Here is a 56749-nt window from a genome sequence, read left to right as displayed (position 1 = left end):
GACCCACGTCAATTTATGAAAGATGGAATTAGAAATGTCTTGGATTTATGGGTTGGAGTAGCACCGGTTGTCATGGCATTTGGTACGGTTGCTTTAATGCTTGCTGAATTCACTAATGTTTTTGCATTTTTAGGAAAGCCATTTGAACCTATTTTAACAGTGCTTGGTTTACCAGAAGCAGCGGAGGCAGCACAAACGATGGTTGTTGGCTTTGCTGACATGTTCCTACCTTCAATTTTAGGAGCTGGAATTGAAGCTGAAACTACACGATTTGTAATTGCTGTCGTTTCTGTGACACAGCTTATTTATATGTCTGAAGTCGGTGGACTTATTTTAGGTACAAAGATTCCGCTTAAATTTTTAGATCTAGTTGTTATTTTCTTAATACGTACGATTATTTCACTACCAATCGCAGCAATAGTTGCACATATACTCTTTTAGACTTAAAAAGCAATTGTTCGAATTTACTAACGCGAACAATTGCTTTTTCATTATATAAATCGTGCGTTGGTTGAGAATATTTGTGGAAGAATAAATAACTGTGAACAGAATACAACATGACACATAAATTCATTGAGTTGGGAAAAACTACACTTAAAGTGATACTAAAAGTGATACTGAGGTGATGAAATGGACAGAATTTTTTCTCTCTGCTTAAGTTCCTGTTATTTATTATTTTCTCAACCAAGTGATGCCTATATAAATGATTCGCTCAGTCCTTATGAAGAAATTTATCCTGAGATAGGCTATAAAACGGTTGAAGCAGCTGCCTCCGATTTTGAACGGCACTTTCATCAAGGGCTAAAGCTACCACTTCGAGTACCTTCTATTAGTTTTACACATCATTTTGGTCGATTTAATGATCTTGAAGGAGATATGAATGATTTTTTTGAAGTGACATTTATTAACCATCAACTTCCTGAGCATCATTATAAAATTACTGTTCGACCTAATGAGTTTAAGTTACCGGTGAAAAAGGAAAATATAGTAAAGGATTTCAAGTTGAAAAATGGAACGACTGCAATTTATATGGAAATTTCAGGTTTCAATGTACTTTCTTTTGAAAGAGAAGATTGGCAATATATGCTGTGGATTGATAAACGGGTTTCAAATAAGGTAACATCTGAAGTTTTAGTTGACATCGCCAATTCCATTGACTATAAAATGCAAGAGGATGAACATGGATAATAAAAAATGCCAAGACTGAACTGCACCCCAATTGTTAGACACATCTAACAATTAGGGGTCACTTCAGACCTTTAATGGGGGCTTGGTATTTTTACTAAATTAAAGTGGTGAATCTCATAAAGTTGAAAAAATTAGTTGACTGAATGCATTCATTAAGTTAATATTACTAGCGAATAAGAAAGAGGTTCATAGCGCATACCCTCTATAAAAAACTATGGATGACGTCATTTACGCCATATCCAAATGCGGATATGGCGATTTTTTTTTATTAGGATTCACGCATAATGGACTTCTCACAATTTGAGGAGGCATTTTTATGGCAGGAAGAAATGAAGAACAAGGTTTACAGGATTTAACACTCCTTGGCAATCAAAACACAAAGTATTTATTTGAATACTCACCGGATATTCTCGAAGCAGTCGATAATTTGCATACGAAAAATGATTTTTTCGTGAAATTTAATTGCCCGGAGTTCACGAGTCTATGTCCAATGACTGGGCAGCCAGACTTTGCGACAATGTATATATCTTTTATTCCAGATAAAAAGCTAGTAGAGAGTAAATCATTAAAGCTATATTTATTTAGCTTCCGTAATCACGGGGACTTCCATGAGGATTGTGTTAACATCATCATGAATGATTTAATTAAGCTGATCGAGCCGCGCTATATTGAAGTATGGGGTAAGTTTACGCCACGTGGTGGTCTGTCCATTGATCCATGGTGTAACTATGGTCGCCCAGGCACAAAATATGAGAAAATGGCGGAGCATCGTTTGATGAACCATGATATGTATCCTGAAAAGGTGGATAATCGCTGATGCTTTATTATTTAAATGGATTGTTTGTTGGCTTTTTAATTTTAGCAAATGTTTTAGCTGTAAAAGTGTTTAGTATAGGCGAGTGGATGATGCTTCCGGCAGCAGCGATTTTAATTATTTTCACATATCCTCTTATTGATGTAATTTGTGAGGTATATGGCAAGGAAGCGGGCGGTCGTACAGTAAGAACAGGCCTTATGGCACAAGTGTTTGCGGCATGCTTTATTGCTATTGCTATTGAACTATCACCTGCAGAAGCCTTTGGTTATCAGAAGGAGTTTGAGACAATTCTTGGCGGCAGTATGCGTGTCATTATTGCGAGTCTTGTAGCGTATACGGTCAGTGTTAATTTGGATGTAGTCATATTTAGTAAGTTTAAAGAAAAGCATGGAAACGGTAAGCTTTGGCTTCGCAATAATGCGTCAACGATGTTAAGTCAACTCATCGATACGGCATTATTTATTTCGATAGCTTTTTATGGAATAATGCCAATGAAAGTGTTGCTGACGTTATTTATTACACAGTATTTATTTAAATTCTTGGCATCCATTGTAGCAACACCACTTGTATATGGGCTAGTTTTCATTGCGCGAAGATTTGATAAACGTAAAGGCTTTGAACCATCTCATTACTGAAGTGATTCAAAGTGTTGAAAATAAAGTATAGCTCTTTGCATGTATTTTCTAGCAAGTGCTCAAATCAACGCTTGCTAACAGAAAAATTGGTAGTCAGGAACGGCAATCCACTACATTTAAAGCGCCACAACATTTTAATATAACTGTATTACTATTTTCCACAATACTTTGAGCCATCTCATTGCTGAGATGGCTTTTTCATGTGTACTTTGCTAATCAGATAAGCACTATAAGATAAAAACAAAATGATTTTATAATGAACATACAGACAATCAAGCTAGATAGAAATAGCGTAAGGATTTGCAGAAAGGTTGAAGGTATTTGTGTTGTATAAAGGACTATTTTTTTGGACAAGCCATTGGATCAAAAATATCCCAAATGAACATGATTTTTAGCTTCGGCACAATTTGACCGAATGCTAAAATGCATAAAGTTATTGAATTAATAAGCAGGTAATTGTCCTCAAAACATTCCACTTATACATCTCAATCACCCACTATAAGCAGGTTGAAGGTATCCATCAACAAGATGTAACCTAATATTCGTAGTAAAGCACATTAATATATGGTTTGGGAATTTTTTCAATAACTTGATAGGAGAGATGTGCATAATTCTTCTACGGAAGTTAGTCGAATTCTCGTAACGAAGAATATTCTTTAAAAGAATACCTCCTATTCCACGTTTATAGCTCCATTTTTGCATATGTACCACGTTACGGATGAGCATATACTGTGGATGAGAAGGGGGGAGGTGAGCATCTATGAGAATTAACTGGATGATCCGTCTTCAACATAAACCATTTTTACTTGCGCTATTTTCGTTGATTTTATTACTCGCACAGCAAGTAGCAACTATTTTTGGTTACGATTTAACGAGTGCAATGGATGAGCAAGCGACGTACATCTTAAATATCGTATTATCAATTTTCGTTTTAGTAGGGGTTGTAGTAGATCCAACTACACGGGGAACCAGTGATAGTCAACGTGCTTTAATGTATCGAAGACCTAGATAAGCAAAGGAGTAGAAATAAATTAAAAGTGTAATTTTACATTTTAGATAAATATGGTATAATGTTGAAAAAATGATAAAGTAGGAAGGATGATTAAATGTCGCTTGAAATGGAGCGGAGGATTGCCAATCTCGAGCAGGAAATGATGGATTTACGGCATGAATTAGAAGACTTAAAGCGCCAGCAATCTGTTGCCAAAACAAGTACGTTAGGCGCCAGAAAATCCATTATTGAACAATCTGCGCCAAAACCAGCGCAAGACCTAAAGCCAAATTCAAACATGGAACCAAAGCCCAAAATAATGACAGATACAGAACAAAAGGTGCAGCCACAGCGGACGTTTGAAGAGCGTATCGTGTGGGCACTTCCAAAATTATTTATGGTAATTTTAGTGATGGGGGTACTTTGGGGTCTAAAGCTCGTGAGTGATTATGGCTATTTACCGAACGAGGTTAAAATTATCCTTGCCTACGTATTATCGCTTGCCTTAGCAGCAACAGCTTTTGTGATGGAGCGTAAACAAATAGGATCATCGGCCATAACAATTTCTTTATATGGCGGGGCTTTTATTGTTGGAATATTAACAACAGCTGCAAGTGCGATATTGTATGAAATCATAGGGTTAACGCCGGCACTTGTTATTGCCGTTGTTTATATCGGCTACGGTATTGTTATTAGCTATTTAAAGAAAAACGAAGTACTAACGATATTTGTAGCGTTTACCTCGTTATTACTACCATATTTACTAGAATATATGGATTTTAGTCCTGTTATTATCTTAATCTATGTCGTTGTACTATTTATGATGCTGCAATTTGTCATTCATCAACACAAGCAGAAATTGGCGCTCTATATAGCAACCTTTTTCACTGTGCTAGCTGTCAGCATTATAGCGTTTATGAACAATGACAATCGAGTTATTTTTGCAATAGGCTTCCTTGTTGTTCTAACTACTTTTTACACGAGTTGGTGCCGTTTATATAATGCAGAGTCTAAATTGAAATATATTCATGTCGGACTCCAATTTAGCCTAGGAGCCTATAGTTTATTGCTCATGAACTTTATTATTAGACCGATTGAATATAGCGAAGTACTACTATTCATATTAGTAGGCTTGTTTACTGCTTTAGCGGGTTATGGCTATAAGCAAAAATGGCAGGAGGCATTTGATAGTGCCGTAACACTCGCATTTATTACACTATGTAATACGCTACTCGTTATGAATTTACCAGTGAACGTAGATCAATTGCTCATCCCGTTCATCATCTTTGCAGGTGTTATGATGAGTTTACGATTACGAGTAAGTATGATGAAGGTTGTCGGCTCATTCGCATTTACAATTACACTCGCTTTAAGCTTTATTTTTCATGAGCCGACACCATTCTTCAGCATAGACCATGTTAGCTTGATAATGCCGGGAATATATCTCCTAATTATTTATGTATATGCAAGACGACCAAAAGAGACACTGACAACCTTTGAAAAGTTTATGAAAGAAATGTATATGGTTGATATTGTAGCAGTTATTACGGCTGGTTATTTCTTAGCCTATGTTGGAAAGCTGGATGGAACGTACTTTGCAGGTGCCGGAAACATTCCACATCTATTGTGTATTTTCCTCGCATTACTTTTCGTGGGATCGCTTCTAGTACCAACAAAATACAAAGGGCGTGCATTAACGCCAGTACTTAGTGTATTTTTCATTCTCTTCACAATAATGCTCGAAATTATTCCGTACAATATGCAGGGTGTCGAGTGGTTAAATATAGTAACAAGAATCGTGTATATTGCTGTTATCGTAGCAATTTTGATTGATTTACTGATGAAGGGGCGCATTTATCAAATCTATCAAGAGCAAATAGAGAAACTTCTGGACCCAATTGTAAGTGCAGGCGTTGTGCTTACGATGATATCCATTTTGGGTCTCATATCCCAACTTTCCTATAACAGTTTGCTTGATTGGAAACTAAGCATTGCCTTCTCGACGATTACATTATTCCTAACAGCAAGTATTTCACTATGGCTTAGCACCGCACGTCACTTACGAACATTACGAATAACAGGTTTTGCCATCCTAGTCTTTGCGTTTATTAAACTTATATTCTTTGATTTGTCAGCACTAGACTTACTAATACGAGCAGTCCTGTTTATCGCGATTGGTGGGATAGGGTTGCTGTTGTCGGGTAGGTTGTTGAGGAAATAATAGAAAAGAGATTCCAATGTAGTGTTGGAATCTCTTTTTTATTATGGCTGCTTCCTTAAAGATTGTTGCTGTTAAAACATAAAAACAGAGTTAATCTACAAAATATGTAGAATCAACTCTGTTTTTATGTTTGATATTTCGTAAAGTTAGTTCTACAAGGACTTTTAAGATTTAAAAATAAAGCTCCTTTTTTGATAAACCTTTATAATTCCCCATATTGAGAATAAAGGAACAGAGAAAGCGATACCTAATAATAGTGATAAAACAGCTAAATTATCAATATTCCTATAAGTAATAAAGATAAACCACTTATCATCCCCATTACCTTCTCGTGATAGGTCAATAAATCTAATTTCGCGTGCCCATATTTCAATGCGACAATTATTGATGAGGTAGCACTCGAAAATAAATTAATAAGTAGTAAAAAATCTTCTATTATGCTATTAATAGCTTTAAGCAAGGAGTACCAACCTCAAACCTTTTTAGCGATGAGACAAAAACTAAAAATAACAACGTTCTTTATGAAGGACAACCATAATTTATCTTCTTTCGCGGGTGTCCAAACGCTTGTACTTGTCGTTTTGCTTTCGCTACAGAAAACATTGCTGTAATAGAGGAACTCAGTCTAAGAATGCCATGTCCTGTGGAAACGACTGAGTGATCAACTTCGTGATGACTTAGAGCCTCCGGCGGATGTCACGGAATTATGGGGAGGCATAATTGATTGGCGCGCATACTTCAAATGTATGGGCGTCTATTAGTATAGGAGGACATAAAAATGGAGATTGCTTATACAATTACAGTGTTAATAATTGGGCTCGTTCTTGGCTCGTTTTTTAATGTAGTAGGCTTACGTGTGCCTTTGAAGGAGTCCATTGTGCGTCCACCCTCGCATTGTACTTCTTGCAAGAGACAGTTGACGGCGCTTGATTTGGTGCCTGTTTTGTCTTATTTATTTTTAGGTGGAAAATGCCGTAGCTGTGGGCAAAAAATTTCTTGGATCTATCCGCTGATGGAACTTATAACAGGCGTGTTATTTGCCTTTGCATATTGGAAATTAGGCCTTAGTGCAGAATTTTTCGTAGCGCTATTATTAATTTCATTATTAGTTATTATTGTTGTATCGGATTTTGCGTATATGCTTATTCCTGATAAGGTACTATTATTCTTTTTACAATTGCTAGTTTCGGGACGTGTGATATCTCCTTTATCTCCGTGGTGGGACAGTATAGTTGGCGCTGTGGTAGGTTTTGGAATATTATATATTATAGCTGTTCTATCAAGAGGTGGAATGGGTGGTGGCGATATTAAATTATTCTTTTTACTTGGGCTCGTACTCGGCACAATACATGCTATTCTGACGCTATTTTTAGCAGCTGTCATTGGCATGATTGTTGGGATAGTTGTGTTAAAGGTACGCGGGCAAGGAAGAAAAATGCCTATACCATTCGGACCGTCTATTGCTTTAGCAGCTATTATTATCTATTTCTATGGGGATGCGTTGATGAATTGGTATCTCGGATTTTGGTAATTAATCCGGTGAGGGATTCCTTCAACGATTAATAATCTTCACCAATCAGACTTTTACAGCAGTTAATGCAAGATAAAGATCATGGAGGGGATAGGATGAAACCAATTATCGGTATAACGGCTTTTGCGGAGGATGATTTGTCCTCAAGATTAAATGCTGCTTATAGCAAAAGTATAATTGAAGCAGGGGGGGTTCCACTTATAATTCCACTTGGGGTTGAAGAGGATGTAGCACAAATTTTATCGTTGACGGATGGATTATTACTATCGGGTGGCTATGATGTACATCCATTCCTCTTTGATGCAGAACCTACACCAAAATTAGGGAAGGTTCATCCTGAACGAGATTCTGTGGAGCTTGCTTTAATTAACGCGGCTTATATTCGGAAAATGCCTATTTTTGGAATTTGTCGAGGGCTTCAAATACTAAATGTTGCGTTTGGAGGCACAGTCTATCAGGATATTGATAGTGAGTATCATAGTAAAAAATTAATAAAGCATGCTCAACAAGCAGCAAGAGGCGTTGCAACACATTATGTTAATCTATCACCTGATACATTATTAAAAGCGATTATTGAAGAAGAAAAAATTGCTGTGAATTCATTTCATCATCAGGCAATAAACGTAGTAGCAGAAAAGTTGAAAGTGATAGCAAAGTCTAGTGATGGTATCATTGAAGCGGTAGTACATGATGATTTACCATTTTGTCTAGCAGTACAGTGGCATCCTGAAGAGCTAGCCATTGCAGGAGATGAAGTATCAAAGAAACTATTTGCTGCATTTGTAAATGCAAGTTTGAAATTTAAGGTAGAGGCATAAAACTTTTTAGCATAGAAAGATGAAGAACAGCTTGGACAGAAATCAATCCCACGTTATGGGTAAGAGCTGTTTTAAATTAACTAAAGACTGTTAGGTGTAAGAATCCATTTTAAAGTGGGTTCTTTTTTAGTTTATAAAATAGCATTCAAAAGATAAGAAAAAGAGGTATATGCCCATTTGTGAACATAAAATCCTCTTTTTATACTTTAATATTGAGATGTTTTTAATGTACACGACGATATAGACCTACAACATGTCCCAAAATAGAAACTTGATCTACGATAATTGGCTCCATCGTTGCGTTTTCAGGCTGTAAACGAAAATGACTTTTTTCCTTAAAGAAACGCTTTACAGTTGCTTCATTCTCTTCAGTCATTGCTACAACAATATCACCATTATCAGCTGTTGATTTTTGTTTAACAATAACTAAATCTCCGTCTAAAATGCCAGCTTCAATCATTGATTCACCCATAATTTCTAGCATAAATAACTGATCTTCGCTTGTTCCATAAATATCTGGTAGTGGGAAATATTCATCGATATTTTCAACAGCAGTTATCGGAGAACCTGCAGTAACCTTTCCGACTAATGGAACATGAATAACATGTTGCTTTTGGATAGAATCCTCTGGTTCTAAAATTTCAATAGCACGTGGTTTAGTTGGATCGCGTCGGATCAAGCCCTTTTGTTCTAAACGAGCTAAATGTCCATGGACTGTTGAGCTTGAAGCAAGTCCAACTGCTTCACCAATCTCACGTACAGATGGTGGATACCCTTTTGCTCGTACTTCTTCTTTAATGAACTCTAATATGGCCTCTTGTCTTTTCGAAACTTTTTTCATTATTGCTCACCTCTTTTTTAATCATTCTACTTATTAATAGTATAACAGAATGCGAACACTTAAGCAAACATAGGTTCGAAAAGTGTTTGACAAAAACGTTTGTTCGTATTATTATGAGAACATACATTCCGAACAAACATTCTTAAAAAGGGGTTATAAACATGAACTGGTTAAAGAAAAATCCACATATTACAATTTTATTAGGAGCTTGTCTACTTTTTGCAGCATACCTTTTTATAACAGATCCAGGCGATGTAACGTACACAGAAATTGAAATTGCACATGGTGATAGCTTATGGTCGTTAGCCGATCAATACCGTGGTAAAATGAAAACGGATGAATGGATTAAGCTTGTGAAAACAGAAAATGAATTATCGAACGTACAAATTATTGCAGGTAAATCACTAGTGATTCCAGTAGTGGGTGATCAACCCTATCCTATAAATTCAATTGAAATTGCGAGAAACGAAAAATGATAATGAATCAACAATCGGCTGTTGTCTATTGCCGTGTGAGTACAGAAAAAGAGACACAAACTTCCTCGTTAGAACGTCAGCAAGAGGAATTAACGCGCTATGCTAAAGTACAGGGCTACGAAGTCAAACGTGTTTTTAAGGACAAGCATAGTGGCTATGATGTGGAACGTGAAGGTTTACTAGAAATGCTCGATTTCATAAAAGAAAAAGAAATAAATGCATTATTTGTGCAAGATGAAACACGTTTAGGGCGTGGGAATGCTCGAATGGCAGTATTGCATTTATTGCAGAAAACAGAAACAGATGTTTTTTCTATGCGAGATGAGGGACCTTTACAATTAAATGAAATGGATACGATGCTCCTAGAAATTTTAGCAATTGTTGAGGAGTACCAGCGCAGAATTCATAATGCTAAAATAAGACGTGGCATGCGTCGTGCCGTTGAAAATGGCTATCGCCCTGAAAACAATTTATCTAACCGTGGAAATCCAAATGGTCAAGAACGTAAGGATGTTCCTATAGAAGAAATTGTCAACCTTCGTAATCGAGGCTTCACCTTTGAAGAAATCGCTATGACTCTTAGAGGTCTAGGCTTTGAAGTGAGTAAAGCTACTGTCCATAGGAGATATCGGGAACATCAAGAGGGAAGCGAACAAATAAAATGACGTTTTAATCAGTGGGAGTTTTATCATCCTGCTGATTTTTTTATTTTTAAAGGCTTTAGAAGTGGAAAGGAGCGAGAAGTAATGGATAGACTTTTGAATGAATAACTAAAATTCATTTATCATGGAGAACAGTATCCAGTAGCCCGATAAAAATAAGAGAAGTAGCGATTTCTACCTCTCTGCCTCATATATTCTTTATAAATATGAAAAACAATCATCTTTCCCTGAAACTACCTTATGCCCATTCTTCTTCTAAAACAGCATAATAATACTCATCCCACCACTCATCTCCATTTGGGATGCATTTTTTAAAATAGCCCTCGCGTCTCATACCGATTTTCTCCATCACTCGATAGGATGGGGTATTTTCTGGCTGGCATGTTGCAATAATTCTATGAAGTTTCAATTCTTTAAATCCGTAGTCCAATACAGCTTTTGCTGCTTCTGATGCAAATCCATTATTGAAATAGTTCGGATTCAATACCCAACCAATCTCATACGTATGGTCACCAAAACATTGATGGAAAACAATATGACCAATTACAGTATTTTCGCTTAATAAAATAATGGGGAAGTGTTTTGCTTTTTCACCGTTATTTTCTGAAACGAACTTTTTTGCTTCTTCCTCATTAAAAACGCCCTCGGGAATATACTTCATTACAGTAGGATTTGAAGTATATTCATAGACAGCTTGCCAATCTTGAATTTCAAACTCTCTTATTAATAGTCTTTCTGTTTTGATAAACAATTTATATTCCTCCAAGCATAAATCAATTGTTGTTTTGGAACCCTATAAATTAGTTATACACTTGTAATTTCCAAAAGTCATGCAATTTATGGTATTTATTTCAAAAATTCAAGGATACTAGAAAGGTTGGTATAACTGCATTTTCGGGGAATACATGCTATACTTTGCATACCATATTCATTATGATATGTACTGAAAGGTGTGTAACTATGTTATCAAAAGAGAAAATTAACCGAATCAATGAACTTTCTGCTAAGGCTAAAAGTGGTACATTAACTGAGGCAGAAGCTAAGGAACGATCAGCACTACGTAAGGAGTATCTGGATACTTTTAGAGCAACTATGCGTGATACAATTGAAAACGTAAAAGTGGTAGATGCTGAAGGAAATGATGTAACTCCAGAAAAAGTAAAACAAGCGAGAAAGAATAAATTTCTAAATTAGTGTGACACATTTAAAGCAATTACTCCTCGGCATAATTGTGTCCGAAATTTGAATTGTGCTTAAGCAATTAATTCCTTTCAAAATCTAGGACAACCGCCGAAGGCATTATTTTTATTCAGCTAGCCCTAAAGCCGTGAAAATGTTTATTTATAAAAGTATTACTTCATAATGAGGGGCAATTTTATACTGAAATAATGATAAAGTATGTTATAAAAGGCAAATAGTATAACAAAAGCATTGTTTTCTGAAGCAATGTTGACTAAACTGTATAAGAACAATATATAGGACGAGAAAGGATGTCACAAAATAATGACTCAACATGCGGATCAACTAGCGATTAATGCTATCCGAACTTTGTCAATCGATGCAATTGAAAAAGCAAACTCAGGTCACCCAGGTTTACCGATGGGGGCAGCGCCAATGGCTTACACGCTTTGGACAAAACAACTTCAACATAATCCGGCTAATCCAAAATGGTTTAACCGCGACCGTTTTGTACTTTCTGCAGGTCATGGCTCTATGCTTTTATATAGCCTACTTCATCTTGGTGGCTACGGCTTACCAATGGAAGAAATTCAAAACTTCCGTCAATGGGATTCATTAACTCCAGGACATCCTGAATATGGTCATACAGTTGGGGTAGAGGCAACAACAGGTCCTTTAGGTCAAGGTATTGCAATGACAGTTGGTATGGCAATGGCTGAACGCCATTTAGCAGCTACTTACAATAAACCAGGACATGACATCGTTGATCACTATACATTTGCACTTTGTGGCGATGGCGATTTAATGGAAGGTGTAGCAGCTGAAGCTATCTCTTTAGCTGGTCACTTAAAACTTGAAAAGTTAATCGTTTTATACGATTCAAACGATATTTCTTTAGACGGTGATTTAGAAAAATCATTCTCAGAAAATGTCCAAAAACGTTTTGAATCTTATGGTTGGAACTATTTAAAAGTTGCTGATGGTACTGATGTTGAAGCAATTAACGCAGCTATCGAAGAAGCTAAAAAATCAACTGGCAAGCCAACACTTATCGAAGTGAAAACTGTTATCGGTTTTGGTTCACCAAACAAATCAGGTAAAGCTGCTTCTCACGGTGCACCACTTGGTCAAGATGAGGTTGTTTTAACTAAAGCATCTTATGAATGGGCACACGAGCCATTCCAAATTCCTGCTGAAGTATATGATACATTCGCAGCAGCAGCTAATGTACAAGGAGCACAACCTGAAGAAGCTTGGAATGCTAAGTTTGAAGCATATAAGCAAGAGTTCCCAGAATTAGCAGCGCAATTTGAAAACGCAATGAATGGTCAATTACCAGAGGATTTCGCTTCAGAATTACCAGTTTATGAAGTAGGTAAATCAGTAGCTACTCGTTCTTCTTCTGGCGATGCAATCAATGCAATTGCAAAGAAAACACCATCATTCTTTGGTGGTTCAGCTGACCTTGCCGGCTCAAATAAAACAACGATGAAAGACGCTGGAGATTTCTCTGCAGACGATTATGCTGGCCGTAATATTTGGTTCGGCGTACGTGAATTTGCAATGGGTGCAGCTATGAACGGTATGGCACTTCACGGTGGTCTTAACGTATTCGGTGGTACATTCTTCGTATTCTCTGACTATGTTCGTCCAGCAGTACGTCTTTCTGCCTTAATGGGTCTTCCTGTTACTTATGTATTTACACATGACTCAATCGCTGTAGGTGAAGATGGTCCAACACATGAACCAATCGAACACCTAGCATCTTTACGTGCAATGCCAAATCTATCTGTTGTTCGTCCAGCTGATGCAAATGAATCAGCAGTTGCATGGGAGCTAGCAGTAGCATCTGAAAAAACACCAACTGTTTTAGTATTATCTCGTCAAAACTTACCTGTTCTTGATGCATCTATTGATACAGTACGTGAAGGTGTTACTAAAGGTGCTTATACAGTGTCTCCTGCTACAAAAGAAGTGGCGGATGCCATTTTAATTGCAACAGGCTCTGAGGTTTCACTTGCAATTGAAGCACAAAAAGCACTAAAAGCTGATGGTATGGATGTGGCAGTTGTTTCAATGCCGTCTATGGATCGCTTCGAAAAACAAGACGCAGCTTACAAAGAATCTGTTCTTCCAAAGGCTGTAACAAAACGTCTTGCAATCGAAATGGGCGCATCATTCGGCTGGCATAAATACACTGGTTTTGAAGGAGACGTTCTTGCTATTGATAAGTTCGGCGCTTCTGCACCAGGTGAATTAGTAATGGAAAAATACGGATTCACAGTAGAAAATGTTGTAGCGAAAGTAAAAGCTCTATAATTTATAAATACCGCAATACTCAGTAGGTTAAATCTCCTCTGAGTACTGCGGTATTTTTTCATGTTTAGAAGACTTCACTAAAGAAATCCAAATAGCTGCACAATGAATTAGCAGCATAACGACAAAACAGTAAAAGCCCTTGGAACTTCCTCCAATATTTAGCTCATCAACTATAATGCCACTAAACCAAAGAAGCTGACCTGTGACAATTACCGAGAGGCTTGCAAAAAGTATACAAAACCAAATAGATACTTTTTTTATAATCACGATAATGAGTAGTAAAACTGCAAAAAGTAGGGTAGTTTCAAAAATCGGATCAAGAAGTGAAAACGTATTTTCATTTACGAAATGCTTATAAGTAAATCGAGTATCCACACAACCCCTCCTTATAAATAATAACGTTTATGGTAATAAAAGGTTTCTTAAGTGAAGAAACTTATCTGGTATTAATTTCCGTTTGGTATACAATGAGAAGAGTAGGAGGGCTATTTAAATGAACTCACAAGCTATACTCACACAAGTAAAGAAAACTTTCTCACAATTAGATTGTACTGGTGGGGGAGTTATTATTAATAAGCATGGTCAAACCGTACTAGAAGAATATTTTGGCGTGCAAGGACAACACCAAGACACAAAGAGAGTAGGACCACATACTCTTTTTCATCTTGCTTCGGTTCGTAAAACATATGTAGGTTTTGCTGTAGCATATGCGATTTATCATAACTATATTGCCTCAATAGATGATCCACTAAGTGATTATTTAGAAAATGAAAAAGTTTTTGCCGATGTATCAATTAGACATCTACTAACACATACTCACGGTTTACGTCGTCAAAATGAAAAAATAATGAAGGAATTCAAAGCAGGCTATAACTGGGCATACCGAGATATTAATGTAGAATTACTTGCTAAAGTCATTATTAAAGTTACTGGAAAAACTTTTGCAGAAATTGTAGATGAGCAAGTATTTCGAACATTGTCTTTTACTGAATCAAATTGGTTCAGTGAAAAAAACGAACAGCATATAGAAGTAATACATAATGATAGTCCATTTTGGTATGAAAGCGATGTATGTGATGGTAGCAAAATGAATATGTATAGCTCATTAAGAGAGCTAGCTAAGTGGGGACAAGTACATCTTGATAAAGGGAAATTACATGGAAAACAAATTATACCTGAGGAAATCATACAGTTATTAACGACAATTCAATCCCCGAATACTAAACCAAGGACCTTGCCCACTAATGGCTTTTTTTGGTTTATTCAGCCTCAACAGAGAGAAGGGGTTACAGAGTTAAGCCCAATATTACCACAAGGAAGCTTGCAATTACTTGGTTACACAAGTGTTGCTTTATTAGTAATTCCAAATGAAAATATTGTGGCAGTTCGTGGATTTAATAGCTTTGGTTCACCTGAAGGGTTTGATTACATTAAAGATATTCATGATTTTGGTTCAACAGTGTATCATTCGATTCTTTAACAGTAAAAGGAGAGCTTGTAATGAAAAAGTATAGCGTTGTTTTATTTGATTTAGACGGTACAATATCTGATCCTAAAATAGGGATAACGAAATCTGTTCAATATGCTTTACAAAAAATTAGTATAGTTGAGGAAGATCTAGATCAGCTTGAAACGTTTATTGGGCCTCCGCTGCAAGTTTCATTTCGAGAAATATATGGGTTGGATGATGTTCAAATACAGCAAGCAATTGCCTATTACCGTGAACGTTTTATCCAAAGCGGCATGTATGAGAATAAATTGTATCAAAATATATCCTCATTATTAGAAAGTTTACAGAAGGATGGATATCAGTTAGCAATAGCTACATCAAAGCCAACTGTATTTGCAGAACAAATTTTAAAATATTTCAACCTTGAACATTTTTTTGACTTTGTAGCAGGTAGCAATTTAGATGGGACACGCTCAGCTAAAGGAGAAGTTATTGCATTTGTACGCGAACATTTTAATGAAGTAAGTAACAATCAATTTATGATGATTGGAGATCGTAAATACGATATTATTGGGGCTCATGAAAATCAAATTGATTCTATCGGTGTTACTTATGGCTATGGCTCACTAGAAGAATTAACGGATGCAGAAGCAACATACATAGTTAACAATGTAGACGAGTTGCAAGAATTTTTTAATAGATTAGGTTAAAAAAATACGAAACTGCACTGGGAAAATGCAGTTTCGTATTTTTTTGGAAAACAGATAGAATCGTTGATAAAAGCTTGGAAATAAACCACCCAGCAAAATCACTGATAAATCAAAATTTACTTCGCTAGCCCGTTTTGAAAAGCGTAGACAACGGCTTGTGTGCGATCTTGAACATCGAGCTTCGCTAAAATATTGCTGACATGTGTTTTCACGGTTTTTAATGCAATATATAAATCATCGGCGATTTCCTGATTGGCTTTACCTTTAGCCATGAGCAATAATACTTCCATTTCACGTTCGGTAAGCTGCTCATACAATGGGGTACTATTTCCGTGGCGCATGCGATGCATCATTTTTGATGTTACTTCTGGTTCTAAAACAGTTTCACCGCCCATTGTTTTACGAATGGCATCAGCGATTTGCTTCGCATTGGATGTCTTTAAAATATAGCTGACTGCACCTGCCTCTAATGCAGGGTAGACTTTATCATCATCTAAAAAACTTGTTACCATCATAATTTTTGCTTCGGGCCATGCTGTTAAAATTTCAGCTGTCGCCTCAGCTCCTGTCATAACTGGCATTACATTGTCCATTAAAATAATGTCAGGGCGAAGAGCTAGAGCACGTTCCACTGCCTCTTTACCATTTTCAGCTTCACCTACCACAGTGATATCTGGTTGTGCTGATAGATAGGCAGAAACACCAATCCGCACCATTTCGTGGTCATCCACTATTAACACTTGAATCATTCACTTCAACCTCCTTATGTAGTGGGATTTTCACCTCTACAATTGTACCTTCGCCAGGCACTGATACAATTTTGTACGTACAGCCAATCTCTACAGCACGTTCGGCAATATTTTGCAGCCCATAAGAAGTAGATTTATCGGCTTCGACATCAAAGCCGAGACCATTGTCCTGAATACGTAAAATGGCTAAATCGTCGCGGGCAACGAGCAATAATTCAACTTCGCTCGCTTTTGCATGGCGTAGCGTATTCGATAGCGCCTCCTGTGCAATACGGAATAAATGATCCTCCTCCGCTTTGGATAATGACATTTCTTCAAGCTCATATTCGATATGAAAGAATACTTTTTGCTGCAGCTCAATAATAAGTTCCTCGAGACCTTGTGCAAGAGTTTTATTATGCAGAGCTACTGGACGTAGATGTAATAACAATGCGCGCATTTCAAGCTGTGCCTGTTGTACGATTTTTTCGACCTGCTTTACGCTTGTAGCATTTTCATCAGTTTCTGTTAATGCAGACAGTAACATCGAAGCTGCAAATAATTGCTGTGATACAGAATCATGGAGTTCACGAGCAAGACGTTGACGTTCAGCAACTATGCGCTCTTGAATGATTTTATCATTAGCTTCTGCACGTTCATTGGATAAGCGTTGTAAGCTTTTTCGTTGAGTATCAATTAACTCACTTGTTTGAACTAAAGCTTTTTTCAAAGGTTTTGGTAAAGGCTCTTTCTTAGGTAATACAAAATCAGGTTCAACTAACTGTTTCACGATGCGGGTTGCCTGAGCCTCTCTTGCACGGGCAGTCATACTGATCCAGCTTGCAATTAGTAAACTAAGCGCAAAAAGAGTGACGGCAATAAAACCACCGAATGGGATATTATTATAATTCTGCTGCCATAATGGCTCCCATGTTTTCTCATTTGGCTCGCCCCAAACAGCGACAAGGAGTCCGAATGTAGCACTCATCAAAATAAAAAATAGAGTAAATATTCTTGAGATAAAGGCAATCATTTACGTAGCACCTCCAAGTCCCCAAGCCATGTTGCAACATGTATTACGAGTGTACGTTTTGCATCCTCGGGGTTTCCATCTGAGAAACTTACACTTTCATTGAGTAAGCGTTGTGGGCCAACATGAAGACATTTTAATTCACCAAACAATGTCGTATAGTGTAAGCGGAATGGAATTTCATATGGGATATAAATTTGTACCTTACCGATACCTTGTCGAATCGTAATGATGCTTGTGCCGGCAGGTAAAATTGTTTGTGTCGTGTCAATCGTAATGTCGCCTGCAAGTCGCTGTATTTGAACATCTTGCCATTTATAGGCATCTACTGGTGCAGGTAATGTACCAAATATTTCGTTTTTCGTAGTCGGAAGTTTTTCAAAAAGCTCCAAGCCAACAACTTTTGCAGAGTTTTCTCTTTGCAAATATTGATAGAGCATATATAAGAGAATGATGACGATAAATAGGCGTAAACTCCACATTGTAAAGAGGGCAATCGAGATAAAGAAAATTCCTGTCCATTTAAAGAAACGATTTTTTTTCGAGAAACTTAGATAAAAAAGTCCTACCCCAATCAATAGACAAAAGGCGCCACCGTTATTAAAAATTGTGAGCTCCACAAAAACGAGTAAAAAGAAGCATAGTACCCAAAAAGTGAGCTTATTAGTTGTGAAATTTTGCAAGAGGGTCACCCTTCTTTCTACTAAGAGTATAAGAGAGGGAATGGGTCCCTCTATTTCAAAACGTGAAAGAATGCGCCTCTAAATATGGCGCATTTCTTTCATTATAACATGTTATTTGTTTTCAATTAGCAGCGGTGCGTTATCTTCTATGGATTTTTTTTCTAGCTGCGCGAGACGAGTCTCGAAAGATGTTACTTCATGATCTTTGTCGATTTGGTAAGCAAGCTTATCGATGTATGATTCTAAATCTTCAAAGTTGGTTTTGTTATTTTTAGCAATCATTCCGTCCATTTGATGGTGAGCGCGAGTTACGTTTTCTTTGCCCATAAGCTGTAATTGACGCACTTTCATGTCTTTAATTTTGTGTTTCATTGTTTCAAATTTGCGTTCAAGCTCGAAGTATTCACGTGTACTTGCTTCAATACTAGCTTGTAGTGTATTGTTACGTGCTGTGTAAGCAGCAACTTCATCAGAGGCAAAATCGATTAAATCTTGCTCACCACTAGTAGTAGCTAATTTTAGTTGAGCCTCACGTTTAGCTAGTAATTCCGCATTTTGTTTAAATTCTTGTTCTAGTTTCTCTTTTAGCTGACCTTGACGCTCTAATAATTTTCCAGTTTGCTCTGTTTGTTTTTCTGCTTCACGAATGTATTGGTTTAACATTGCAATTGGGTTTTTTTGTTCCTTCTTATCAAACAACTGATGTAAATCTGCCTCTATTGTATATTTAAAACGTTGAAATAAGTTCATACTAAATCGCTCCTTTTATTTTGTTAAGTTAGACCATTCTTTTTCAAAGTTTGTAAATGGATCTTCTTCTTTAGCTTCAATCGTTGGGATTTTTACATCTTCGCCATTCCATTTTTTATAGATAACATAGATGATAGCGATTGCTGCTAAACCAACCATTGCAGGGATATTAGAAATTGCTGATAGAACACCAATCAGACCCACTGTAAACCATAATACTTTGCCGAATGCTGATTTACTTGAAGTGTAGAAGTGCATACCGAGTGCTACAAACAATCCAGAAAATAGTAGACCTGCAATTGGTCCAGTTAAAGCAAGTGCAACACAACCTGCGATAAAGCCTCCTATTAGTAGAAAAAATTTTCTCATATGTTTTAGCTCCTTTCGTTGATACCTTTATATTACCTATTAGCGAGCTTTGCTAAAACGGACTGGAAATTGATTTTACTCTAGGTCTTGAGGCTGAGAATATTCTAAGTACTATAGAAGAAGCTCAAATTTGTAAAAACTTAATTAGCCATAAAGCATTTTATAGAACCGAAAGTAGAAAGTTTTCGACAAAAATAGAAGATGAATGCCTCCTTCGTTTGACAAATAAAAGAGTTTGGATGAGCTATACTTATGAAAAAGAAATGAGCGAAGGAGGATTTCTAGTGAGAACCTATTCCATATATAAAATAAAAGAAGAGCATTTAACGTTTATTTTCGGCAGAGAGCGTAAGTTATTAGAAATGATGCAAGGCTGTGAAGACGCTAACGAGAAATCCTTAAAAGAGCTTGCATATATATGTGAAAGCGTACGCTTCGATGAGATTGCTACGATGCTTGAGGCACAACTAGATTCCAAGTATGCACATTTAGAGAGAGCTCGTAATGCTTTATTTTTAGAACATCCTATTAAAGGAAAAATGGCAATTTATTTAGTAGAACGCAAAATTTGTGTTTATTGTGAGGGTTCACGAATGCTTGATTTGGATTTATTCCAAATGCTTGCGAAGATGAGCGAACGCTTTATTGCATTTAATAAACAAGATAATGAGTGTGGGTGGCTAAAGCCAATGAAGTATACAATGCATTAGGAAATTTCACTACAATATATAGTAACACGCTAATATTTGGTGTATAATGGAGCGTGGAGAGTTTTTTCTCGGTATATATTGTAGTGGAGGAGGTTGGTTGTATGCCTACATGGGGCTGGATTATTATTGTAATTATCGCATTAGCAGCGGGCGCGGCACTTGGTTTCTTTTTAGCTCGTCAAGCTATGATGAAATATTTAAAAGAAAACCCACCAATTAATGAGCAAATGATTCGTATGATGATGGCGCAAATGGGTCGTACGCCGTCTGAAAAGCAAGTACGCCAAATGATGTCACAAATGAATAAATTCCAAAAGTAATTGGGATTTTTAAAGAGCAACTAGTCCAAGCCGGGGCTGGTTGTTTTTTTAACTTCGAAAGCGAAGCGACAGCAAAAATTACGGTGATTTAAAATTGATTTTTATAAATTATTTGAAAAATATTTAAAAACCATATAATTCTATCGGAAAACTCGTTATAATAGAAATATTCTATATAAAGGAGTTGTTTGTATTGCAGAAAGAAAAAACAAATGTTGAAAGCTTTGATCTAGATCATACGAAAGTAATAGCGCCATATGTACGTTTAGCAGGTGTTAAAACAGGAAAAAATGGCGATGAAGTGTACAAATACGATATTCGATTTAAACAGCCAAATAAAGAGCATATGGAAATGCCTGCATTACATTCCCTAGAGCATTTATCGGCAGACATTATCCGCAATTACTCCGACCATATTGTTGATTTCAGTCCAATGGGTTGCCAAACAGGCTTCTATGTATCGCTAATAAATCACAATGATTATGAGGAATTATTAAATATTTTAGAAAAAACATTTACGGATGTAACAAAAGCCACTGCAGTCCCAGCCTGCAATGAAGTGCAATGCGGCTGGGCAGCTAGCCATAGTCTAGAAGGTGCACAAGCGTTAGCTAAAGAATTTTTAGCAAAACGCGATGAGTGGCATATTGTTTTTGCTGAATAAAAAATATAAAAACCTTGCGTGAATGAATGAACTGCACTCCAATTGTTACACACTTTCTAACAATGGAGTGCAGTTCAGTATTGCAAGGTTTTTCATAGTGTCAATGAGACTCATTGCACTTTGTTTTTCCACAGATCATTTTGAGGAAGAACCATACTTTATTTAATATGACACCTTTATTTCATTGAAAAATAAAGTGGTTTATTAGGAAATTTTTTTGAAGTTATGGAGCTTGAAATGAGGGTGAATTCCATCCTAGGCTACTCGCTTTCGTTCTTTTACTTATGATGCCGCTGACATGTCAGAAGGTACATGCTATGTGAATTGATTGATTGGAGTGGAGACTGGACGCCCCCAGGAAAGCGCCCAGTCGGAACGGAAATCAACCCCTCGTTTGCAGAAGAACTATATTTTATTTAAATATGACACTTATTGACACATTAGGGTTTTTCATTTGCTCTAAAAATGAAATGGAATGACATTAGATGAAGAAGAATCACGATTTATTTTTTGATAAATGAAATTTTCTAAAAAGTCATGGATTAAATCCTCATATTCAGCCATATTTTCATTAAAGGACTGTGCATGAGCACCTTTTTCAAATAGCTTCAGCTTTTTAGGACCAGTTTTTTTATTGTATAAATCCAGTGACATGGAAGCTGGGATAAAGGTGTCAGGTATACTATGGATAAAGAGCACAGGCTTTTCAATTTTTGTCACAGCCTCAGAAGGTGTTACACTTTTAAAGGAATAACCGTCTCGTAAGCGGACAAAAAAATCTGCAAAACGAATTGGAATAATGGAGCCGTATTTAAATTCTGTCTTCGCGATTTGTTTCAGCAGCATTGAAAAATCAGAAAACGCACAATCAGAAATATAGAAATCTGCACCATCCTCTACAGTTCCTGCATACAGTAGCATTGTTGCGGCACCCATCGATTCACCGTGAATTCCAAGAATGGCGTCTTCACCAATCATTACCTTTATAGTTTTGACTACTGCGTCAAGGTCATTTTTTTCATAATAGCCATAGCTAGTCGTTTTTCCACCTGTCTCCCCATGTCTACGATGGTCAAAAATAACGGAATTGTAGCCAAGCCGTTCAAAAAGTCGAGCATATTTGACGGAGTTGATTTTATTTTCTGTTACGCCATGGCAAATAATGATGGTATTATTTGTTTCCAAAGGCTGAAACATAATGCCTCGAATCGTATAGCCATTTGGAGAGTCAATGTTTAATTCACATTTAAAATTTTTATTGTACCAAGCTTCATCAAAACGTTTAGCAGTGGTTTCACGTTCACGGACGAATTCAGGATCCTTTTGCTTAATGTACATTAATTTATTGGAAAGCGCGAAGCCGAACAGACCAGTTGCTGCTGCGGCAATCGTCGTCGTTATACCTGAAAATAAAAGCATTTTCTTTTTCTTTTTCATTATAAACACCTCCACGTCCTGTTTCTTTTGTTGTCTTGGCATACAATCGATCATTCGTATGTATGCACTTTTCTTAATTGTAATGTTCCCAACTGAGATTGTTTAAAACACGTCAACATTTTACATTATCTTTAGCAAAACTGCGATTATTTCTGTTATCGAAAATCGTCAAAATATTTGTTAAAATAGATATATCTGCTAGTAGCATATGCATGCAGTGTTCATTTTTGAACGGGGAAAAGGGGAGAATGTTTATGACGAAAGAGATAGTAATAGTAAGTGCTGTACGTACAGCACTTGGTTCATTCCAAGGAACATTAAAGGACGTACCAGCGACAAAATTAGGGAGTATTGTTATTAAAGAAGCATTAGCACGTGCTGGTGTAGCAGGTGAACAAGTTGACGAGGTCATTATGGGGAATGTCTTATCGGCTGGACTTGGGCAAAATCCAGCTCGTCAAGCAGCTATTGCAGCAGGCTTACCACTTGAAGTATCTGCATTAACGATTAATAAAGTTTGTGGCTCAGGTCTAAAAGCAGTTCACTTAGCGACACAAGCTATTTTAGCTGGTGATGCGGATATTGTCGTTGCAGGTGGCTTTGAAAATATGAGCCAGGCACCATATTTGTTAAAAAATGCACGAGAAGGCTTCCGCATGGGGGATCAAAAAGTAGTCGATACGATGATTCATGACGGATTATGGTGTGCTTTCAATGACTATCATATGGGCATTACAGCTGAAAATTTATGTGATGTCTATGAGATATCTCGAGAGGAGCAAGATGCCTTTGCAGCACGTTCACAGCAGCGTGCAGAAGCGGCAATGGCAGCAGGGAAGTTTGATGATGAAATCGTAGCGGTGGAAATTCCGCAGCGCAAGGGCGATCCAATTATTTTTGATAAAGATGAATTCCCGCGTCAAGGCGTTACAGCTGAGTCTCTATCTAAACTACGTCCAGCCTTTAAAAAGGATGGCTCTGTAACAGCAGCAAATGCATCTGGAATTAACGATGGTGCAGCGGCTGTCGTTGTTATGTCAAAAGAAAAAGCGGGAGAGTTAGGCATTCGTCCAATCGCACAAATTACAGCAAATGCGAGTGCGGGTGTAGACCCAGCTATTATGGGAACTGGCCCTGTAGCAGCAGTAAAAAAAGCATTAGCAAAGGCTAATGTAACATTAGATAATATTGATTTAATTGAAGCGAATGAAGCTTTTGCAGCACAATCAATTGCTGTAGATCGCGAATTAGGCTTTAATCATGATAAACTAAATGTGAACGGGGGAGCAATTGCTCTTGGCCACCCAATTGGTGCAAGTGGAGCGCGTATTTTAGTAACGCTTTTACATGAAATGGAAAAGCGTGATGCAAAAACAGGTCTCGCAACACTATGTATCGGTGGTGGACAAGGTGTGGCTACTGTAGTCAAGCGCCCTTGAAGTGAATAAGAAGGTGAATTGCAATGGGAAAGAAACGAAAACAACAGCAACGCGTGGATAATAGTGTAACAGCTAGTCTACCAAAGCAGGAGGCAGTTACATTAGCCGATCAATTAGGCGGTGACGTGCTTGCTAAATTAAAAGCGGCAAAGCAAGATTTAACAGCGAAAGAGCAGGCCGCAGAAGAAGAGCGCCAAGCAAAGCTAGCCTTTGAGCGCAAACAACGCGAAAAAAACAAATCGTTTGAAGAACTACTAAACGAATACGGCGATAAAGGCTCAAAATTCTAAAGAGAAACAGTGAATCCAAATACGGATTCACTGTTTTTATGTTTTATCAGACTTTGATTAGATAAACTCTATAGTATTTAAAAATAACCTTTCTAGTAGTTCTGTATTGGTAACAGATTGGATCATCGCGTTTAAATAAGTTTCTTTATCTATATTTGTAAAGTTCCAATTAACACCTTTAGATTGTGCATATTCTTGCACAAAAATACGAATTGTACGCCCGTTTCCCTCTCGAAAAGGGTTTAACATATTCAATTCAGATTTGTAATATGCCAATCTACTTGCAGCTTGATTAATTGTAGTCCATGCGGGTTCATTATTTAATTGATAAAACAATTCATCGGCATAGGAATTAATAAATTGAAATTGACAAAACCTAGTAGAGCCTTTCATTAATTGAACATCTCTAAAATGTCCAGCGAACGGATAAATATCTTGAAATAAATGAGCATGCAAACTTTGAAAGTCGTAAAGCTGGAACGATTTGATTTTATATGTTCCTTGCTCAATTTGTGTGGCTCTTAGAGAAAAAACAAATGCTTCTGCTAATTCAAGATTTTTGTAATCAGTAATGTCCAGAAGATTTGTTTTTAAAAGGAAGTCATTATTAAGTTTTTTATTGTACTTTTCCATTATTCAGAACTTCCTTAATAATGGTCGGTGAAATTTGTATACCAGAATTAACGATTTCAAGTACTTTTTTTTGAAGTGTTGGAGTAAGTGATAAATTTTCAAATTGTAAATTTTTAAGTACACGATTAAATTCAGGAGAGTTTAATTGGATTTGTTTCATTTTAAATTGCTCCCTTCTCTTACTTCTTATTATAAGCTGTTGGGGCGACTTCGACAATCAAACGCTTTCGCAACAGAGGTAAAGCGCCATTGAAGTGAATAAGAAGGTGAATTGCAATAGGAAAGAAACTAAAACAGCAGCAATGCGTGGATAGTAGCGTAACAGCTAGTCTACCAAAGCAGGAGGCAGTTACATTAGCCGATAAATTAGGCGATGACGTGCTTGCTAAATTAAAAGCAGCAAAACAAGATTTAACAGCGAAAGAGCAGGCTGCAACAGTGAATCCATATACGGATTCACTGTTTTTATGTTTTATCGGAAAGATTCTAAGATTTATCGGAATGATTTTTGTTTTTATCGGAACATTTAGTCATGAAGATATGATTATTTACACTATATTCCTCGAATGATAAAATTAATCATCTTTAAAAACAGGAGACGTTGCCAATACATATTTCTCTAATAGTTTAGTTACTATCTATGTTAGGAGAGAAAAAATGATTGAATTAAGTACTGAAAGATTAAGACTAATCCCATTAAACGCAAAGTATTTAGACTTACTTATCAATGATGAACAGTCATTGGCAATAGAGTTGTCAGTAAGTAGTAAAGAAGCTTTTCTTGATGAAGAACTAAGACAAGCTTTGAAGTTTAGATTATCGAAAGTATTTGAAAATGAAGAAAATTATATATGGTACACGAATTGGTTGATCGTATCGAAAGAACAAAACTGTATCGTTGGGGGCATTATGTTAAAAGGTCTACCGAATGAACAGGATGAAGTTGTAATCGGATACTATACATTTCCACAATATCAGGGAAAAGGATACATGACTGAAACTGTTAGGATGATGAAAGATTGGTTACTACGTCAATCTAAAGTAAAGTACGTGATTGCCGATACTGATAAAAATAATATTGCCTCGCATAAAGTATTACAAAAAGCAGGGGCAACGTTATATTCAGAATCTGAAGAACTATATTTTTGGAGATTCGTATAACAACAAATAAAAGACAAAGGGGACATTAAAGCGCCCTTTGTCTTTTGAAAATTTTCTTCACCAACACTACAATCCCAACAAAAACAATCGCTCCAGCTGTATCCAAAATAATATCCTGTCCGCTCATTGTACGTCCTGGTGTAAAGCTTTGACGAATTTCATCAAGCGTGGCTATAAGAGCTGTCCCGCCAATAGCGACACCTGCGGCAAACCGACGTTTTCCCCATGCAAAGTAAATACCAAGTGCAATGCAGCCGAATCCAACAAAATGCGTTAATTTCCGAATTAAAAATTCTACAAACTTAAAGTAACCGCGTTCTTCAACAGAAACAATTGTGTCCCAATAAGGAATTTTTAAAACGGATAATTGCTTTTCAAACGGTTTATTTGCTAATACTTGCTCCAATTCAGGAATAATAGACTGTTGTTCATAGGTCATGCTAGAGGAAATCGCAAGTACTACTAAAAATGCTATTAAAATAAGCCATTTTTTCATCGGTGATCCATATATTGTTCGATTTTTGTTAGCTCATTAGCTGCTTTAAAATCTGTTATCGAATTAATTTTTTCATAGGCAGTTAGAGTTTGCGCCAGCTGTTCCTGTGAGCTTGCACCAATCACTGTTGAAGCTATATTAGGTTCCTTTAGATTAAAGGCGATTGCAAGTGCATGTAAATCGTCATAATGTGATGATAAGCCTGATAATACTGCTGTTAATTCGTCCGCTGTATATGTGTTAAAGCCATTGACACGCTGTAAACGTTCTTTCCAGCTATTTGTTAGTAAACCTTTTGCAACAGTCCCACGTGTTACAACGGAAGCCCCTTCACTTGCGATAAAGTCGAGCCATTCTTCTGGTCTACGGTCTAATGCACTATATTGCATCATGACACTTTTTGCAGAGCTTGCTGGTAAATAACGCTTTATTACATTTGGTCGAATAGAGGAAATGCCATATTCTCGAATCAATCCATCCTTTTTCAAATCTTCAAAAGTGTCGATAATTCCATCCCAGTCGTCCTCAATAGTCCCACCATGTAACTGATAAACATCAATATAGTCTGTTCCTAGTCGTTTTAAGCTAGCGTGTAGAGCTTCCTTTATATAAGACGGAGATGCATCCCAATGCCAACCTTCTACACCTTCTGCCCATCGATTACCAACTTTCGTAGCGACTATAACATCTTGTCGACGCTTCCCTAAAATAGCCCCAATAATTTCTTCATTTGATCCAAAATCATATAAATCGGCTGTATCGATGTAATTAATGCCAGCATCTAGTGCCATATCGACGATTTCAGCAGCCTTTTTCTTATCTGTCGAAAGAGACATGCCCCCTAAACTAATTTCTGAAATTAACAATTCACTTGAGCCAAGCTGTCTTTTTTTCATACCAATGCCCTCCTTCGATTTCTCTACATGTAATGGTACAATGAACATATCTGAAGAACAAGCGAGGTTATAGTCAATGAAAAAGTTTGAAGAAAAAACGACAAAGACTACACCCATTTATGACGGGAAAATTGTGAAACTACAAGTTGATGATGTCACTTTACCGAATGGTAATGTTGCAAAAAGGGAGATTATTAAGCATCCAGGCGCAGTTGCGGTTATAGCTGTTACCGATGAAGGCAAATTAGTATTAGTGGAGCAGTATCGCAAAGCTTTAGAACGTTCAATTATTGAAATTCCAGCTGGTAAGCTTGAACCAGGTGAGGAACCGATTGTGACCGCGCGCCGTGAATTAGAAGAAGAAACAGGTTACGGTGCACATAGCTTAACCTATTTACAAGCGTTTGCAACATCCCCAGGCTTCGCAGATGAGGTCATTCATCTATTTGTGGCAAATGATTTATATAAAATTGAAAATAAGGCAGATCTAGATGAGGATGAATTTGTCGAATTATTAGAAGTTTCGTTGGAAGAGGCACAACAAATGGTTGCAGATGAGCGTATATACGACGCCAAGACAGCGTTTGCAGTACTTTGGCTTGCTGCACAATAAGATAATAATCTTTAGCATAATAGAAGCGGACGAGCATAAGCTGTACAAACCTTGATAGAAAAGGAGCATGTTTATGTCTCGTACGGTGTCTATATTTTATCACGCTTCCATCATTGCTGTGAGTTTCGTTTGTGGCGTTATCTTATTTCATATTATTGGTGGGCCGAATGCAGAGCCTTTTATTTCATTTATAGAGCCTCGTTTAACAAATGGGGACAGGCATTCTCTATTTCGTTTAGTGTTACCTGTTGCTGTTTCAATAGCTCTTGTACTATTGCTTGCAACGCATAGTGTCCTAAAGGTTCTAGTACGTGTAACAGTGGCGATACGTGCAACCTTTTTTGGCTTTAGCTCGGTTTTTTTATTACAAAAGCTTGAAGCTTTCTGGGTTTATACGATTTGGTGGTTTCCATTTCAGCTTATCTATTGTATATTGTTGCTAGCCCTATGCAATTTACTTGTACCATCTTGGTCAAAGAGAAAAATCGGGAAAATGATAAATGGTCGGACAATTTTGTTGAATTTTATCGCATTTTTCATCATAATAGTGGCTGAGTTTATTGTTATTTCTTATGTATTAAATTGATAGATACAATTCACGAAAATCTAACATTAGGTAAAAACATACAAAAGCATATTCGAAATCTAATCACTATCTTGTAATAGGATTTACTCCTTTGGTATAATGGAAAGAGTTTAGGGGGGCGTCACATGGAGAGCCGAATTGATCGTATAAAAAAACAGTTGCATAGTGCTAGTTATAAGCTGACGCCGCAGCGAGAAGCAACAGTTGCTGTACTGCTTGAGCACGAGGAAGACCACCTAAGTGCAGAAGATGTTTACCTTTTAGTAAAAGAAAAGGCACCAGAAATTGGTCTTGCTACTGTCTATAGAACGTTAGAGTTACTAACTGAGCTCAAAATTGTCGACAAAATCAACTTTGGCGATGGCGTTTCGCGCTATGATTTACGCCAAGAGGGCGCTGCGCATTTCCACCACCATCTTGTTTGTATCGAATGTGGTGCGGTTGATGAAATTCAAGAAGATTTACTTGAAGATGTGGAAGCCGTTGTTGAAAAACGTTGGAACTTTATCATAAAAGATCACCGACTAACTTTCCACGGCATTTGCTGGCGCTGTCATGATAAAAACGACGAGTCGAATGAAGAAAAATAACGAGAAACTGTCTGTTTAATCTTAAGTTATAGATTGAATCGGGCAGTTTTTTGTTTTATTTAAAATTAGAATTATAAGGGGACGTTTTAGCACAATTCCAATAGCCGTGCTAAAATAGAGAATAATTGACAGTAAGGGGGCGCTGTGATGAATGAATTTCAATATGCAATAGAGGATTATATCCATTTTATACAAGTAGAACGACAATTATCCGATAATACATTAGCATCCTATCGCCGAGACTTAGAAAATTACGTGAATTTTTTGCGGGAAGTAGAGGGAATGTCTAATTTTCGTAAAGTGGAAAGGACGACCATTTTGCGTCATTTAGAGCAGTTGCGTATGCAAGGAAAGACAAGTCGTACTGTTGCCCGCCATATTTCCTCCATTCGCAGTTTCCATCAATTTTTACTCCGAGAAAAGCGAGCAGAAACAGATCCGACAGTCCATTTAGAAATGCCGGCCATTGAGCAAAAGCTACCAAATGTCCTCTCAATAGAAGAAATAGAAGCTTTATTAGTGGCACCAAATCGCAGCAAACCACAAGGTATTCGGGATGTGGCGATGCTAGAGCTATTATATGGGTCTGGGATGCGTATTAGTGAGTTGATTGCATTGGATCTAGCTGATATTCACTTAACGATGGGCTTTGTACGCGTTTTTGGTAAGGGAGGCAAGGAGCGTATCATTCCTCTTGGAAAAAGCGCTCTTTCGGCATTAAGTACGTATTTAGATGGCGCACGTAGTCAATTACAAGGGAAATCTCCAAAAACAGAAGCTTTTTTTATTAATCAAAGGGGAAAACGTTTAACAAGGCAAGGTTGTTGGAAATTAATGAAGGAGCACGCTTTAAAAGCGGGCATCCAACATGAATTAACGCCACATACATTACGTCATTCCTTTGCAACACATTTAGTGGAAAACGGTGCGGATTTACGGGCAGTACAAGAGATGCTTGGACATGCCGATATTTCCACAACTCAAATTTATACACATATTAGTAAATCCCGACTATCAGAGGTTTATAAGCAATTTCATCCACGTGCTTAAGAGAGAAATTTATTAGTCGGAGGTCTGACCTTTATTTTTCGCTGTTTTTTGGTAAAATAGAGTCAAGAGATTAGGAGGCAAAATTATGAATAAACCGTTTGAAAAAATCCATGTAGTAGTATTGGACTCAGTTGGAATTGGTGAAGCCCCAGACGCAGCGAATTTTGGAGATGTAGGTTCACATACTCTTGGACATATCGCTGAAAAAATGAATGGGCTTACAATGCCGCATATGGAGTCTTTCGGCTTAGCAAACATTGAACCATTACAAGGTATGAAAGCTACTGATAAACCAAAAGCATACTACGGTAAAATGCAAGAAGCATCTGTTGGTAAAGATACTATGACAGGTCACTGGGAAATCATGGGGTTAAATATTGATAAACCGTTTAAAGTGTATCCAGAAGGATTCCCTGCTGAGCTAATTGCAGAGTTGGAAAAACGTACAGGCCGCAAAGTCCTTTGCAATGAACCTGCAAGTGGAACACAAGTAATCGAGGACTTCGGCAAGGAGCATATGGAGACAGGAGCGATTATTGTCTATACATCTGCTGACCCTGTTTTGCAAATTGCTGCACATGAAGAAATTGTTCCATTAGAGGAATTATATAAAATTTGTGAAATTGCTCGTGAGCTAACATTACAACCAGAATATTTAGTTGGCCGTGTTATTGCTCGTCCATTTGTCGGTACACCAGGAAACTTCTCACGTACATCTAATCGTCATGACTATGCGTTAAAGCCATTTGGTCGCACAACAATGAATGTCTTAAAAGATGCAGGTTTAGATGTTATAGCAATCGGAAAGATCTCTGATATTTTCAACGGTGAAGGCGTAACTGATGCAGTACGTACGAAAAATAATACGGATGGTATGGATAAATTTGCAGAAGTAGTGCGTCGTGATTTCCATGGTATAAGCTTCTTAAACTTAGTGGACTTTGATGCGAATTTTGGACATCGTCGTGACCCACTAGGTTATGGTAACGCACTACAAGAATTTGATGCGCGTTTACCAGAAATTACTGAGGCAATGACAGAAGATGATCTACTAATCATTACGGCAGACCACGGTAATGATCCAACATTCCCTGGGACAGACCATACACGTGAGTATGTACCGTTGATTGTCTATTCACCACGCTTTAATGGTGGTAGCGAGCTAGCACTACGTGAAACTTTTGCAGATATTGCAGCAACAGTTGCTGAAAACTTCAAAGTAGAAGCACCAGAGTTTGGTAAAAGCTTCTTAAAAGATTTGAAGTAAGGGGGATTATCAATATGAATATGGCGCAATTATTTGAAAAGAAAAAGCAAGGCAAGGAGCTAACACAGGCTGAAATTCAGTACTTTGTAGAGGGTTACACTACGGGTACAATTCCTGATTATCAAGCAAGCTCACTACTAATGGCAATCCGTTTATTAGGTATGACATATGATGAAACATTTTATTTAACAAAAGCAATGATAGAATCTGGAGATGTTATTGATTTATCTTCTATCGAAGGTTTTAAAATCGATAAACACTCGACAGGCGGTGTAGGCGATAAAGTCACACTAATTGTTACTCCAATAATTGCTGCGCTAGATATTCCAGTGGCGAAATTTAGTGGTAAGGGTCTAGGCATTACAGGCGGTACAATCGATAAATTAGAATCGATTCGTGGCGTTAAAACAGAGCTTTCATCACAAGAATTTATCGACAATGTCAATAAACATAAAATTGCAGTGGCTGGTCAAACAGGTAATCTTGTACCAGCTGACAAAAAATTATATGCGTTGCGAGATGTGACGGGTACTGTCGATTCCATTCCACTTATTGCCGCGTCTATCATGAGTAAGAAAATCGCAAGTGGTGCAGATGGCATTGTGCTTGATGTCAAATGTGGCTCTGGTGCATTTATGAAAACAGAAGAAGAAGCGCAGGTTTTAGCTGATACGATGACTGCAATCGGTGAAAAGCTAGGGCGTAAAGTAGTTGCACATATTAGTGATATGGATAATCCACTAGGTAAAATGATTGGCAACAAGCTTGAAGTAGTAGAAGCATTTGCTTTATTAAGTGGACGTATGGATGAAACACATGAGGATCTACTTGAGGAATGTATTATTATTTCTTCGCTTATGTACCAAGTTGCAGCAGGAGTAAATGAGACTGAAGCAACAGCTGCTGTTAAACGAGTATTAGAAGATGGTTCAGCTGCTGCAAAATTTGAGGAATTCATCGTAGCACAGGGTGGCGATTTAGCTGATATCGTGCAAAAAGACACAGCAAATAAAGTAGCTATCAAAGCACCTACTGAAGGCACTGTAGGGACGATTAATGCATTATTAATCGGAGAAGCTAGCGTTGGTCTTGGTGCAGGTCGATTAACTAAGGAATCTGAGCTTGATTATGATGCTGGTATTCAATTGATTGCCAAAAAAGGCGACCATGTTCGTGCTGACGAGACGATTGCATATTTATATTCAAATCGTCAAATCGATCAGGAAACAATCGAAAAAGTACTAAAAGCTTATACAATTGCATAATTAATACGAAGCGAGAACTCTCTTTAACAAAGGGGTTCTCGCTTTTTTGTTTTAAAAAGAGGAAGTTTAAGCAGTGGAAAGGAGTTTTTTGTGGCGGAGTGGGAAAGCCGGAGCGACGGAAAGAAGGCATAGCGACGGAAAGAAGAGCCAGAGCGACAGAAGGAAGAGCCAAAGCGACGGAAGGAAGAGCCAGAGCGACGGAAAGAAGTGTAGAAGCGCCAGAAGAGAGAGTCAAAGCGACGGAAGGAAACCAGGGCGCCGGAAAGAAGAGCCAGAGCGACGGAAAGAAGAGTCGAAGAGACGGAAGGAAGAGCCGAAGCGACGGAAAGAAGAGTCGAAGAGACGGAAGGAAGAGCCGAAGCGCCGGAAAGAAGAGCCAGAGCGACGGAAAAGTAGAGTCAAAGCGATGGAATGAAGGCAGAGTGGCGGAAGGAAGAGCAAAAGCGCCGGAAAGAAGAGTCGAAGAGACGGAAGGAAGAGCCGAGGCGCCGGAAAGAAGAGCCAGAGCGCCGGAAGGAAGAGTCGAAGAGACGGAAGGAAGAGCCGAAGCGCCGGAAAGAAGAGCCAGAGCGACGGAAGGAAGAGCCAAAGCGCCGGAAGGAAGAGCCAGAGCGACGGAAAGAAGTGTAGAAGCGCCGGAAGGAAGAGTCGAAGCGACGGAAGGAAAAGCCAAAGCGACGGAAGGAAGCCAGGGCGACGAAAAGAAGAGCCAGAGCGACGGATAGAACAGCCAAAATCGTGGATAGAACCGACGAAGCGACGGATAGAACAGCCAAAATCGTGGATAGAACCGACGAAGCGACGGATAGAACAGCCAAAATCGTGGATAGAACCGACAAAGCGACGAAAAGAAAAGCCAAAGCATCGGATTGAATCTCCCAATAGACGGATAGACTTCGTAATAAGAGAGGAGTTCTTTGTGCAAGCACAAAGCCTCTGAATGCAATTATGCCTCGGCATAATTGATCATCATAATAATTCTTGTAAAAAATGCCTGGCAGGTTTAAAAAATGTTGATTTATCCCATACTGCATTTAACCTAAAAAGCTATAAATATGTCGATTTGACACTATTTCGGAAGACTTTGCACTAGTTCTGTCAGCCGCAAGGAATCACCACATTGAATGTGGAATTGCACGAGGAGGAGGCGATGTTCATGCATTTTCAATTAGAAATGGTAACAAGAGAGACAGTAGTTGTACGTTTATTTGGGGAGCTCGATCATCATGCAGTTGAGCAAATTCGGGCTAAAATTTCTACAGCAATTTTTCAAGGCGCTGTGACGACCATTATTTGGAACTTAGAGGGGCTTTCTTTTATGGATAGTTCAGGTGTAGGTTTAGTGCTTGGTCGGATGCGTGAGTTAGAGGCAGTCGCCGGACGAACAATATTATTGAATCCATCGCCGACAATGCGAAAAGTATTTCAATTTTCAGGTTTAGGGCCGTGGATGATGGATGCAACTGAAGAAGAAGCGATTGATCGAGTTAGGGGGATTGTAAATGGATAACGAAATGACATTAACTTTTTTAGCACTTAGTGAAAATGAAGCCTTAGCGCGTGTAGCGGTGACAGGTTTTATCGCACAATTAGATCCAACGATTGATGAGCTATCCGAATTTAAAACGGTTGTCTCAGAGGCTGTTTCTAATGCTATTATTCACGGTTATGAAGAGGATGGTAAAGGCGTTGTTACAGTTCATGCAAAACGTGAGGATGATATTGTAACTGTGTCTGTTTTGGATAAAGGTATCGGCATTGAGGATGTAAGCCAAGCAATGGAGCCGTTATTTACGACGAAAAGTGCGATGGAACGTTCAGGTATGGGCTTTACTATTATGGATAGTTTTTCAGATCAATTGACAGTAATGTCCAAGTGGCAAGAAGGTACAACTGTCACGTTTACGAAGAAATTTTACTCGGTTCGCACACCGGTAATGTGAGGCTGCCCTTTGAAGCCGCTAGAACAGTCGTCCGATAAGCTATTGTCACAGGGAGAAATGCGAGATTTAATTGCACGTGCACAGCAGGGCGATCATGAGGCTCGTAAACGAATGATTGAAGGGAATACGAGGCTTGTGTGGTCTATCGTCCAACGCTTTGCAAGCAGGGGCGTGGAGCTCGAGGATTTATTTCAAATTGGCTGCATAGGGCTCATGAAGTCTGTGGATAAATTCGATCTAACGTATGATGTTAAATTTTCGACATATGCTGTACCAATGATCATTGGAGAAATACAGCGCTTTTTACGGGATGATGGCATGGTGAAGGTTAGTCGATCTATTCGTGAGCTTAATTTTAAAATTCGTCATGCAACTGATGAATTCATTAAAAAAAATGAGCATCCACCAACCATTCATGAATTAGCACAGATTCTTGATGTCACATCTGAGGAAATTGTAACAGCTTCTGATGCATTAAGAGATCCCGCTTCCTTGCATGAACAATTGTATGAAAGCGAAGGGGATTCTATTACATTGATGGATCAGATGAAGGACGAAAAATCTGAGCAGCCATTTGACTATATACCACTAAAAGAGGTGCTTACAAGACTTGAGCCTAGAGAGCAATCCATTATTTATTTACGATATTTCTCAGATTGTACCCAAACTGAAATTGCTAACAGGTTAGGCATATCACAAGTTCAGGTATCACGATTAGAGAAAAAAATTCTTGCTCAATTAAAAAATTGGATGGCCACAAGTGCCACAGTTGAAGAGGAAGAAGTAAAAAAAGACATTTAAGAAAATGGTGACAGCATGACAGAAAAACTATTTAACAGCTTAGAAGAAGCTGAAAATTTTCTTAAAGAACAATTTGGTGACGGCGAATCATTTGACGTTAGTATTAAGCATGTTTTTGTCAAAGATTTGCCGGTTCTTTGCGCATATATAAGCGGACTTGTGGATGGAATAGTGTTAACACAATTACTCTCTAACATGTTGCCTGATGAGGACATTGATATTGAGGATGAAAAGGAGTATTTTGAAGCCTATTTCAACTACCAAGGCCGTTCAGAGGAAACCAAACGTGAAGCCATTTTATTATCCATTTTAAGTGGACAGGTAGCCTTTATAACTAAAAGTGGTTACGGCTACGTTGCAGAGATACGAAGTTATCCAGGACGTAGCCCAGAGGAGCCTGACAATGAAAAGGTTATTCGTGGATCTAGGGACGGCTTTATAGAAGGTATTTCACAAAATGCTGCTTTGATTCGTCGACGAATTCGCAATAGTAATTTACGTTTCGAGCTACATAAAATATCCGAAATCGGTCAAACCGATGTTGCGCTAGTGTTTATAAAGGGTATTGCGAGTGATGAAGCGCTCGATAAATTGCGACAGCGTATTGGACAAATTAATCATGATGGCTTGACTATGACTGATAAATCACTAGAAGAATGGCTGTTTAAACAGAAGTTTCATCCAGTTCCTTTTGTACGTTATACGGAACGACCAGATATTACCGCAGCGCATTTACTTGAGGGACATATAGCCATTGTTGTCGATACGTCTCCTTCTGTTATTATTGTGCCAGCAACGGCTTTTCATTTATTGCAGCATGCTGAGGAGTATAGGCAGGCACCAGCTGTGGGAACCTTCGTCCGTTTTATGCGCTATTTTGGAGTAATTGCGGGTTTATTATTATTGCCTATGTGGTATTTATTTGCAACACATGGGATACATTTACCAGATGAACTATCCTTTTTAGGGGCAAAGAAAAAATCACATATCCCGCTTTTACTACAAGTACTTATTGGAGATATTGGGATAGAATTTTTAAGGATGGCCGCCATTCATACCCCATCACCATTATCCACTGCGATGGGGTTGGTTGCGGGTATAACTATTGGTCAGATTGCTATTGATGTTGGGGTATTCTCGCCAGAAGTAGTGTTATATACAGCCATTTCAGCTATTCTGACATTTATTATTCCATCTTATGAACTTGGTATCTCCGTTAAACTCTTTAGAATATTGTTGTTAATAATGACTGGAATTTGGGGAGTTAATGGGTTATTTATTGGGTTGTTTATATTATTTACTTATTTATGTTCATTACGTCCGATGCAAGCGCCTTATTTATGGCCACTTATTCCGTTCTTTCCAAATGCAATGCTTCGCGTACTTGTCCGTTTCCCGATGACAGCAGATGCATTAAGACCTTATGTAGTCGATTCCGAACATCGAAAAAGATCATAGGAGCCATTGCACTCGTTTTTTTCATGTGATAAAGTTCACATATAGTATTTTGTGATTTTTGCGAAAATTGTCTTTATTCATCAAAAGGGTTCATTACGACAGGGTGTTGGCATAAATGTGATTTTGCCATCATGTACTGTTGACCCCTTGTTGAATAAAGCATTACCTCTAAAATACATTTAAAATTGAGGTGCAATTTTTATCACAAGATGGAACGATGTGAAAAGGGAGAGATGCACATGCATTTATATGGAACACAAGCGATTTCTGAAGATGGTCATTTAACGATTGGACAGGTAGATACATTAGAGCTTGCAAAAGAGTATGGTACACCTTTATTTGTGTATGATACAGCGCTTATTCGTAAGCGTGCACGCGGCTTTATTGATACGTTTAAAAAACTAGGTGTAAAAGCAGAAGTAGCTTATGCTTCAAAAGCATTTGCATGTGTAGCTGTGTACCAATTAGCGGCACAAGAAAGTCTATCTTTAGATGTTGTCTCTGGTGGAGAATTATTTACAGCTTTAAAAGCTGGTTTCCCTGCAGAGCGCATTCATTTCCATGGTAATAATAAGAGTATTTCAGAATTAGAATTAGCATTTGACTCGAAAATCGGTTGTATTGTCGTGGATAATTTTTATGAAATTCAACTTTTACAAGAAATTTCAGAGCGCCGTCAACAAAAAATGCGTATTCTACTACGTGTCACACCAGGCGTTGAGGCACATACGCATGATTTCATTACGACAGGTCAAGCTGATTCTAAATTTGGCTTCGACTTAAACAATGGTCAAGCAGATGAAGCTTTCCAACGAACTTTTAACCATGAATACTTAGAGCTTCTAGGTTTACACTGCCATATTGGCTCACAAATTTTTGACACAGCGGGCTTTGGCTTAGCGGGAGAAAAACTAATTGATAAAATTTCTGATTGGAAGAAGGCTCACGATTTTACATGTACTGTGTTAAACTTAGGAGGGGGCTTCGGAATTCGTTATACTGAGGAAGATGCACCGCTTGAGCCACAAGTATATGTAGAGGATATGATTACAGTTGTAAAGAACAAAGCGACTGTACTAGGTCTAACTATGCCGGAAATTTGGATTGAACCAGGGCGATCTCTTGTAGGCGATGCAGGAACATCACTTTATACAATTGGTTCACAAAAAACAGTACCTAATGTTCGTAAATATATTGCTGTCGATGGTGGTATGAGTGATAATATTCGTCCAGCATTATATGATGCGAAGTACGAGGCGGTCATTGCAAGTAAAGTAAATGAATCAAAAAGTGAAACATATACAGTGGCTGGTAAACTTTGTGAATCGGGCGATAAATTAATTATTGATGCTAAGCTTCAGGAAGCAGCTTCTGGTGATGTGCTAGCAATCTTCTGTACAGGTGCGTATGGTTATTCGATGGCGAGTAACTATAATCGTGTGCCACGACCAGCAGTTGTATTTGTGGAGAATGGCAAGCATCAATTAGCAATTCGACGCGAAAGTTATGAAGATATTGTACAAAACGATCTCCCGCTAACGTTAAAAAAGGGTGAGTAAATATGAGAAAAAACAAATGGGTATTACTAGCGTCCATTTCAACTTTTATTTTGTTGTGGGGCGTTGTCTATTGGGTATTGGCGTCTAAAGGTATTCTCGGACCTGGTTCGTAAGACAGAAATTGACTTGCGGTAAAAGTACAAATCGTGTAGGATAGTCAAAGATTATGTACAGCTAGAAAAAGAGGGAATAGACAAATATGTTAATTCGATATAAAAAAGCTTTCGAGAAAATAGCAATGGGGCTACTCTCGTTTATGCCTAACGAAAAAGACATAAAAAAGCTCAAAGAGACAATCCACTCCTATGAAAATGATGATAATTGGGTTTTATATTTATGGAAAAAGAACGATGAGTATATAGGCATTGTTGGACTTGTAACAGACAGTAATAGTATGGCTACGATTCAACATGTATCCGTTGTCCCTTCCTATAGAGGTGAGGGTGTTGCGAAGGAAATGCTACAGGAAGTAGCAGACCTGGGTCAGTATGAAAGTGTTCGTGCAACAGAGGAAACGCGTAATATTGTTCAAAGATGTATAAATTGTATCGATGAAGAAGCAGACGATCATTGACGTCTGCTTTTTCTTTGTTTGCTTTCTTGACGCTCTGCAAGAATATGTGAGCGATCTCGAAGCATATGTTTATGAAGAAGATAATTAGAGTTACTTGGTGGTAAAATCTGTATGCGAGCAAATGTTAATTCCTCTAATTTGGGTGAAAGAGGAAGTTGAAATGCTTGAAAGGACTTGCCCTTTTGGATAGCAGAAAGTGAATCTGTTAGTTGTGTTAGTAGTATTTCGTAGTCGATTTCGTCAAAAAAGATGTGGCCCATATTATGTTGAAAATTATGGAGTGTTTTTTCTAAGATTCGCGCAGAGCCAGTAAAATTGTCACGTCGCCAATGATATAAACCTGTTGCGAGCTGTACGTAACCAACGAGAGGGTGCACTTTATCACCTGGAGCAATTTCCTTCCAGTATTCCTCAAGAACTTCATGGCATTCAAAAAAATCTTGATTACCATTAAAAAAAGCACAATAGTCGATAAATAAAGTGTGATGCTGTGGATGCATTTTGGACTCCTTTCTACTATACTAAAAGAACATAGAATCTCAGGGTGGTAAAACAATGTCTTATGAAGTAAAATTAGAAGCCTTTTCAGGGCCTCTTGATTTATTATTGCATTTAATTCACAGATTGGAAATTGATATTTATGATATCCCAATGGCTGAAATTACTCAACAATATATCGACCATATACATGCAATGCAGGTACTGGAGTTAAATGAGGCTAGTGAATATTTAGTGATGGCTGCAACATTATTAGCTATTAAAAGTCGTATGCTCTTGCCAATTCATGAAGGTGAGCTTGAAGATGCCGAATTAGAAGTCGACGGCCCAGACCCTCGTGAAGAACTGGTGCAACGCTTAATAGAGTATAAGAAATATAAAGAAGCAGCGAGTAGCCTGCAAGAACTTGAAACAGATCGTGCACAGGTATTTACACGGCCTCCAGCAGATTTATCGGAGTTAGCATCGGATGAGCAAATGGCGTTATTTGATTTGAACGTCAACATCTATGACATGCTTGGAGCTTTTCAAAAACTGATGCGTCGAAAAAAATTAAAAAAACCGCTAAAGACAACTGTAGCGAGACAAGAACGCTCGGTGAAAGACCAAATGCGTTCGGTTGTCGATTCATTACGATCTACAGGTGGACGTGCATCATTTTCCGAGCTTTTCCCCTATGAAGATAAGCCAACGCTTATTCTGACGTTTTTATCTCTTCTTGAACTAATGAAACGTCAGGTCGTCATCGTAGAGCAAGACGGTAACTTTGAAGAATTAACAGTTACATTACAGAAGGAGGAATGGGATGATGACGAAAACATTGATGCTACAGAGTAGAATAGAAGCCTTATTATTTGTTGTTGGAGACGACGGCTTAACCATTAAGCAATTGTCACAACTTTTAGGTGAACCAGAAGAGTTAGTCGTACAAACAATGGAAATGTTGAAAACAACATATGAAGAAGATTCAGCAAGAGGCCTTGCTATAAAAGAAATAGCTGGGGTTTATCAGCTTATAACAAAATCTGATCTAGCAGATACCATTCAAAGATTAGTAGAAAATCCAACTGCTCAATCATTATCGCAAGCCTCGCTTGAGGTATTGGCTATTGTGGCATACAAACAGCCAATTACACGTGTAGCAATTGAAGATTTACGTGGTGTGAAATGTGAAAGACCAATTCAAACGCTCGTTTCTAGAGGGTTAATTAAGGAAGTTGGTCGCTCGGAAGGGACAGGACGTGCAATTTTATATGGTACTACAAAGGAATTCTTAAACTACTTTGGTTTAAATAGTATAGAAGAAATGCCGCCTTTACCTGAAGAAGAGTTAGTAGAACCAGAGCAAGAAACAGATTTATTTATGACCAAATTCCAAGAAACCTTTAATGGAGTAAAGTAAATAAACAAGATTTGAAGGTATATTACTTAGCTTGAAACATAAATATAATCTATATTTTCCTATTACTTTTAATAAGGAGTGGCTCGTTGCTTCGGTTAGTACGTTTAATATTGTTCATGACAGTCGTGGTAATGTTAATGCTTCCTCAAACCAGTTTTGCGCGGGGTGGCAGCGGATATGCTGTTTTAGATGGTGATACGGGCCGTGTATTATTTGCATCAAATAGTGATGCACGGTTACCAATTGCTAGCTTAACAAAAATTTGGACAGCACTCGTTGCTATTGAAAATAGCAATCTTCAAGATGAAGTAGTTATTTCACCTAGAGCTTCAACGGCAGAGGGCTCGTCAATTTACTTGCAGGCTGGTGAAAAAGTTACGGTAGAAACACTGTTATATGGTTTGATGCTTCGCTCAGGAAACGACGCAGCAACAGCTTTAGCAGAACACGCCGGCGGATCAGTAGAAGGGTTTGTAAAGTTAATGAATGAGCGGGCTGTTGTTGCTGGTCTCACAAATACAGTATTTATGAACCCGTCTGGCTTGCACCATGATGAGCACTTGTCGTCAGCGAGGGATACTGCTGAAATGTTAAGGATTGCTCTCCAAAATAGAACTTTCAAGAAGATTGCATCCACAGTTCTTTATCGTGCCAATACTGAAAACGGGATGTTGTGGGAAAATAAACACCGTTTATTACGAGAAGGGTCAGGGACTGCCATCGAAATAGGGGATGAAACACAACAACCTGTTAATGCATTAAAATCAGCAAAGGGTTCAGCATTTGCCGGAAAAACAGGCTTTACAAAGGTAGCTGGTCGGACCCTTGCAACCGCCTTCCAAAAGGACGGGCAAACCTGTATTGTCGTCACTTTGAATGAGTCCGATGACTGGAATGTACATCGGGGCTTAGCCAACAAGGTTTGGCAAGAATACAGCCTTGAAACAGTGGTGAAAAAAGGTAAATATAAAGTCAATAAAAACCTTTCCATTCGTTTAGAGGAACCAATTCTTTTGCAATTAAATAAAGAAGAAAAAGAAAGTGTAAGGCAAGTGTTGCATGTTTCTAGAAAACGTATGGAAGGTGTACTGTCCATCTTTCTCGGTGAAGAGCGTATCTATGCAGTGCCAGTAAAAGTTGAATCAGTGGATCGTTAAAAGCGATTCGCTGATTTTTTTGTTTATTACTTGAGTGAGAGGATTTTAATAAAATTGGATCATCATCAAAAGTTAGGGATGACATTTGTTAAAAAGTATGCAATTTAATTTTAGTGTAAAGGCTGGGCAACAAAATAGGATTCACAATTGTGTGGGAATCTTTTTTTGCTCTTTGAAAAGTGGATGTCGATAAAATTTAGAAGTTGGTCGATAAAAAATGAAAGTTCGTCGATAAAACTCAAAAGTTGGTCGATAAAATGTAAAAGTGATCCGATAAAATTCAAAAGTTGGAAGACATCCTGTTGTTGCTGCCGCTACGTTGCACTATGCTTTCGCACATTCAAAACATATTGTGCCGCTTCCTTTCGTGCAAAAAACATCTTCCGCCCCAAGCGACTCACCCGACGCCCTCAGGAAAGCCCCCAGCCCGAGCGGAAATTAACCCCACGTTATGGTGATAGACCCCTAAACATCAAGTGTAAATTATCCAGAAACTAGTCGATAGAAATTATTTCAAATAATTTAATTACTTATGCATAATTAGTTTTTCTTTAATAATGTATAAAAGTATGACATAATTTTCACAGATTAGCGGGAAAAATAACCTTATTCCTAATGTGTGAATGAGGTTTAAAGTTTGGTGTCAAAACCAACGTGAATGAAAACTAGAGGTGAAAGAATGGAAAGATTACAAAAGGTCATTGCGTATGCCGGAGTGGCGTCTAGGCGTAAGGCAGAACAAATGATATTAGAAGGAAAAGTTAAAGTGAACGGTGTCGTAGTTCGAGAGTTAGGTACAAAGGTTTCCAACTCAGATACGATAGAAGTAGAAGGCGTTAAGCTTGAGAAAGAGGATAAGGTTTATTATTTACTATATAAACCACGTGGAACGATTTCGGCTGTAACAGACGACAAAGGACGCAAAACTGTCACAGATTTGTTTAAGCATATTCCGCAACGAATTTTCCCGGTTGGCCGTCTCGACTATGATACATCAGGCTTATTGCTATTGACAAATGATGGCGAATTTTCTTATATGCTGACGCATCCGAAGTTTAAAATCGACAAAACATATATTGCTCGTGTTAAAGGTGTTCCAACGATTGAAGGTTTAAAAAAGCTTCAACGAGGAATTAAGCTAGAAGATGGTAAAACAGCTCCTGCAATGGTTAGTATGACTTCATTTGATGAAAAAGCAGGTAAAGCAATCTGTGAAATTACGATCCACGAAGGTCGAAATCGTCAAGTGCGTCGCATGTTCGAGGCGATCGGTACTCCTGTTGTTAAACTAAAACGTGAACGCTTTGCCTTTTTAGATTTATTCGGACTAGCTCCAGGAGAATATCGTGAATTATCAAAGCATGAAGTGAAGCAATTGCGAGTGTTAGCGGAGACAGGAAAAATCGGATAAATGAGTAATTACTAAGAGAAAGTGAAATACTTCTATGTACAATAGTAATGTTTTCACTTTCTTATTAGTGAAATCGTTCATAAATCATTCATAATTATTAGCTAAGTGTTTGTGTTTCATTTTGCTATAATAGGTGAGAATAGCTTACCTAAATTTGTTGCAACCTGATGAAATCGTTTCCATGATTTGTAAGGTTGTGTTTGACGCACAAGTGAATGACAAATATAAAATTTGACAAACATGTAAATGTCGTAAAAAAAGAAGCAGTAAAATCTATACATATGAATGTTTGTATGAAAAGCTTAGCGTCAGTAGGAGTTACTCTAAGCCGTAATTGATAGGGGGTTTATTAACTTGGAGAAAAAGAAAAAACGTCTCGTCATTCGTACTATTATTTTAGCAGTCTTAGTATTAGCAATTGGTTACACGGTATACGGAACAGCGACAAAGGATAAGGTAGAGTTATTAGCAGTTGGCTCTCAAGCACCAGACTTCACGTTAGTAGATTTAAACGGCGAGAAACATAAGTTATCTGATTATAAAGGGCAGGGAGTGTTTTTGAACTTCTGGGGAACTTGGTGTAAGCCGTGTGAAAAGGAAATGCCTGCAATGGACCGTCAGTATAAAGTTTATAAAGATCAGGGTGTACAAACATTGGCGGTTAATATTGCACAAACAGATTTTGAAGTACAGAACTTTGTCGATAGACACGAATTAACGTTCCCAGTAGTTATTGACAAAACGAAAAGCGTAATGACTGCTTACAATGTAGGTAATTTACCTGCAACTCTCCTTATTGACCCAGATGGTAAAGTAGCCAAAATTGTTACTGGTGAATTGACGGAGGAAAAAATTGCTTCGTACATGGAATTAGTGAAACCGAAATAAGGAGTAAATGACTATGGAAAACATCATTTGTGCTTGTGGTCATAGTAACCCATATGGCACGAAGCTTTGTGAGAAATGTGGTCGTCCTTTAACTGAGGAAGGTAAACAAACAAAAGTTGTTGATATGCGTTACGATGGTACGGCGATTCGTTCAAAAACGTATAATAAAACAGTCATCGATAAAATTTGGAATTTCTTCTCGAATGTAAAAGTGGGTATTGCCCTAATTATTATCACGTTGGTCTCGGCGTCAATCGGAACAATATTACCGCAAGAGATGTATGTTAATGCCCCGGAACCTAGTAAAGCGGAGTATTATGAGAAAGTGTATGGCTTCTTTGGCAAACTCTATAATAGTTTAGGACTTTCTAATTTGTATAGCACTTGGTGGTTCCAAATTTTAGTGGGTATGCTTGCGATATCCATTATTGTTGCGAGTTTAGACCGTGGGTTACCATTGCATAAGTCTCTAAAAAATCAACGCGTTAAACGTCATGAAAGTTTCATGAAGCGTCAACGTATCATTGGGGAAGGACAAGTGTCAAATCCTGATGAAATGTTAGATAAAGTTGAGCAAAAAATGACTGAATTAAAATATCACGTTCGTCGTGATGGAAGTGCGCTGCTAGCAGAGCGCGGTCGTTTTGCTCGGTACGGCCCATACATAAACCATGTCGGTCTCATTATCTTTTTAGCAGGTGTTATGTTGCGCTTAGTACCTGGTTTTTATGTGGATGAGACGATTTGGATCCGCGAAGGTGAGACACGAGCTATACCGGGGATGGATGGCTATTTTATTAAAAATAATAAATTCATTTTGGAAACCCATGGCGATAAGCCTCAGGACGAGGAAACAAACCAAGGTGTAAATGCTAAGGCGAAAAACTATCAAACAGACGTCACACTATACAAACAACCTGAGGGAGCTATTCCAGGGGATATAGACAATCTTGAAAAATTGAGAGATTACTCTATTCGTGTCAATCACCCGTTAAAAGAAAGCGGTTTTGCGCTTTATCAAATGAATTATCGTCTTAATGAATTGAGACAGATGAATTTTGACTTAGTAAATAAAGCAACAGAAGATGATTCACTAGGTCAAATTCAAATTGATTTAACGAATCCTAAAAAAGAATATGATTTAGGAAATGGTTCTTCAGTACAGATTCTTGTTTATACACCGGATTTTTCTGGTTTTGAAAATGGTGAACCACAGACAAAAACATCAATACCAAATAATCCAGCATTTTTATTTAGAATGATAACACCAGAAACTCCAAAAGGTGAAGTAAGCTTTGTAGAAATTAGGAAGCCACCACTTGAACCACTTGGTGAAAACAAATATAGAATGAAATTCGCTGCAGCAGAGATGCGTAATTCATCGAACTTTACAATTCGTAAGGATAGTACGATACCGATTTTATTTGTCGGTGGTATTATTTTCATGATTGGTGTAGTAATTGGCTCATATTGGAACCACCGACGTTTATGGTTACAGGTGGAACCGGATGGTCGAGTGTTGATGGCTGCTCATGTGAATAAAAATATGTTCAGTATGAAAAAAGATTTAGATACAGTCACTACATTTGCTGGCCTACCACCATATGAAGATCAGTTAGATAAGTCAGAAGATGTCAAGAAATCCACAAAGAAAAAGGAAGGTGACAACACCTTATGAGTTTGATTGACATAAGTGGAAACCTATTATTTGTAGCATTCATAGCCTACCTAGTTGCAACATTATTATTTGGTGGATCGATAAAACAATCGAATGCAACAGGCAAAAATACCGAAAAATGGGGTAAGGTTGCAATTGGTGTAACAATTATAGGTTTGCTTGCACAGCTTGGTTATTTTGTCACTCGTTGGATTTATTCAGGGCATGCACCTGTTAGTAATATGTTTGAATTTACGACTGCATTCGGAATGTTCATTGTTGGGGCATTCATATTGATTTATTTTATTTATCGCGTGCCAGCTCTAGGCTTAGTAGCATTGCCTGTGGCGATATTAATAATTGCTTATGCTTCGATGTTCCCGAAAGAGGTAAGTCCTTTAGTGCCCTCTTTACAAAGTTACTGGTTAACAATTCATGTTATTACAGCCGCTTTAGGCCAATCAATTTTAGCAATTAGTGCGGTAGCAGGACTAATTTATTTATTAAAAGTAGTTGATTTAAAGAAGCCTTCTAAACAACGTTTCTGGTTAGAAGCGGTAATGTTCTTCCTTGTGGTAGTCGTTGGTTTCGTAGTTGCTACATCAATCTTTAATATGATGGATTACGATTCAACATATACTTATGTTGATAAAGAGGGTAATGAACGTCAAATTGAATACAAAATGCCGCCACTATTTGGTATGAATGAATATAAGGCAGTGGAAGAACATGGCATGTCTCCGTTAGTAGAAATGCCAGGGCTTATTAATGCGAAGAAATTAACAACAGTTGTTTGGTCATTATTAGTAGGATCAATTTTATACTTATTAATTCGATTAATTGCACGACGTCGAATTAGTGCGATTTTCCAACCTTTTGTCAAACGAGTGAATTTACAATTAGTCGATGAAATTGGTTATCGCTCAGTGTTGATTGGCTTCCCAGTATTTACGTTAGGGGCTTTAATCTTTGCAATGATTTGGGCACAACTTGCGTGGAGTCGTTTCTGGGGATGGGATCCGAAGGAAGTGTGGGCACTTATTACGTGGTTATTCTATGCAGCATTCCTACACTTACGTTTATCAAAAGGCTGGGAAGGTGAAAAATCTGCATGGTTAGCATTAATTGGTTTTGGGATTATCTTATTCAACTTAATTGCTGTTAACTTGATTCTTGCAGGCTTACACTCATACGCTTCAGCTTAAACTAATTTGATAAAATAAAAACAGATTAATTTGAGCATATATGAGTTTTTTACGTCGCTAGTATTAGAAAGAAGAGCCTTCTTGCTGTGGCAAGGGGGCTTTCTTTTCTTTTCAATATGTGCAGTACCATGTACAATAGAAGGTAGAGAAAGATAAGAAGAGAGGGATCGTGAAAGTGTCAGAAAATATTTCAGTATTAGTAGTAGATGACGAGGATCGTATTCGACGCTTATTAAAAATGTATTTAGAGCGAGAAGGGTACCTTGTTGACGAGGCAGAAAATGGTGAACAAGCGATCGAAAAATCTTTAGAAAAAGAGTATCACTGTATTTTATTAGATATTATGATGCCTGAAAAAGACGGGCTTGAAGTTTGTGCGGAAATCCGTGAACGAGCAGCAACACCAATTATTTTATTAACTGCAAAAGGCGAGGAAGCGAATCGTGTACAAGGCTTTGAGCTAGGAGCAGATGATTATATTGTAAAACCGTTTAGTCCTCGTGAGGTTGTGTTACGTGTGAAGGCTATATTACGTCGTTCACAAGCATTCTCACCTTCGACAAATGCTTCTTCTTCAAAAGATTTAGTTGTGTTCCAACATTTAATGATTGATCATGATGCGCATCGTGTAACAGCAGAGGGTATTGAAGTAAATTTAACGCCTAAAGAGTATGAATTACTTTATTTCCTAGCCAAATCACCAGACAAAGTATTTGACCGTGAACAATTACTAAAAGAAGTTTGGCATTATGATTTCTTTGGCGACTTACGAACAGTTGACACACATGTAAAACGTTTACGCGAAAAGCTCAACCGTGTATCTGAAAACGCTGCAAAAATGATTGTTACTGTATGGGGCGTTGGCTACAAATTTGAGGTTGTCAATGAATAGAATATGGAATAGTGTTGTCGGGAAGCTATGGGTAACCATATTGCTTCTCGTTTCATTTGTATTGTTTGTTTTCACGGTTCTAATGCTTGAGTTTCTTCAAAAGTACCATATGCAACAAGCAGAAAGCTCCTTGCGTCAAACTGCAGCAATAGTTGCGAGTATAATAGATGATAATGAAACAGCAGAGTCGACTTCGGAATTATTAAAAGATATTTTACCTGAAAGTACTAATGCACTTATTGCTATTAACCATGACAGTGTTTCTTTCGCTATGCAGGAAGGTGTAAATAAAAAAGAAATCCAGGATATGATTTTAGCCAATAAATCGTTCCAAGAAGTTTTTCAATCAGATGAACCGATTATTAAGGAAATGATGATGCCGTCTTCCACAGACGAAGAAAAGTTGGAATCGTATGTTGTGCTTGGTTTCCCACTAAATGTGGAAAATACAGTACATGGGGCTGTTTTTATTTATCAAAGTCCGGATGCGCTGCATAAAACATCGAAAGAGACAACGAAAATTGTCTTTTTATCTGCTTTCATTGCCTTTGTGCTAACGACATTTTTTGCGTTTTTCCTTTCATCACGTATTACGTCACCATTACGTAAAATGCGTGAGCTAGCGTTTGAAATTTCTAAAGGGAATTTTGAAGCGAAGATGCCGACTACACAAAATGATGAAATTGGCCAGCTTGCAGTTGCCTTCAATCAAATGGGCCGTCAATTGAAACATAATCTAGAAGTGATCAATCAAGAAAATGAACAGCTTTCAAATATTTTAACATCGATGACAGATGCAGTTATTACATTTAATCGTGATCGTACAATATTATTAAGTAATCCGCCAGCGGACCGTTTAATGCAAAAGTGGTTTGTCAATAAGGGATCACAAAGTGCGAAGCCAATTCCGCCAGAGCTTTATCATATGCTCGATCATGTACTGATGTTTGAGGATAAGCTCGAAGAAGAAATTGAGATGGATGGAAGTTACTATACGTTTACGATTAGCCCTCTTTATAGTGAGGAGTCGATACGTGGAGCGGTCGCGGTTATTCGTGATATGACTGAGCAGCATCGTTTAGAAAAACTGCGTTCAGACTTTATTGCCAATGTTTCTCATGAGCTCCGGACGCCGATTTCGATGCTCCAAGGTTATTCAGAGGCTCTAATGGATGATGATTTTATTCAGGATCAAGAAGAACGTAATGAGATTACAAAAATTATTTATGATGAATCGAAACGTATGGGGCGCCTCGTAACAGATTTATTAGACCTTGCGCGTATGGAATCGGGGCATATGACGCTTTACAAGGATGAACTCCCAATTAATTCAACATTTGAACGTATTACTCAAAAATTTGCACAGGTTGCAAAAGAGAAACATGTTGGTCTAATATTTGACAGTGAATTTAATGATGAAGCTACGATTAGTATAGACGAGGATCGAATTGAACAAGTATTAACGAATTTAGTTGATAATGCTCTCCGTCATACTGATGAAGGGTCAGTAACAGTGAAGGTTGAGCAGGAGCCAACCTTTGCAAAGATATCTGTCCAGGATACAGGGCATGGTATTCCACAAGAGGACTTACCATATGTCTTTGAACGTTTCTATAAAGCAGATAAAGCACGTACGCGTTCTAAAGGCGGAACTGGCCTAGGTTTAGCTATTGCTAGAAATATTGTCAAGGCACATTCAGGCAATATTATGGTAGATAGTGTGCTGAAAGAGGGGACTACCTTCACATTTTATTTACCTTTTGATTAATACTATTAACTTCTTTCGACAATGTGTCTTTTGTACCGAAAGCGTAGCGACAGGTACAGAAGTCTCCCACCTCTTTAGATGGTGGATGAATGCGGGTTTCAGTTACTATTCGACGGGTGTACAAACATCTACTGAAATAGAGGAACTCAGTCTAAGAACGCCACGTCCTGTGGCGACGACTGAGTGACCAACATCACGTTGGCCCAAAGCCTCCGGCGGATGTCACTGAAATCGGAAAGGAGTGCAATAAAGGATGTTAGCCTAAAATCATCGCATCCATGCGATAATGGCTAACTGACCTGCATCACGCAGGCCTAAGCACAAAGCCGATTCCGGACGCAATTATGCCAAGGCATAATTGATAGAGTGGTATTAATTGGATGTAACTTCTGTAAACATTTAGACGACAAATATAAATAGAACGGGGGTGGAGTGCTTTGAATGACTCCGTGTTCCATCGATTATACGATGCATATCATCAAGACGTGTTCCAGTTTCTTATTTATTTAGTAAAAAACCGTACACTTGCTGAGGATTTAGCACATGAGGTTTATGTTCGCGTCTTGCGCTCATATGATCAGTTCGCAGGAAATAGCACCGAGAAGACTTGGTTATTTGCTATTGCTAAAAATGTCGCTATTGATCATTTTAGAAAGCAAGCTGTACGCCAAAAGCATTCACTTGATTTTTTTGATTGGGAAACGGAACAGCTACGTTCAACCACACCATCACCGGAAGACGTGCTGCAGGCCAGTGATGAATTTATGCAGGTACAATCAGCACTTGAACACTGTACAGGTGACCAAAAAATGGTCATTATTATGCGCTACTTTCAAGATTTATCGATTGCAGAAACAGCGCAAATACTAGATTGGACAGAGGCGAAGGTAAAAACCACTCAGCATCGTGCCATTAAATTTTTAAGGCAACAGCTACAACAGGTTAGAGAACAGGAGGCGAAACGGCAATGACACATAACCAATTCGATGATGATCAACTGGAACATGTATTGAATAATGCCCCTAAGCTTTCTGATCGCCGTTCAAAAGAAGAAATATTAAATCGATTATTGGCAGATGCTCGCTTGCAGGATAATGTCCATCTTCAAGAAGCAATACAACAACCAATAGATGATGAAATAATATTGCAAGAGCAACAACACAGTATTTCTAAGCAACAAGAAAGTATCGAGACAGCGACAACAAAGAAGAAAGTTCGTAAATGGCCGATCTTTATGAGTGTTGCAGCTATTTTTGCCTTAACAGTACTTACGGGCTCCATGTTTATAAATAATAATGATAATACAAAAATGGACCAGGCTAATGCTCCTGAGACCTCGCAATATTCAACATTGCAGGATAGTAGTGCAGCGAAAAGCTCTATCAACCGTGATAAGATTATGGAATCCAACATAGTAGCAGAACATTCACGGTTCATGTCTCTACGATCATCTGTTTATGAGGAAGATTTAACAGATGCAGTAGTGTTCCATATTGGTTTGGCAAATCGTGATAAGAAAAGCGTACCGATGACGTATATCGTTTCAAATGAACGAGTTGCTACTGATTTTCCGAAGAAAAAGCCTACAACATTACAAATGTATGAAAAGTATGCGCCACAGATTGATGAGAAAGCAAACGGTTTTACTAACTACCATCCATATAAAGGGAAATTGAAGGAGAAGGACGATAAACTAGTTCATGTATTGCCGAAGGAAAATGATTATGATGTTGCTTCAGCAGATATTAATGAATACTTAGGGACATTAAAGGATACATTCTCAGACTCAGTGTATAAAGCTGTTGAGTTTGAAAATCCTGATGGTACATCCTATAAATTTTCCAAGGATGAAGAGCTAAGTAATCCTATGGCATTAACAAGCTCAGATCATTTTAATTACTATTTATATAAAGATGAAAATGGAACTGAATATTTATCACCCGATTCTCGCAAAACTTTTTCCACAGTAACTGAAGCTCTTACCGATATGCGGAATAAAAATGATGATGTATACATTCCAGTTGTACCGGAAAATGTAACATACACAGTGAAAGAGGTAGCAGAAGGCGTTATTGTAACATTTGATGAGCCGCTTGATTTAACGACAATGGACGCGGTCCGTGCAACTCAATTAATTGAAGGTATGATGTTAACTGCTGCAAGCTTTGATCAACAAATACGTCTAGACAATGTTGTACAGGAGAGCTGGGAGGGATTTGATTTGAAAAATTTCTTACCAAAGCCTGTAGGAGCCAATAAACGGTATATGCCATAAATAGCATAACAACAAATAGTTGTACAGAACGTAAATAAATTTTTGAAGCATTCTCGCGCTATATATGCGAGAATGCTTTTATCATTTTATGACTCCAATAGCAAAGAAGCTAGGTGGACTAATAATCTATGAGGGATGCAGAAAATCTCTAGATTTTACAAGGTAATTAGCCGGTTAATTATAAAGCATACAAGATTAATCGGGATTTTTTAAGCAAAGCTATTTACTTTTCTCTAATAATTTATTATAGTAAGGCTATGAAATAAAAAAATATTGATTCATCTTCGGGGCAGGGTGTAAATCCCGACCGGCGGTAATAGAGTTGTAAATCGCTAATGTTTCCTTTAAGGCATATTAGCTCGAATGATTTACAAAAGGCTCTTCAGCCCGCGACCTGTGCAAATAATTTTTTGCATGGCTGACTTGGTGCAATTCCAAGGCCGACAGTTATAGTCTGGATGGGAGAAGATGGAGGTACGATCGTCATTCATTGTTATGAATTTAGCTATGAACGAGCGTTTTTTCGATGTGGCTTCACACAACGTCCGCTCTAAAATGGTTAATTAATGGCGTCTTTTAATCATGCCTATTCTCCCTTATGCTCTTTTGCATAAGGGTTTTTTCATGATAATTATTGATTAGGTCGTAACCTTTCTTCTTGCGAGATTGAATCAGCAAAGAGGAGAGAGTTTTCTATGAAGAAAAATGTTAAACTTCAATCGTATATTACGATTGGTATGCTGAGCAGTATTTCGTTTTTATTAATGCTTTTTAATTTCCCAATTCCACCATTTCCAGCGTTTTTGGAAGTAGACTTTAGTGATATGCCAGCATTACTAGCGGCGATCACAATGGGACCTGTAGCTGGTATTTTAGTAGAATTCTTTAAAAATGTGTTGGACTGGGTTTTCTCAGGCACGCCAACGGGAGTACCGGTAGGACATATCGCGAACTTTGTAACAGGTATTTTATTTATTCTACCAGTGGGCTTTGTGTTTAATCGCTCCAAAACAGTTAAAGGCCTTATTGGAGGTTTAGCTGCTGGAACAATCATAATGGCAGTTGGTATGAGCATTCTTAACTATGCGGTATTTTTACCTATGTACACTTACTTTTTAGGTATGGAGCCTGTTGTAGGCGATTCACTATATAAAATGATCGTAGCTGGTATTTTGCCATTTAACATTGTGAAAGGTATTTTAATTACTATCATCATGGCATTGCTATTTACAACAATGCGTAAATGGATTCATAATCAGCGTTCAATGTATTTAACAAAATAATTAGCATGAAACCTCGAGCTGTTAAACGCTCGAGGTTTTTTTAACTTCTTTCAGCAAGTGTTTTATGTAACGAAAGTGAAACGGCAGTTATAGAGGTCTCTCGCCTCTTTAGGTGAGATTAATAAGGTTTTAAGTCGCTTTTCAACGGGTGTCCAAACATCCGTACCTGTCACTGTGCTTTCGATACAAAAGACATCCGCTGAAATAGAGGAACTCAGTTTAAGAACGCCACGTCCTGTGGCAATGACTGAGTGACAAACATCATGCCGCTGCCGCTGCGTTTTCGCGCAAAAAACATCTGCCGGCCTAAGTGCAAAACCGATTCAGGACGCAATTGTGCCAAGGCATAATTGATTGTAGGATAGATATAATAATTGAGATGTGGATATTATTGCGAAAAAGTAACATCTAGTAAACTATAGTATTTTCATGTAGAATAAGGAAGAGTTTAGGTTGTTAGAGGAGTTGGAGTTTGAAGAGATGAGTGAAAAAAAGAGTCAGTGGTCTAGTAAACTAGGCTTTATTTTAGCATCGGCAGGAGCTGCAATAGGACTAGGGGCAATTTGGAAACTTCCTTATGTTACTGGACAAAGTGGTGGGGGAGCATTTTTCCTTATTTTTGTTCTATTTACATTGTTGATTGGTTTACCGATGTTATTATCAGAATATATTTTAGGTCGTGGTACACAGTCTGAGGCTGTGACTGCCTATAAAAAAATTGCACCGACGAAAACAGGGTGGGCCTGGGTTGGTCGTTTAGGTGTTCTTGGTTGTTTTTTATTATTAACTTTTTACAGTGTTGTAGGAGGTTGGATTTTTATATATAGTGGCCTGGGTGTAACTGGGGCTGTTATTGACCCTGCTAATGATCCTAGTGAACTATTTGGAAAGATTATAGGAACACCTTGGATTACATTACTAGGCTTAGGATTGTTTACACTGGTAAATGTACTAGTCATTTCACTTGGTGTGCAAAATGGCATAGAGAAGGCCAGTAAGTGGATGATGCCTTTATTATTCATTATGTTTATTGTGCTTGTTGTAAGGGCTTTAACATTAGATGGGGCAATGGAGGGGGTTAAATTCTTCTTGTGGCCTGACTTTTCCAATATAACTGGAAAGGCTATATTAGAAGCTTTAGGGCAGTCCTTCTTTGGTTTAGCGGTAGGATTTTCTTGTCTTGTGACGTACAGCTCCTATTTAAAGAAAGATGTGAGCTTACCTAATTCTGCAGGCTCCGTTGTTCTTCTAACTGTGCTTGTATCGTTTTTAGCTGGATTAGCAATTTTCCCTGTTGTATTTGCTTTTGATTTAGAGCCGGCGTCTGGACCTGGCTTACTATTTATGGTTCTGCCAACAGCTTTTAGTCAAATGCCGTTTGGTGAAATCTTCTTAGCGATGTTTTTATTATTATTTTTATTCGCAACGCTAACTTCTTCCTTCAGTTTATATGAGATTATCGTAGCGGCATTTATTGAAAAGGGACGTATGTCTCGTTTTGCATTGACGATGCTACTAGGTGTAGTAGTCATTATTGCGGCGATTCCTGCAGCACTTTCATCAAGTACATTAGCGGATGTATCAATCTTTGGAAAAACAATTTTTGATGCAACTGACTTTTTAGTTTCTAATTTAATGCTTCCGTTGGGTAACTTATTGATTGCTATCTTTATTGCGTATGTGGTTGATAAAGAATTTGTGAAGAAGGAATTATTGATAGGAAGTCAAATGGGGCAGGGATTCTATTCAACATATCGATTTTTGATGTTAATAGTAGTACCTTTTGTGATTATCGTAGTGTTCGTAAATATGCTTTTACAATATTAAAGAGAGTAGGTTGTGTTCCGTTAATAGGAATGCAACCTACTTTATTTTTTAGAGAATGTCTTTTGTAAAGACAAAAAAACGTTGCTGCTAAACATTCGCGCAAAAAAACATTGTTGCTGCCGCTGCGCTTTCGCACAAAAAAACATTTGTTGCTGCCGCTGCGCTTTCGCAAAAAAAACATTTGCAGGCCTATGCACAAAGCTGATCCCGGGCGCAATTATGCCGAGGTATAATTGATCTAAAATATTTATGATGAGTCTAAAGACCTTAAATGCTAAGTGGAATGAGGGTGACTCTATCCATCTGAAAAAAAGATAAATATATTCGAAAAAATGCATGTAATAAAACCTTACATAGATATTGTGTTTTTTATCATTTTAATGTATTTTAAAAACAGTTATAAAAAACGTGTTAATTAAATTTACATTGGAGTGGTGAAAAATGAAACATTATACGATAGAAGATATTAAACGCCGTGTTAAGGAAGAAAATGTGAAATTTATTCGCCTGCAATTTACTGATATATTAGGAACGATAAAAAATGTTGAAGTACCAGTAAGCCAACTAGAAAAAGCATTGGACAATAAAATCATGTTCGATGGTTCATCAATTGAAGGTTTTGTACGCATTGAGGAATCAGATATGTACTTGAGTCCTGATCGTGATACTTTCGTAATTTTCCCTTGGACTGCTGAAAAAGGCAAAGTGGCTCGTTTAATCTGTGATATTGTTAGACCAGATGGTACACCATTTGAAGGTGACCCTCGCTCCAATCTGAAGAGGGTTTTAAAGGAGATGGAGGAATTAGGTTTTAGCTCATTTAATTTAGGACCAGAGCCAGAATTCTTCTTATTTAAGTTAGACGAAAAGGGGCATCCAACACTTGAGTTAAATGATAGTGGAGGATATTTCGACTTAGCTCCAACTGACTTAGGGGAGAACTGTCGACGTGATATCGTATTAGAGTTAGAAGAAATGGGCTTTGAAATCGAGGCATCACATCATGAGGTTGCACCTGGTCAACATGAAATTGACTTTAAGTATGCAAGTGCAATCGAAGCATGTGATAATATTCAAACATTTAAGCTTGTTGTAAAAACAATAGCTGCACAGCATGGACTACATGCAACCTTTATGCCAAAGCCACTATTTGGTGTTAACGGTTCTGGAATGCATTTTAACTTATCATTATTTGAAGGGGATAAAAATGCGTTTTATGATGAACGTGCAGAATTGCAATTAAGCCAAACAGCACGTAGCTTTATGGCAGGCATACTAAAACATGTACACGGTTTTACAGCTGTCACGAACCCACTTGTTAATTCCTATAAAAGAC

General features: G+C 37.9%; 63 protein-coding genes and 1 riboswitch (2 of these 64 running past the window's edge). Of the genes, 48 read left to right on the top strand and 15 right to left on the bottom strand.

Features of this window, described 5'->3' with window-relative positions; all coding sequences use genetic code 11:
* The 8 genes from JNUCC51_RS05655 to JNUCC51_RS05620 all read left to right on the top strand — a co-directional run.
* Positions 1-441, top strand: partial view of a YjiH family protein gene (locus JNUCC51_RS05655; RefSeq protein WP_337991205.1) — the 3' portion only. It extends 915 nt beyond the left edge of the window; 441 of the gene's 1356 nt are visible here — the last part of the coding sequence; its start codon lies off the left edge, out of view; it ends in the stop codon at positions 439-441.
* A gap of 189 nt (positions 442-630) precedes the next feature.
* Positions 631-1188, top strand: coding sequence for a hypothetical protein (locus JNUCC51_RS05650; RefSeq protein WP_337991204.1), 558 nt, complete (start codon positions 631-633; stop codon positions 1186-1188).
* Between the two features lie 316 nt (positions 1189-1504).
* On the top strand, positions 1505-2005 hold the full coding sequence (queF, locus tag JNUCC51_RS05645) for a preQ(1) synthase (RefSeq protein WP_337991203.1): 501 nt from the start codon (positions 1505-1507) through the stop codon (positions 2003-2005).
* Positions 2005-2640 (top strand): queuosine precursor transporter, encoded by a 636-nt coding sequence (locus JNUCC51_RS05640; protein ID WP_337991202.1) that lies wholly within the window; start codon positions 2005-2007, stop codon positions 2638-2640. The genes queF and JNUCC51_RS05640 overlap by 1 nt, the downstream gene beginning before the upstream one ends.
* 760 nt (positions 2641-3400) lie before the next feature.
* Positions 3401-3652, top strand: coding sequence for a phage holin (locus JNUCC51_RS05635; RefSeq protein WP_337991201.1), 252 nt, complete (start codon positions 3401-3403; stop codon positions 3650-3652).
* A 94-nt stretch (positions 3653-3746) separates the two neighbouring features.
* Positions 3747-5852, top strand: a complete 2106-nt coding sequence (locus tag JNUCC51_RS05630) for a DUF2339 domain-containing protein (protein ID WP_337991200.1) — start codon at positions 3747-3749, stop codon at positions 5850-5852.
* Between the two features lie 778 nt (positions 5853-6630).
* Positions 6631-7383: a prepilin peptidase gene (locus JNUCC51_RS05625; RefSeq protein WP_337991199.1), complete on the top strand. Its 753-nt coding sequence runs from the start codon at positions 6631-6633 to the stop codon at positions 7381-7383.
* 95 nt (positions 7384-7478) lie between these two features.
* A complete protein-coding gene (locus tag JNUCC51_RS05620; RefSeq protein ID WP_337991198.1) occupies positions 7479-8201 on the top strand; it encodes a gamma-glutamyl-gamma-aminobutyrate hydrolase family protein in 723 nt (240 codons plus the stop codon).
* Positions 8202-8424: 223 nt separating this feature from the next.
* Here JNUCC51_RS05620 and lexA read toward each other — a convergent pair whose 3' ends face one another.
* Positions 8425-9042 carry a transcriptional repressor LexA gene (lexA, locus tag JNUCC51_RS05615; protein ID WP_049668590.1) on the bottom strand — a complete coding sequence of 206 codons (618 nt, stop codon included), beginning with the start codon at positions 9040-9042 and terminating at the stop codon, positions 8425-8427.
* Positions 9043-9203: 161 nt separating this feature from the next.
* On the opposite strand from lexA, the gene yneA reads away from it, so the two are divergent.
* Positions 9204-9518, top strand: a complete 315-nt coding sequence (yneA, locus tag JNUCC51_RS05610) for a cell division suppressor protein YneA (protein ID WP_337991197.1) — start codon at positions 9204-9206, stop codon at positions 9516-9518.
* Positions 9515-10183 carry a YneB family resolvase-like protein gene (locus JNUCC51_RS05605; protein WP_337991196.1) on the top strand — a complete coding sequence of 223 codons (669 nt, stop codon included), beginning with the start codon at positions 9515-9517 and terminating at the stop codon, positions 10181-10183. The genes yneA and JNUCC51_RS05605 overlap by 4 nt, the downstream gene beginning before the upstream one ends.
* Before the next feature lie 235 nt (positions 10184-10418).
* Here JNUCC51_RS05605 and JNUCC51_RS05600 read toward each other — a convergent pair whose 3' ends face one another.
* Positions 10419-10931 carry a GNAT family N-acetyltransferase gene (locus JNUCC51_RS05600; RefSeq protein ID WP_134023465.1) on the bottom strand — a complete coding sequence of 171 codons (513 nt, stop codon included), beginning with the start codon at positions 10929-10931 and terminating at the stop codon, positions 10419-10421.
* 209 nt (positions 10932-11140) lie between these two features.
* Here JNUCC51_RS05600 and JNUCC51_RS05595 point away from each other — a divergent pair, with 209 nt between their 5' ends.
* Both JNUCC51_RS05595 and tkt read left to right on the top strand, forming a co-directional pair.
* On the top strand, positions 11141-11374 hold the full coding sequence (locus tag JNUCC51_RS05595) for a DUF896 domain-containing protein (protein WP_337991195.1): 234 nt from the start codon (positions 11141-11143) through the stop codon (positions 11372-11374).
* A gap of 309 nt (positions 11375-11683) precedes the next feature.
* Positions 11684-13678 carry a transketolase gene (gene tkt, locus JNUCC51_RS05590; RefSeq protein WP_337991194.1) on the top strand — a complete coding sequence of 665 codons (1995 nt, stop codon included), beginning with the start codon at positions 11684-11686 and terminating at the stop codon, positions 13676-13678.
* Positions 13679-13705: 27 nt separating this feature from the next.
* On the opposite strand, the gene JNUCC51_RS05585 is transcribed toward tkt, so the two are convergent.
* A complete protein-coding gene (locus tag JNUCC51_RS05585) occupies positions 13706-14053 on the bottom strand; it encodes a hypothetical protein (protein ID WP_100545099.1) in 348 nt (115 codons plus the stop codon).
* Between the two features lie 118 nt (positions 14054-14171).
* Between JNUCC51_RS05585 and JNUCC51_RS05580 the strand changes: the two genes are divergently transcribed.
* The gene (locus JNUCC51_RS05580) at positions 14172-15158 is read left to right on the top strand and encodes a serine hydrolase domain-containing protein (RefSeq protein ID WP_337991193.1); all 987 of its coding nucleotides are present in this window, start codon (positions 14172-14174) and stop codon (positions 15156-15158) included.
* A 20-nt stretch (positions 15159-15178) separates the two neighbouring features.
* A complete protein-coding gene (locus JNUCC51_RS05575; RefSeq protein WP_337991192.1) occupies positions 15179-15838 on the top strand; it encodes an HAD family hydrolase in 660 nt (219 codons plus the stop codon).
* A 116-nt stretch (positions 15839-15954) separates the two neighbouring features.
* On the opposite strand, the gene JNUCC51_RS05570 is transcribed toward JNUCC51_RS05575, so the two are convergent.
* The 5 genes from JNUCC51_RS05570 to JNUCC51_RS05550 form a co-directional block, all read right to left on the bottom strand.
* Positions 15955-16587, bottom strand: a complete 633-nt coding sequence (locus JNUCC51_RS05570) for a response regulator transcription factor (RefSeq protein WP_049668598.1) — start codon at positions 16585-16587, stop codon at positions 15955-15957.
* Positions 16562-17599 carry a sensor histidine kinase gene (locus JNUCC51_RS05565; protein ID WP_337991191.1) on the bottom strand — a complete coding sequence of 346 codons (1038 nt, stop codon included), beginning with the start codon at positions 17597-17599 and terminating at the stop codon, positions 16562-16564. The genes JNUCC51_RS05570 and JNUCC51_RS05565 overlap by 26 nt, the downstream gene beginning before the upstream one ends.
* Positions 17596-18288, bottom strand: coding sequence for a cell wall-active antibiotics response protein LiaF (gene liaF, locus JNUCC51_RS05560; RefSeq protein WP_337991190.1), 693 nt, complete (start codon positions 18286-18288; stop codon positions 17596-17598). Before liaF ends, JNUCC51_RS05565 begins: the two co-directional genes overlap by 4 nt.
* A gap of 102 nt (positions 18289-18390) precedes the next feature.
* Positions 18391-19029, bottom strand: coding sequence for a PspA/IM30 family protein (locus JNUCC51_RS05555; protein ID WP_337991189.1), 639 nt, complete (start codon positions 19027-19029; stop codon positions 18391-18393).
* Between the two features lie 15 nt (positions 19030-19044).
* Positions 19045-19398, bottom strand: a complete 354-nt coding sequence (locus JNUCC51_RS05550) for a lmo0954 family membrane protein (RefSeq protein ID WP_100545090.1) — start codon at positions 19396-19398, stop codon at positions 19045-19047.
* Positions 19399-19682: 284 nt separating this feature from the next.
* On the opposite strand from JNUCC51_RS05550, the gene sirA reads away from it, so the two are divergent.
* From sirA to JNUCC51_RS05535, 3 genes are all read left to right on the top strand, one after another.
* Entirely contained in the window at positions 19683-20108 is a 426-nt protein-coding gene (gene sirA / locus JNUCC51_RS05545; RefSeq protein ID WP_049668606.1) for a sporulation inhibitor of replication protein SirA, read from the top strand.
* A gap of 101 nt (positions 20109-20209) precedes the next feature.
* Complete coding sequence (locus JNUCC51_RS05540; protein WP_049668607.1) at positions 20210-20428, top strand: YneF family protein; 219 nt, start codon at positions 20210-20212, stop codon at positions 20426-20428.
* A 193-nt stretch (positions 20429-20621) separates the two neighbouring features.
* The gene (locus JNUCC51_RS05535) at positions 20622-21092 is read left to right on the top strand and encodes an S-ribosylhomocysteine lyase (RefSeq protein WP_100545089.1); all 471 of its coding nucleotides are present in this window, start codon (positions 20622-20624) and stop codon (positions 21090-21092) included.
* A gap of 459 nt (positions 21093-21551) precedes the next feature.
* Here JNUCC51_RS05535 and JNUCC51_RS05530 read toward each other — a convergent pair whose 3' ends face one another.
* Positions 21552-22529, bottom strand: coding sequence for an alpha/beta hydrolase (locus JNUCC51_RS05530; RefSeq protein WP_337991188.1), 978 nt, complete (start codon positions 22527-22529; stop codon positions 21552-21554).
* Positions 22530-22783: 254 nt separating this feature from the next.
* On the opposite strand from JNUCC51_RS05530, the gene JNUCC51_RS05525 reads away from it, so the two are divergent.
* On the top strand, positions 22784-23968 hold the full coding sequence (locus tag JNUCC51_RS05525) for an acetyl-CoA C-acetyltransferase (RefSeq protein WP_337991187.1): 1185 nt from the start codon (positions 22784-22786) through the stop codon (positions 23966-23968).
* Positions 23969-23991: 23 nt separating this feature from the next.
* On the top strand, positions 23992-24258 hold the full coding sequence (locus JNUCC51_RS05520) for a YqkE family protein (protein WP_100545085.1): 267 nt from the start codon (positions 23992-23994) through the stop codon (positions 24256-24258).
* A gap of 57 nt (positions 24259-24315) precedes the next feature.
* Here the strand turns inward: JNUCC51_RS05520 and JNUCC51_RS05515 are convergent, their stop codons facing one another.
* Together JNUCC51_RS05515 and JNUCC51_RS05510 are read right to left on the bottom strand one after the other, a co-directional pair.
* Positions 24316-24891, bottom strand: coding sequence for a Fic/DOC family protein (locus JNUCC51_RS05515; protein ID WP_337991186.1), 576 nt, complete (start codon positions 24889-24891; stop codon positions 24316-24318).
* Positions 24875-25051, bottom strand: coding sequence for a Zn-dependent hydrolase (locus JNUCC51_RS05510; RefSeq protein ID WP_337991185.1), 177 nt, complete (start codon positions 25049-25051; stop codon positions 24875-24877). Before JNUCC51_RS05510 ends, JNUCC51_RS05515 begins: the two co-directional genes overlap by 17 nt.
* 146 nt (positions 25052-25197) lie before the next feature.
* On the opposite strand from JNUCC51_RS05510, the gene JNUCC51_RS05505 reads away from it, so the two are divergent.
* Positions 25198-25461: a DUF3886 domain-containing protein gene (locus JNUCC51_RS05505; protein ID WP_337991184.1), complete on the top strand. Its 264-nt coding sequence runs from the start codon at positions 25198-25200 to the stop codon at positions 25459-25461.
* Positions 25462-25548: 87 nt separating this feature from the next.
* Positions 25549-26052: a GNAT family N-acetyltransferase gene (locus tag JNUCC51_RS05500; RefSeq protein ID WP_337991183.1), complete on the top strand. Its 504-nt coding sequence runs from the start codon at positions 25549-25551 to the stop codon at positions 26050-26052.
* A 25-nt stretch (positions 26053-26077) separates the two neighbouring features.
* On the opposite strand, the gene JNUCC51_RS05495 is transcribed toward JNUCC51_RS05500, so the two are convergent.
* Together JNUCC51_RS05495 and JNUCC51_RS05490 are read right to left on the bottom strand one after the other, a co-directional pair.
* Positions 26078-26548: a VanZ family protein gene (locus tag JNUCC51_RS05495; protein WP_337991182.1), complete on the bottom strand. Its 471-nt coding sequence runs from the start codon at positions 26546-26548 to the stop codon at positions 26078-26080.
* On the bottom strand, positions 26545-27444 hold the full coding sequence (locus JNUCC51_RS05490; protein ID WP_337991181.1) for an aldo/keto reductase: 900 nt from the start codon (positions 27442-27444) through the stop codon (positions 26545-26547). Before JNUCC51_RS05490 ends, JNUCC51_RS05495 begins: the two co-directional genes overlap by 4 nt.
* A gap of 76 nt (positions 27445-27520) precedes the next feature.
* On the opposite strand from JNUCC51_RS05490, the gene JNUCC51_RS05485 reads away from it, so the two are divergent.
* The 7 genes from JNUCC51_RS05485 to JNUCC51_RS05455 all read left to right on the top strand — a co-directional run bounded on the left by JNUCC51_RS05485 (position 27521) and on the right by JNUCC51_RS05455 (position 33230).
* Entirely contained in the window at positions 27521-28057 is a 537-nt protein-coding gene (locus JNUCC51_RS05485; RefSeq protein ID WP_337991180.1) for an NUDIX domain-containing protein, read from the top strand.
* A gap of 73 nt (positions 28058-28130) precedes the next feature.
* Positions 28131-28643 carry a hypothetical protein gene (locus tag JNUCC51_RS05480; RefSeq protein WP_337991179.1) on the top strand — a complete coding sequence of 171 codons (513 nt, stop codon included), beginning with the start codon at positions 28131-28133 and terminating at the stop codon, positions 28641-28643.
* A gap of 125 nt (positions 28644-28768) precedes the next feature.
* Entirely contained in the window at positions 28769-29233 is a 465-nt protein-coding gene (gene fur / locus JNUCC51_RS05475) for a ferric iron uptake transcriptional regulator (protein ID WP_004232171.1), read from the top strand.
* Between the two features lie 147 nt (positions 29234-29380).
* Positions 29381-30283, top strand: a complete 903-nt coding sequence (xerD, locus tag JNUCC51_RS05470) for a site-specific tyrosine recombinase XerD (protein WP_337991178.1) — start codon at positions 29381-29383, stop codon at positions 30281-30283.
* A gap of 85 nt (positions 30284-30368) precedes the next feature.
* Positions 30369-31550, top strand: a complete 1182-nt coding sequence (deoB, locus tag JNUCC51_RS05465; protein WP_337991177.1) for a phosphopentomutase — start codon at positions 30369-30371, stop codon at positions 31548-31550.
* A 14-nt stretch (positions 31551-31564) separates the two neighbouring features.
* On the top strand, positions 31565-32815 hold the full coding sequence (locus JNUCC51_RS05460; RefSeq protein ID WP_337991176.1) for a thymidine phosphorylase: 1251 nt from the start codon (positions 31565-31567) through the stop codon (positions 32813-32815).
* Between the two features lie 73 nt (positions 32816-32888).
* Entirely contained in the window at positions 32889-33230 is a 342-nt protein-coding gene (locus JNUCC51_RS05455) for a hypothetical protein (protein ID WP_337991175.1), read from the top strand.
* Here the strand turns inward: JNUCC51_RS05455 and JNUCC51_RS05450 are convergent.
* On the bottom strand, positions 33214-33744 hold the full coding sequence (locus JNUCC51_RS05450; RefSeq protein ID WP_337991174.1) for a hypothetical protein: 531 nt from the start codon (positions 33742-33744) through the stop codon (positions 33214-33216). The genes JNUCC51_RS05455 and JNUCC51_RS05450 overlap by 17 nt on opposite strands.
* 227 nt (positions 33745-33971) lie before the next feature.
* On the opposite strand from JNUCC51_RS05450, the gene spoIIAA reads away from it, so the two are divergent.
* The 6 genes from spoIIAA to JNUCC51_RS05420 all read left to right on the top strand — a co-directional run bounded on the left by spoIIAA (position 33972) and on the right by JNUCC51_RS05420 (position 39150).
* Positions 33972-34325 carry an anti-sigma F factor antagonist gene (spoIIAA, locus tag JNUCC51_RS05445; RefSeq protein ID WP_100545077.1) on the top strand — a complete coding sequence of 118 codons (354 nt, stop codon included), beginning with the start codon at positions 33972-33974 and terminating at the stop codon, positions 34323-34325.
* Complete coding sequence (gene spoIIAB / locus JNUCC51_RS05440) at positions 34318-34758, top strand: anti-sigma F factor (RefSeq protein ID WP_053483128.1); 441 nt, start codon at positions 34318-34320, stop codon at positions 34756-34758. Before spoIIAA ends, spoIIAB begins: the two co-directional genes overlap by 8 nt.
* A gap of 57 nt (positions 34759-34815) precedes the next feature.
* Positions 34816-35559 carry an RNA polymerase sporulation sigma factor SigF gene (sigF, locus tag JNUCC51_RS05435; RefSeq protein ID WP_443136996.1) on the top strand — a complete coding sequence of 248 codons (744 nt, stop codon included), beginning with the start codon at positions 34816-34818 and terminating at the stop codon, positions 35557-35559.
* Positions 35560-35574: 15 nt separating this feature from the next.
* Complete coding sequence (locus JNUCC51_RS05430; protein WP_337991172.1) at positions 35575-37017, top strand: spore germination protein; 1443 nt, start codon at positions 35575-35577, stop codon at positions 37015-37017.
* 239 nt (positions 37018-37256) lie between these two features.
* A complete protein-coding gene (lysA, locus tag JNUCC51_RS05425) occupies positions 37257-38576 on the top strand; it encodes a diaminopimelate decarboxylase (RefSeq protein WP_337991171.1) in 1320 nt (439 codons plus the stop codon).
* 199 nt (positions 38577-38775) lie between these two features.
* Entirely contained in the window at positions 38776-39150 is a 375-nt protein-coding gene (locus tag JNUCC51_RS05420; protein ID WP_337991170.1) for a GNAT family N-acetyltransferase, read from the top strand.
* On the opposite strand, the gene JNUCC51_RS05415 is transcribed toward JNUCC51_RS05420, so the two are convergent.
* Complete coding sequence (locus tag JNUCC51_RS05415; protein WP_337991169.1) at positions 39144-39650, bottom strand: DUF309 domain-containing protein; 507 nt, start codon at positions 39648-39650, stop codon at positions 39144-39146. The genes JNUCC51_RS05420 and JNUCC51_RS05415 overlap by 7 nt on opposite strands.
* 55 nt (positions 39651-39705) lie before the next feature.
* On the opposite strand from JNUCC51_RS05415, the gene JNUCC51_RS05410 reads away from it, so the two are divergent.
* From JNUCC51_RS05410 to glnA, 14 genes are all read left to right on the top strand, one after another.
* Complete coding sequence (locus tag JNUCC51_RS05410) at positions 39706-40485, top strand: segregation/condensation protein A (RefSeq protein ID WP_337991168.1); 780 nt, start codon at positions 39706-39708, stop codon at positions 40483-40485.
* Positions 40457-41050, top strand: a complete 594-nt coding sequence (scpB, locus tag JNUCC51_RS05405; protein ID WP_337992189.1) for an SMC-Scp complex subunit ScpB — start codon at positions 40457-40459, stop codon at positions 41048-41050. Before JNUCC51_RS05410 ends, scpB begins: the two co-directional genes overlap by 29 nt.
* Positions 41051-41136: 86 nt before the next feature.
* Positions 41137-42207, top strand: coding sequence for a D-alanyl-D-alanine carboxypeptidase family protein (locus JNUCC51_RS05400; protein ID WP_337991167.1), 1071 nt, complete (start codon positions 41137-41139; stop codon positions 42205-42207).
* Between the two features lie 679 nt (positions 42208-42886).
* Positions 42887-43618, top strand: coding sequence for a pseudouridine synthase (locus tag JNUCC51_RS05395; protein ID WP_337991166.1), 732 nt, complete (start codon positions 42887-42889; stop codon positions 43616-43618).
* Positions 43619-43972: 354 nt separating this feature from the next.
* Positions 43973-44506 carry a thiol-disulfide oxidoreductase ResA gene (resA, locus tag JNUCC51_RS05390; protein WP_337991165.1) on the top strand — a complete coding sequence of 178 codons (534 nt, stop codon included), beginning with the start codon at positions 43973-43975 and terminating at the stop codon, positions 44504-44506.
* 13 nt (positions 44507-44519) lie between these two features.
* Positions 44520-46184, top strand: coding sequence for a cytochrome c biogenesis protein ResB (resB, locus tag JNUCC51_RS05385; RefSeq protein WP_337991164.1), 1665 nt, complete (start codon positions 44520-44522; stop codon positions 46182-46184).
* Positions 46181-47368: a c-type cytochrome biogenesis protein CcsB gene (ccsB, locus tag JNUCC51_RS05380; RefSeq protein ID WP_337991163.1), complete on the top strand. Its 1188-nt coding sequence runs from the start codon at positions 46181-46183 to the stop codon at positions 47366-47368. Before resB ends, ccsB begins: the two co-directional genes overlap by 4 nt.
* A 175-nt stretch (positions 47369-47543) precedes the next feature.
* Complete coding sequence (locus JNUCC51_RS05375) at positions 47544-48260, top strand: response regulator transcription factor (RefSeq protein WP_049668637.1); 717 nt, start codon at positions 47544-47546, stop codon at positions 48258-48260.
* On the top strand, positions 48253-50028 hold the full coding sequence (locus JNUCC51_RS05370) for an ATP-binding protein (protein ID WP_337991162.1): 1776 nt from the start codon (positions 48253-48255) through the stop codon (positions 50026-50028). Before JNUCC51_RS05375 ends, JNUCC51_RS05370 begins: the two co-directional genes overlap by 8 nt.
* Positions 50029-50465: 437 nt before the next feature.
* Positions 50466-50999 carry an RNA polymerase sigma factor SigX gene (gene sigX, locus JNUCC51_RS05365; RefSeq protein ID WP_100545063.1) on the top strand — a complete coding sequence of 178 codons (534 nt, stop codon included), beginning with the start codon at positions 50466-50468 and terminating at the stop codon, positions 50997-50999.
* Positions 50996-52303 carry an RNA polymerase subunit sigma gene (locus JNUCC51_RS05360; RefSeq protein WP_337991161.1) on the top strand — a complete coding sequence of 436 codons (1308 nt, stop codon included), beginning with the start codon at positions 50996-50998 and terminating at the stop codon, positions 52301-52303. The genes sigX and JNUCC51_RS05360 overlap by 4 nt, the downstream gene beginning before the upstream one ends.
* Before the next feature lie 276 nt (positions 52304-52579).
* Positions 52580-52777, top strand: a riboswitch (FMN riboswitch).
* Between the two features lie 221 nt (positions 52778-52998).
* Positions 52999-53586 (top strand): ECF transporter S component, encoded by a 588-nt coding sequence (locus JNUCC51_RS05355; protein WP_337991160.1) that lies wholly within the window; start codon positions 52999-53001, stop codon positions 53584-53586.
* Between the two features lie 480 nt (positions 53587-54066).
* Complete coding sequence (locus JNUCC51_RS05350; protein ID WP_337991159.1) at positions 54067-55413, top strand: sodium-dependent transporter; 1347 nt, start codon at positions 54067-54069, stop codon at positions 55411-55413.
* 441 nt (positions 55414-55854) lie between these two features.
* Positions 55855-56749: the 5' portion of a type I glutamate--ammonia ligase gene (gene glnA / locus JNUCC51_RS05345; protein ID WP_049668642.1), read on the top strand. Its footprint extends 440 nt past the window's final position; the window shows 895 of its 1335 coding nt (coding positions 1-895); it begins with the start codon at positions 55855-55857; the stop codon falls past the right edge of the window.

It is taken from the genome of Lysinibacillus sp. JNUCC 51, assembly GCF_015999525.1.
In the GTDB taxonomy this organism is placed as follows: domain Bacteria; phylum Bacillota; class Bacilli; order Bacillales_A; family Planococcaceae; genus Lysinibacillus; species Lysinibacillus xylanilyticus.
The sequence above is the reverse complement of the archived record's forward strand: the minus strand, read 5'-3'. Positions and strand labels throughout refer to the sequence as shown.

Excerpts from the sequence above, each read along its gene's own strand:
- JNUCC51_RS05415 (WP_337991169.1), bottom strand. The coding sequence starts at position 39,650 with ATGCATCCACAGCATCACACTTTATTTATCGACTATTGTGCTTTTTTT.
- deoB (WP_337991177.1), top strand. The coding sequence starts at position 30,369 with ATGAATAAACCGTTTGAAAAAATCCATGTAGTAGTATTGGACTCAGTT.
- lysA (WP_337991171.1), top strand. The coding sequence starts at position 37,257 with ATGCATTTATATGGAACACAAGCGATTTCTGAAGATGGTCATTTAACG.
- JNUCC51_RS05490 (WP_337991181.1), bottom strand. The coding sequence starts at position 27,444 with ATGAAAAAAAGACAGCTTGGCTCAAGTGAATTGTTAATTTCAGAAATT.
- JNUCC51_RS05555 (WP_337991189.1), bottom strand. The coding sequence starts at position 19,029 with ATGAACTTATTTCAACGTTTTAAATATACAATAGAGGCAGATTTACAT.
- JNUCC51_RS05550 (WP_100545090.1), bottom strand. The coding sequence starts at position 19,398 with ATGAGAAAATTTTTTCTACTAATAGGAGGCTTTATCGCAGGTTGTGTT.
- JNUCC51_RS05360 (WP_337991161.1), top strand. The coding sequence starts at position 50,996 with ATGACACATAACCAATTCGATGATGATCAACTGGAACATGTATTGAAT.
- JNUCC51_RS05395 (WP_337991166.1), top strand. The coding sequence starts at position 42,887 with ATGGAAAGATTACAAAAGGTCATTGCGTATGCCGGAGTGGCGTCTAGG.
- JNUCC51_RS05510 (WP_337991185.1), bottom strand. The coding sequence starts at position 25,051 with ATGAAACAAATCCAATTAAACTCTCCTGAATTTAATCGTGTACTTAAA.
- JNUCC51_RS05575 (WP_337991192.1), top strand. The coding sequence starts at position 15,179 with ATGAAAAAGTATAGCGTTGTTTTATTTGATTTAGACGGTACAATATCT.
- lexA (WP_049668590.1), bottom strand. The coding sequence starts at position 9,042 with ATGAAAAAAGTTTCGAAAAGACAAGAGGCCATATTAGAGTTCATTAAA.
- JNUCC51_RS05595 (WP_337991195.1), top strand. The coding sequence starts at position 11,141 with ATGTTATCAAAAGAGAAAATTAACCGAATCAATGAACTTTCTGCTAAG.
- JNUCC51_RS05635 (WP_337991201.1), top strand. The coding sequence starts at position 3,401 with ATGAGAATTAACTGGATGATCCGTCTTCAACATAAACCATTTTTACTT.
- JNUCC51_RS05485 (WP_337991180.1), top strand. The coding sequence starts at position 27,521 with ATGAAAAAGTTTGAAGAAAAAACGACAAAGACTACACCCATTTATGAC.
- JNUCC51_RS05650 (WP_337991204.1), top strand. The coding sequence starts at position 631 with ATGGACAGAATTTTTTCTCTCTGCTTAAGTTCCTGTTATTTATTATTT.
- JNUCC51_RS05420 (WP_337991170.1), top strand. The coding sequence starts at position 38,776 with ATGTTAATTCGATATAAAAAAGCTTTCGAGAAAATAGCAATGGGGCTA.
- spoIIAB (WP_053483128.1), top strand. The coding sequence starts at position 34,318 with ATGGATAACGAAATGACATTAACTTTTTTAGCACTTAGTGAAAATGAA.
- sigF (WP_443136996.1), top strand. The coding sequence starts at position 34,816 with ATGCGAGATTTAATTGCACGTGCACAGCAGGGCGATCATGAGGCTCGT.
- resB (WP_337991164.1), top strand. The coding sequence starts at position 44,520 with ATGGAAAACATCATTTGTGCTTGTGGTCATAGTAACCCATATGGCACG.
- JNUCC51_RS05370 (WP_337991162.1), top strand. The coding sequence starts at position 48,253 with ATGAATAGAATATGGAATAGTGTTGTCGGGAAGCTATGGGTAACCATA.
- JNUCC51_RS05540 (WP_049668607.1), top strand. The coding sequence starts at position 20,210 with ATGCCTACATGGGGCTGGATTATTATTGTAATTATCGCATTAGCAGCG.
- JNUCC51_RS05430 (WP_337991172.1), top strand. The coding sequence starts at position 35,575 with ATGACAGAAAAACTATTTAACAGCTTAGAAGAAGCTGAAAATTTTCTT.
- yneA (WP_337991197.1), top strand. The coding sequence starts at position 9,204 with ATGAACTGGTTAAAGAAAAATCCACATATTACAATTTTATTAGGAGCT.
- JNUCC51_RS05480 (WP_337991179.1), top strand. The coding sequence starts at position 28,131 with ATGTCTCGTACGGTGTCTATATTTTATCACGCTTCCATCATTGCTGTG.
- xerD (WP_337991178.1), top strand. The coding sequence starts at position 29,381 with ATGAATGAATTTCAATATGCAATAGAGGATTATATCCATTTTATACAA.
- tkt (WP_337991194.1), top strand. The coding sequence starts at position 11,684 with ATGACTCAACATGCGGATCAACTAGCGATTAATGCTATCCGAACTTTG.
- queF (WP_337991203.1), top strand. The coding sequence starts at position 1,505 with ATGGCAGGAAGAAATGAAGAACAAGGTTTACAGGATTTAACACTCCTT.
- ccsB (WP_337991163.1), top strand. The coding sequence starts at position 46,181 with ATGAGTTTGATTGACATAAGTGGAAACCTATTATTTGTAGCATTCATA.
- JNUCC51_RS05565 (WP_337991191.1), bottom strand. The coding sequence starts at position 17,599 with ATGATTGCCTTTATCTCAAGAATATTTACTCTATTTTTTATTTTGATG.
- JNUCC51_RS05620 (WP_337991198.1), top strand. The coding sequence starts at position 7,479 with ATGAAACCAATTATCGGTATAACGGCTTTTGCGGAGGATGATTTGTCC.
- spoIIAA (WP_100545077.1), top strand. The coding sequence starts at position 33,972 with ATGCATTTTCAATTAGAAATGGTAACAAGAGAGACAGTAGTTGTACGT.
- fur (WP_004232171.1), top strand. The coding sequence starts at position 28,769 with ATGGAGAGCCGAATTGATCGTATAAAAAAACAGTTGCATAGTGCTAGT.
- JNUCC51_RS05605 (WP_337991196.1), top strand. The coding sequence starts at position 9,515 with ATGATAATGAATCAACAATCGGCTGTTGTCTATTGCCGTGTGAGTACA.
- JNUCC51_RS05530 (WP_337991188.1), bottom strand. The coding sequence starts at position 22,529 with ATGAAAAAGAAAAAGAAAATGCTTTTATTTTCAGGTATAACGACGACG.
- JNUCC51_RS05630 (WP_337991200.1), top strand. The coding sequence starts at position 3,747 with ATGTCGCTTGAAATGGAGCGGAGGATTGCCAATCTCGAGCAGGAAATG.
- JNUCC51_RS05640 (WP_337991202.1), top strand. The coding sequence starts at position 2,005 with ATGCTTTATTATTTAAATGGATTGTTTGTTGGCTTTTTAATTTTAGCA.
- JNUCC51_RS05570 (WP_049668598.1), bottom strand. The coding sequence starts at position 16,587 with ATGATTCAAGTGTTAATAGTGGATGACCACGAAATGGTGCGGATTGGT.
- JNUCC51_RS05410 (WP_337991168.1), top strand. The coding sequence starts at position 39,706 with ATGTCTTATGAAGTAAAATTAGAAGCCTTTTCAGGGCCTCTTGATTTA.
- JNUCC51_RS05515 (WP_337991186.1), bottom strand. The coding sequence starts at position 24,891 with ATGGAAAAGTACAATAAAAAACTTAATAATGACTTCCTTTTAAAAACA.
- JNUCC51_RS05625 (WP_337991199.1), top strand. The coding sequence starts at position 6,631 with ATGGAGATTGCTTATACAATTACAGTGTTAATAATTGGGCTCGTTCTT.
- JNUCC51_RS05500 (WP_337991183.1), top strand. The coding sequence starts at position 25,549 with ATGATTGAATTAAGTACTGAAAGATTAAGACTAATCCCATTAAACGCA.
- JNUCC51_RS05580 (WP_337991193.1), top strand. The coding sequence starts at position 14,172 with ATGAACTCACAAGCTATACTCACACAAGTAAAGAAAACTTTCTCACAA.
- JNUCC51_RS05520 (WP_100545085.1), top strand. The coding sequence starts at position 23,992 with ATGGGAAAGAAACGAAAACAACAGCAACGCGTGGATAATAGTGTAACA.
- JNUCC51_RS05460 (WP_337991176.1), top strand. The coding sequence starts at position 31,565 with ATGAATATGGCGCAATTATTTGAAAAGAAAAAGCAAGGCAAGGAGCTA.
- JNUCC51_RS05525 (WP_337991187.1), top strand. The coding sequence starts at position 22,784 with ATGACGAAAGAGATAGTAATAGTAAGTGCTGTACGTACAGCACTTGGT.
- JNUCC51_RS05355 (WP_337991160.1), top strand. The coding sequence starts at position 52,999 with ATGAAGAAAAATGTTAAACTTCAATCGTATATTACGATTGGTATGCTG.
- JNUCC51_RS05350 (WP_337991159.1), top strand. The coding sequence starts at position 54,067 with ATGAGTGAAAAAAAGAGTCAGTGGTCTAGTAAACTAGGCTTTATTTTA.
- scpB (WP_337992189.1), top strand. The coding sequence starts at position 40,457 with ATGACGAAAACATTGATGCTACAGAGTAGAATAGAAGCCTTATTATTT.
- JNUCC51_RS05495 (WP_337991182.1), bottom strand. The coding sequence starts at position 26,548 with ATGAAAAAATGGCTTATTTTAATAGCATTTTTAGTAGTACTTGCGATT.